Origin of the sequence: Cyanobium sp. NIES-981, assembly GCF_900088535.1 — a bacterium.
Lineage (GTDB): Bacteria > Cyanobacteriota > Cyanobacteriia > PCC-6307 > Cyanobiaceae > NIES-981.
The window spans coordinates 272295-325906 of record NZ_LT578417.1 but is presented as its reverse complement, the minus strand read 5'-3'; the positions used below and the strand labels follow the sequence as shown (position 1 = coordinate 325906).

62 protein-coding genes (1 of these 62 only partly in view) are annotated in these 53612 nt (G+C 70.3%); 39 read left to right on the top strand and 23 right to left on the bottom strand.

Translation table 11 applies throughout. The features are described from left to right. The first annotated feature begins 111 nt into the window (after positions 1–111). The 13 genes from CBM981_RS01690 (at position 112) to CBM981_RS01645 (ending at position 9997) form a co-directional block, all read left to right on the top strand. Positions 112–1461 (top strand): serine hydrolase, encoded by a 1350-nt coding sequence (locus tag CBM981_RS01690; RefSeq protein ID WP_087066996.1) that lies wholly within the window; start codon positions 112–114, stop codon positions 1459–1461. A 93-nt stretch (positions 1462–1554) separates the two neighbouring features. Continuing rightward, positions 1555–2169 (top strand): hypothetical protein, encoded by a 615-nt coding sequence (locus tag CBM981_RS15140; protein WP_157665301.1) that lies wholly within the window; start codon positions 1555–1557, stop codon positions 2167–2169. Between the two features lie 218 nt (positions 2170–2387). Beyond that, positions 2388–3155 (top strand): alpha/beta hydrolase, encoded by a 768-nt coding sequence (locus CBM981_RS01685; protein WP_087066995.1) that lies wholly within the window; start codon positions 2388–2390, stop codon positions 3153–3155. 316 nt (positions 3156–3471) lie between these two features. Then, the gene (locus CBM981_RS01680; RefSeq protein WP_225867473.1) at positions 3472–3924 is read left to right on the top strand and encodes a GNAT family N-acetyltransferase; all 453 of its coding nucleotides are present in this window, start codon (positions 3472–3474) and stop codon (positions 3922–3924) included. Positions 3925–4035: 111 nt separating this feature from the next. Beyond that, the gene (locus CBM981_RS01675; protein WP_087066993.1) at positions 4036–4305 is read left to right on the top strand and encodes a hypothetical protein; all 270 of its coding nucleotides are present in this window, start codon (positions 4036–4038) and stop codon (positions 4303–4305) included. A gap of 68 nt (positions 4306–4373) precedes the next feature. Next, complete coding sequence (locus tag CBM981_RS16145; protein ID WP_225867611.1) at positions 4374–4874, top strand: transglutaminase N-terminal domain-containing protein; 501 nt, start codon at positions 4374–4376, stop codon at positions 4872–4874. After that, entirely contained in the window at positions 4766–5002 is a 237-nt protein-coding gene (locus CBM981_RS15675; RefSeq protein WP_197686663.1) for a transglutaminase domain-containing protein, read from the top strand. Before CBM981_RS16145 ends, CBM981_RS15675 begins: the two co-directional genes overlap by 109 nt. Positions 5003–5045: 43 nt before the next feature. Continuing rightward, positions 5046–5909, top strand: a complete 864-nt coding sequence (locus tag CBM981_RS01665; RefSeq protein ID WP_087066992.1) for a PhzF family phenazine biosynthesis protein — start codon at positions 5046–5048, stop codon at positions 5907–5909. A 466-nt stretch (positions 5910–6375) separates the two neighbouring features. Then, a complete protein-coding gene (locus tag CBM981_RS01660) occupies positions 6376–7896 on the top strand; it encodes a DUF4041 domain-containing protein (RefSeq protein WP_157665300.1) in 1521 nt (506 codons plus the stop codon). A 404-nt stretch (positions 7897–8300) separates the two neighbouring features. Beyond that, positions 8301–8840, top strand: a complete 540-nt coding sequence (locus CBM981_RS01655; protein WP_157665299.1) for a hypothetical protein — start codon at positions 8301–8303, stop codon at positions 8838–8840. Further along, the gene (locus CBM981_RS16010) at positions 8837–8959 is read left to right on the top strand and encodes a hypothetical protein (protein ID WP_255376834.1); all 123 of its coding nucleotides are present in this window, start codon (positions 8837–8839) and stop codon (positions 8957–8959) included. Before CBM981_RS01655 ends, CBM981_RS16010 begins: the two co-directional genes overlap by 4 nt. Then, positions 8956–9519 (top strand): hypothetical protein, encoded by a 564-nt coding sequence (locus tag CBM981_RS01650; protein WP_087066989.1) that lies wholly within the window; start codon positions 8956–8958, stop codon positions 9517–9519. Before CBM981_RS16010 ends, CBM981_RS01650 begins: the two co-directional genes overlap by 4 nt. Further along, positions 9449–9997 carry an antibiotic biosynthesis monooxygenase gene (locus tag CBM981_RS01645; protein WP_087066988.1) on the top strand — a complete coding sequence of 183 codons (549 nt, stop codon included), beginning with the start codon at positions 9449–9451 and terminating at the stop codon, positions 9995–9997. The genes CBM981_RS01650 and CBM981_RS01645 overlap by 71 nt, the downstream gene beginning before the upstream one ends. Here CBM981_RS01645 and CBM981_RS01640 read toward each other — a convergent pair. The 3 genes from CBM981_RS01640 to CBM981_RS01630 form a co-directional block, all read right to left on the bottom strand. Then, positions 9960–10967: a homocysteine S-methyltransferase family protein gene (locus CBM981_RS01640; protein ID WP_225867472.1), complete on the bottom strand. Its 1008-nt coding sequence runs from the start codon at positions 10965–10967 to the stop codon at positions 9960–9962. The genes CBM981_RS01645 and CBM981_RS01640 overlap by 38 nt on opposite strands. A gap of 98 nt (positions 10968–11065) precedes the next feature. Further along, positions 11066–11941 carry a hypothetical protein gene (locus CBM981_RS01635; protein WP_087066986.1) on the bottom strand — a complete coding sequence of 292 codons (876 nt, stop codon included), beginning with the start codon at positions 11939–11941 and terminating at the stop codon, positions 11066–11068. Positions 11942–11986: 45 nt separating this feature from the next. Continuing rightward, positions 11987–12334 carry a hypothetical protein gene (locus tag CBM981_RS01630; RefSeq protein WP_087066985.1) on the bottom strand — a complete coding sequence of 116 codons (348 nt, stop codon included), beginning with the start codon at positions 12332–12334 and terminating at the stop codon, positions 11987–11989. A gap of 89 nt (positions 12335–12423) precedes the next feature. Between CBM981_RS01630 and CBM981_RS01625 the strand changes: the two genes are divergently transcribed. From CBM981_RS01625 to CBM981_RS01595, 7 genes are all read left to right on the top strand, one after another. Beyond that, entirely contained in the window at positions 12424–12699 is a 276-nt protein-coding gene (locus CBM981_RS01625; RefSeq protein ID WP_197686662.1) for a hypothetical protein, read from the top strand. A 39-nt stretch (positions 12700–12738) separates the two neighbouring features. Further along, the gene (locus tag CBM981_RS01620; protein ID WP_087066984.1) at positions 12739–13116 is read left to right on the top strand and encodes a cupin domain-containing protein; all 378 of its coding nucleotides are present in this window, start codon (positions 12739–12741) and stop codon (positions 13114–13116) included. 55 nt (positions 13117–13171) lie between these two features. Next, the gene (locus CBM981_RS01615; protein WP_087066983.1) at positions 13172–13684 is read left to right on the top strand and encodes a shikimate kinase; all 513 of its coding nucleotides are present in this window, start codon (positions 13172–13174) and stop codon (positions 13682–13684) included. A gap of 28 nt (positions 13685–13712) precedes the next feature. Beyond that, entirely contained in the window at positions 13713–14753 is a 1041-nt protein-coding gene (locus CBM981_RS01610) for a hypothetical protein (RefSeq protein WP_157665298.1), read from the top strand. Positions 14754–14821: 68 nt separating this feature from the next. Then, entirely contained in the window at positions 14822–15385 is a 564-nt protein-coding gene (speG, locus tag CBM981_RS01605; RefSeq protein WP_087066981.1) for a spermidine N1-acetyltransferase, read from the top strand. Continuing rightward, complete coding sequence (locus tag CBM981_RS01600; RefSeq protein WP_087066980.1) at positions 15364–16086, top strand: triacylglycerol lipase; 723 nt, start codon at positions 15364–15366, stop codon at positions 16084–16086. The genes speG and CBM981_RS01600 overlap by 22 nt, the downstream gene beginning before the upstream one ends. 266 nt (positions 16087–16352) lie before the next feature. Further along, positions 16353–17309 carry a Hint domain-containing protein gene (locus CBM981_RS01595; RefSeq protein WP_157665297.1) on the top strand — a complete coding sequence of 319 codons (957 nt, stop codon included), beginning with the start codon at positions 16353–16355 and terminating at the stop codon, positions 17307–17309. 9 nt (positions 17310–17318) lie between these two features. On the opposite strand, the gene CBM981_RS01590 is transcribed toward CBM981_RS01595, so the two are convergent. Continuing rightward, on the bottom strand, positions 17319–17540 hold the full coding sequence (locus tag CBM981_RS01590; RefSeq protein ID WP_087066978.1) for a hypothetical protein: 222 nt from the start codon (positions 17538–17540) through the stop codon (positions 17319–17321). Between the two features lie 280 nt (positions 17541–17820). On the opposite strand from CBM981_RS01590, the gene CBM981_RS01580 reads away from it, so the two are divergent. Then, a complete protein-coding gene (locus tag CBM981_RS01580) occupies positions 17821–18600 on the top strand; it encodes a carboxylesterase (RefSeq protein ID WP_087066976.1) in 780 nt (259 codons plus the stop codon). On the opposite strand, the gene CBM981_RS01575 is transcribed toward CBM981_RS01580, so the two are convergent. Continuing rightward, complete coding sequence (locus tag CBM981_RS01575; protein WP_087066975.1) at positions 18579–18998, bottom strand: nuclear transport factor 2 family protein; 420 nt, start codon at positions 18996–18998, stop codon at positions 18579–18581. The genes CBM981_RS01580 and CBM981_RS01575 overlap by 22 nt on opposite strands. A 169-nt stretch (positions 18999–19167) precedes the next feature. On the opposite strand from CBM981_RS01575, the gene CBM981_RS01570 reads away from it, so the two are divergent. Then, complete coding sequence (locus CBM981_RS01570; RefSeq protein WP_087066974.1) at positions 19168–19401, top strand: hypothetical protein; 234 nt, start codon at positions 19168–19170, stop codon at positions 19399–19401. On the opposite strand, the gene CBM981_RS01565 is transcribed toward CBM981_RS01570, so the two are convergent. After that, entirely contained in the window at positions 19329–19844 is a 516-nt protein-coding gene (locus CBM981_RS01565) for a cupredoxin domain-containing protein (protein ID WP_087066973.1), read from the bottom strand. The two genes, CBM981_RS01570 and CBM981_RS01565, sit on opposite strands and share 73 nt — an antisense overlap. Continuing rightward, the gene (locus CBM981_RS01560) at positions 19841–21979 is read right to left on the bottom strand and encodes a copper-translocating P-type ATPase (RefSeq protein ID WP_087066972.1); all 2139 of its coding nucleotides are present in this window, start codon (positions 21977–21979) and stop codon (positions 19841–19843) included. The genes CBM981_RS01565 and CBM981_RS01560 overlap by 4 nt, the downstream gene beginning before the upstream one ends. A 90-nt stretch (positions 21980–22069) precedes the next feature. Between CBM981_RS01560 and CBM981_RS01555 the strand changes: the two genes are divergently transcribed. Next, positions 22070–23170 (top strand): sensor domain-containing diguanylate cyclase, encoded by a 1101-nt coding sequence (locus CBM981_RS01555; protein WP_225867471.1) that lies wholly within the window; start codon positions 22070–22072, stop codon positions 23168–23170. Here CBM981_RS01555 and CBM981_RS16005 read toward each other — a convergent pair. The 4 genes from CBM981_RS16005 to CBM981_RS01540 form a co-directional block, all read right to left on the bottom strand. Further along, a complete protein-coding gene (locus CBM981_RS16005; RefSeq protein WP_255376833.1) occupies positions 23159–23284 on the bottom strand; it encodes a hypothetical protein in 126 nt (41 codons plus the stop codon). The two genes, CBM981_RS01555 and CBM981_RS16005, sit on opposite strands and share 12 nt — an antisense overlap. Before the next feature lie 16 nt (positions 23285–23300). After that, positions 23301–23486: a hypothetical protein gene (locus CBM981_RS01550; protein ID WP_087066970.1), complete on the bottom strand. Its 186-nt coding sequence runs from the start codon at positions 23484–23486 to the stop codon at positions 23301–23303. Positions 23487–23596: 110 nt separating this feature from the next. Continuing rightward, on the bottom strand, positions 23597–24277 hold the full coding sequence (locus CBM981_RS01545) for a cupin domain-containing protein (protein WP_087069101.1): 681 nt from the start codon (positions 24275–24277) through the stop codon (positions 23597–23599). Positions 24278–24291: 14 nt separating this feature from the next. Further along, positions 24292–26775: an HAD-IC family P-type ATPase gene (locus CBM981_RS01540; RefSeq protein ID WP_225867470.1), complete on the bottom strand. Its 2484-nt coding sequence runs from the start codon at positions 26773–26775 to the stop codon at positions 24292–24294. Positions 26776–26857: 82 nt separating this feature from the next. Between CBM981_RS01540 and CBM981_RS01535 the strand changes: the two genes are divergently transcribed. After that, positions 26858–27115, top strand: coding sequence for a hypothetical protein (locus tag CBM981_RS01535; protein WP_006909107.1), 258 nt, complete (start codon positions 26858–26860; stop codon positions 27113–27115). Between the two features lie 12 nt (positions 27116–27127). Here CBM981_RS01535 and CBM981_RS01530 read toward each other — a convergent pair whose 3' ends face one another. Beyond that, complete coding sequence (locus CBM981_RS01530) at positions 27128–27889, bottom strand: TIGR01458 family HAD-type hydrolase (protein ID WP_087066969.1); 762 nt, start codon at positions 27887–27889, stop codon at positions 27128–27130. A gap of 86 nt (positions 27890–27975) precedes the next feature. Between CBM981_RS01530 and CBM981_RS01525 the strand changes: the two genes are divergently transcribed. Together CBM981_RS01525 and CBM981_RS01520 are read left to right on the top strand one after the other, a co-directional pair. Continuing rightward, on the top strand, positions 27976–28422 hold the full coding sequence (locus CBM981_RS01525; protein ID WP_087066968.1) for a TspO/MBR family protein: 447 nt from the start codon (positions 27976–27978) through the stop codon (positions 28420–28422). 42 nt (positions 28423–28464) lie between these two features. Continuing rightward, the gene (locus CBM981_RS01520) at positions 28465–29226 is read left to right on the top strand and encodes a class I SAM-dependent methyltransferase (protein WP_087066967.1); all 762 of its coding nucleotides are present in this window, start codon (positions 28465–28467) and stop codon (positions 29224–29226) included. On the opposite strand, the gene CBM981_RS01515 is transcribed toward CBM981_RS01520, so the two are convergent. Next, positions 29211–30896, bottom strand: coding sequence for a SulP family inorganic anion transporter (locus tag CBM981_RS01515; RefSeq protein ID WP_087066966.1), 1686 nt, complete (start codon positions 30894–30896; stop codon positions 29211–29213). The two genes, CBM981_RS01520 and CBM981_RS01515, sit on opposite strands and share 16 nt — an antisense overlap. A 145-nt stretch (positions 30897–31041) precedes the next feature. Between CBM981_RS01515 and CBM981_RS01510 the strand changes: the two genes are divergently transcribed. Beyond that, positions 31042–32709 (top strand): serine hydrolase, encoded by a 1668-nt coding sequence (locus tag CBM981_RS01510; protein WP_225867469.1) that lies wholly within the window; start codon positions 31042–31044, stop codon positions 32707–32709. A gap of 52 nt (positions 32710–32761) precedes the next feature. On the opposite strand, the gene CBM981_RS01505 is transcribed toward CBM981_RS01510, so the two are convergent. The 5 genes from CBM981_RS01505 to CBM981_RS01490 are packed head-to-tail and all read right to left on the bottom strand — an operon-like array spanning position 32762 to position 36557. Beyond that, entirely contained in the window at positions 32762–33331 is a 570-nt protein-coding gene (locus CBM981_RS01505) for a PAP/fibrillin family protein (RefSeq protein ID WP_087066965.1), read from the bottom strand. Beyond that, positions 33318–33494 (bottom strand): hypothetical protein, encoded by a 177-nt coding sequence (locus CBM981_RS15135; RefSeq protein WP_157665296.1) that lies wholly within the window; start codon positions 33492–33494, stop codon positions 33318–33320. Before CBM981_RS15135 ends, CBM981_RS01505 begins: the two co-directional genes overlap by 14 nt. Positions 33495–33518: 24 nt before the next feature. Further along, positions 33519–34646: a type III polyketide synthase gene (locus CBM981_RS01500; protein WP_087066964.1), complete on the bottom strand. Its 1128-nt coding sequence runs from the start codon at positions 34644–34646 to the stop codon at positions 33519–33521. Continuing rightward, entirely contained in the window at positions 34637–35782 is a 1146-nt protein-coding gene (locus CBM981_RS01495) for an NAD(P)/FAD-dependent oxidoreductase (RefSeq protein WP_157665295.1), read from the bottom strand. Before CBM981_RS01495 ends, CBM981_RS01500 begins: the two co-directional genes overlap by 10 nt. Next, the gene (locus tag CBM981_RS01490; protein WP_225867468.1) at positions 35772–36557 is read right to left on the bottom strand and encodes a methyltransferase domain-containing protein; all 786 of its coding nucleotides are present in this window, start codon (positions 36555–36557) and stop codon (positions 35772–35774) included. Before CBM981_RS01490 ends, CBM981_RS01495 begins: the two co-directional genes overlap by 11 nt. A 133-nt stretch (positions 36558–36690) precedes the next feature. Between CBM981_RS01490 and CBM981_RS01485 the strand changes: the two genes are divergently transcribed. From CBM981_RS01485 to CBM981_RS01465, 5 genes are read left to right on the top strand one after another with little or no spacing between them, the layout of a single operon-like run. Beyond that, a complete protein-coding gene (locus CBM981_RS01485) occupies positions 36691–38106 on the top strand; it encodes an NAD(P)/FAD-dependent oxidoreductase (protein ID WP_087066961.1) in 1416 nt (471 codons plus the stop codon). Between the two features lie 27 nt (positions 38107–38133). Next, the gene (locus tag CBM981_RS01480) at positions 38134–38841 is read left to right on the top strand and encodes a glycosyltransferase (protein ID WP_087066960.1); all 708 of its coding nucleotides are present in this window, start codon (positions 38134–38136) and stop codon (positions 38839–38841) included. Continuing rightward, on the top strand, positions 38838–40178 hold the full coding sequence (locus CBM981_RS01475) for a DUF2029 domain-containing protein (protein WP_225867467.1): 1341 nt from the start codon (positions 38838–38840) through the stop codon (positions 40176–40178). The genes CBM981_RS01480 and CBM981_RS01475 overlap by 4 nt, the downstream gene beginning before the upstream one ends. Before the next feature lie 11 nt (positions 40179–40189). Continuing rightward, positions 40190–41080: a DUF547 domain-containing protein gene (locus tag CBM981_RS01470; RefSeq protein ID WP_087066959.1), complete on the top strand. Its 891-nt coding sequence runs from the start codon at positions 40190–40192 to the stop codon at positions 41078–41080. A gap of 10 nt (positions 41081–41090) precedes the next feature. Continuing rightward, a complete protein-coding gene (locus tag CBM981_RS01465) occupies positions 41091–42806 on the top strand; it encodes an ATP-dependent DNA ligase (RefSeq protein ID WP_087066958.1) in 1716 nt (571 codons plus the stop codon). Here the strand turns inward: CBM981_RS01465 and CBM981_RS01460 are convergent. Together CBM981_RS01460 and CBM981_RS01455 are read right to left on the bottom strand one after the other, a co-directional pair. Then, entirely contained in the window at positions 42766–43350 is a 585-nt protein-coding gene (locus CBM981_RS01460) for a DUF4178 domain-containing protein (protein ID WP_087066957.1), read from the bottom strand. The genes CBM981_RS01465 and CBM981_RS01460 overlap by 41 nt on opposite strands. A gap of 66 nt (positions 43351–43416) precedes the next feature. Continuing rightward, complete coding sequence (locus CBM981_RS01455; RefSeq protein ID WP_225867466.1) at positions 43417–44577, bottom strand: spermidine synthase; 1161 nt, start codon at positions 44575–44577, stop codon at positions 43417–43419. Positions 44578–44601: 24 nt separating this feature from the next. Here CBM981_RS01455 and CBM981_RS15745 point away from each other — a divergent pair, with 24 nt between their 5' ends. After that, positions 44602–44844 carry a hypothetical protein gene (locus tag CBM981_RS15745; RefSeq protein ID WP_225867465.1) on the top strand — a complete coding sequence of 81 codons (243 nt, stop codon included), beginning with the start codon at positions 44602–44604 and terminating at the stop codon, positions 44842–44844. A 148-nt stretch (positions 44845–44992) separates the two neighbouring features. Here CBM981_RS15745 and CBM981_RS01450 read toward each other — a convergent pair whose 3' ends face one another. Together CBM981_RS01450 and CBM981_RS15670 are read right to left on the bottom strand one after the other, a co-directional pair. Then, entirely contained in the window at positions 44993–45223 is a 231-nt protein-coding gene (locus CBM981_RS01450; protein ID WP_225867464.1) for a hypothetical protein, read from the bottom strand. A 9-nt stretch (positions 45224–45232) separates the two neighbouring features. Continuing rightward, the gene (locus tag CBM981_RS15670; RefSeq protein WP_087066955.1) at positions 45233–46327 is read right to left on the bottom strand and encodes a hypothetical protein; all 1095 of its coding nucleotides are present in this window, start codon (positions 46325–46327) and stop codon (positions 45233–45235) included. A gap of 69 nt (positions 46328–46396) precedes the next feature. Here CBM981_RS15670 and CBM981_RS01440 point away from each other — a divergent pair, with 69 nt between their 5' ends. The 6 genes from CBM981_RS01440 (at position 46397) to CBM981_RS01415 (ending at position 51905) form a co-directional block, all read left to right on the top strand. Continuing rightward, complete coding sequence (locus CBM981_RS01440; protein ID WP_087066954.1) at positions 46397–46606, top strand: DUF350 domain-containing protein; 210 nt, start codon at positions 46397–46399, stop codon at positions 46604–46606. A gap of 83 nt (positions 46607–46689) precedes the next feature. Further along, complete coding sequence (locus CBM981_RS01435) at positions 46690–49110, top strand: ligase-associated DNA damage response DEXH box helicase (protein WP_369801679.1); 2421 nt, start codon at positions 46690–46692, stop codon at positions 49108–49110. A gap of 47 nt (positions 49111–49157) precedes the next feature. After that, on the top strand, positions 49158–50063 hold the full coding sequence (locus CBM981_RS01430) for a CHASE domain-containing protein (protein ID WP_087066952.1): 906 nt from the start codon (positions 49158–49160) through the stop codon (positions 50061–50063). Next, complete coding sequence (locus tag CBM981_RS01425; RefSeq protein ID WP_087066951.1) at positions 50054–51124, top strand: GGDEF domain-containing protein; 1071 nt, start codon at positions 50054–50056, stop codon at positions 51122–51124. The genes CBM981_RS01430 and CBM981_RS01425 overlap by 10 nt, the downstream gene beginning before the upstream one ends. A gap of 140 nt (positions 51125–51264) precedes the next feature. After that, entirely contained in the window at positions 51265–51657 is a 393-nt protein-coding gene (locus CBM981_RS01420) for a gamma-glutamylcyclotransferase (protein ID WP_225867463.1), read from the top strand. Further along, entirely contained in the window at positions 51645–51905 is a 261-nt protein-coding gene (locus CBM981_RS01415) for a hypothetical protein (RefSeq protein ID WP_087066949.1), read from the top strand. Before CBM981_RS01420 ends, CBM981_RS01415 begins: the two co-directional genes overlap by 13 nt. Before the next feature lie 23 nt (positions 51906–51928). Here the strand turns inward: CBM981_RS01415 and CBM981_RS01410 are convergent, their stop codons facing one another. Next, positions 51929–53612: the 3' portion of a 4Fe-4S binding protein gene (locus CBM981_RS01410; protein WP_087066948.1), read on the bottom strand. Its footprint extends 458 nt past the window's final position; 1684 of the gene's 2142 nt are visible here — the last part of the coding sequence; its start codon lies off the right edge, out of view; the stop codon is at positions 51929–51931.

Genomic DNA, 53612 nt, shown 5'->3' with positions numbered 1-53612 from the left:
GCCTATTCAGCGTTAGGCCAAAACGCAGCACCGATTAAGGCGCACTGGCTTAACAGCCTTACAATTACGAAATCACCACCGCACTTCATTAAGCAAAAGGAGGATTAAATCATGAAGCGATGCAAGCGCAATTACATTGCCGGTCTGTTAGCGCTTGCCACGGCACTGGGGAGCGCCGAGGCTCAGGAGCAACGCGCCACGCTGGCGCATCCGAGAATCACGGAAGTTCCTAAAGACACCTTGGCGAATAAATCAATGGAAGAAGTGAAAGAGATCCAACAGTTCTTTGGCGTTCTTGAAAACAGGATCAAATTCCAGTTCCCAATACCTCAGACCCGCTACATGTGGCAGAATATAGGTCGCATGTACACCACAGTTGATGTGCTCCGCGGCGGGCCAATCAGCGACCTGCCAGTTGCCTATGATCCTGCTATCGGAAAGATTAGTTTCCAGAAAGGTGGCAAGACTGAAACGGTGAATGGCCATCTGGACAGTTATCCGGTAGATGCCTTCCTCGTAGCTCACAAGGGCACGATCGTGTTTGAGCGGTACAACACCATGCGCCCGCAAGACAAGCACATCTGGATGTCATCGGCCAAAGTGACCGGAAGTACGGTCATGGCATTGCTTGAGCACCAAGGGAAGATTGATGTCAAGAAGCCAGTTCCCTACTACTTGCCGGAATTGAAAGGTACGGCATGGGACAACGTCACAGTAGAAGATGCCTTGGACATGGCCAATGGTCTCGACTCCACAGAGCATGACGAACCGGTGCAGGACACCAGGACGAACCCGAAACAAGCCTATTATCAGTGGGGCGTGACACTTGGCTTCTTTACCAATCCTGACCAGAAAGAGACTGACCCCTATCAAGTGCTTCGCAACATGAAGCGCAAGTATCCAGGGCATACAGCGTTTGAATACAACTCGATCAATCCCTTTGTCATTAATCGCATTAATGAGCGCGTCGGCGGCAGTCCAATGAACGTGCTTTTCAGCGAGATGATCTGGAGCAAGATCGGCGTAGAACACGATATGACTGTCGCCGTTTCACCTCAAGGCTATCCGATGTTCTTCGGCTTCAATGCGAGCACGCTGCGGGACATGGCTCGCTTTGGCATGATCTTCACCCCGAGTTGGAGCAAGGTGAGCAAAGAGCGAATCGTTCCAGAATCGATCATCAAGATGATCCAGACTTCCGGCAACCCCGAGATGTATGGCAAGGGCTATGTGGGAAAAACCATGTACAAGAGCTTCGCTGGACAGGGAGAGGAAGGCTTGACCAACCGCTACCAGTGGGACGCGATCTTCAAGGATGGCGATATGTACAAAGGCGGAGTCGGCGGACAGGGTCTCTATGTTTCCCCTTCACGGGATTTGGTGATCGTCTGGTTTTGCACTGGCGATGGCAAGAATCAAGAGGAGACCATGGCGCGTGCCATTGCGATGAGCTTTGAATAATGATCAAAATGACGATAGCTGCTTCGTACGTTCGGTGGCCTAACAACAGCATGCAGCGGACGGCGCTTAGCGCCGCCGCTGATTCTGGACGTTATGAACAGCAAGGATGAGGCAGCAGCAGTGCTGATCAGAGCGTGGCCACACATCGTTGCAGAGACGCGGCAGGTTCTGGGCTCTGAGCTGCACTACCAAGCAATGGTCTATCACTGTCTTCGGCTCTATGGGCCTGTTCCACTGAACCAGATCGGCATGAATGTGAAAATGTGGATATCTGATCCAGTAACCGAATTATTCCAGAGACTGGACAAACGCAAACATGATAAGTATCAAGGTGGCTTTGAGCCAATCCCCGATGTGTGTCTTTTCTCTGAGGCAGTCTCGGGAGACTGGCGCCGTAGAAACAACGAACAGACCATGAAGACCTTGCTGCTCGCTATTGAAGTGAAAGCATCGGAGCGGTCTAACGGTCGTCTTAGATCTGGCGAGATCATTGCAGATATTGTAAAACTTCAATCTCATAGAGAAGAAGCCCGTTGGCGGAACTGTGACTTCATCCCCGTTGTGATGGTGATTGATACCGCACCCATGCCTGCAGAAAGGATGACGCCCACATCTCTAGCAGAATCGCGCCGAGTTGCTCATGAGGCAACAGTAGAGTTTCTCTATGTCTCTCCGGAAGATCAGCTGTGCTCGTTGAGCGGCGTCTGACGTGGCCACTCACCCGAGCTCCCACTGCAGGGTCATCTGCCGGGCCCATCACACACAGGGGCCAGGTGATGGCGGCCATCGGAGACGCAATCAGCCATCCTCACCAGCTCCCCCCCCAATCCTCCAGCAACGACCTGGCCGTTCCCCCACGCCACTGACGCCAAGGTGAGAGCCATCGCCAACACGTTCCGAGGTAGCCGTTGGTGGGATTGGAGAGGATGAGGGCACTGAGCTGGGCTGGAGGGCTGGCCCTGGCCTACGGGGGCCTGTGCCTGCTGATGGCCCTGGCCCAACGCTCGTTCATCTACTTCCCCAGGCCCGCCGCCGATCCCAGCCACCAGTTCGCCCTGCAGGTGGAGAACCAGCGGGTGCTGGTGAGCCATCAACCGCACCCGGGGCCCCGGGCGCTGATCTACTTCGGCGGCAATGCCGAAGACGTGTCGCTCACCCGTGCGGAACTCGCCGCCCTGCTGCCGGACACGGCCCTCTACTTGCTGCACTACCGCGGCTACGGGGGCAGCGAGGGAAGCCCCAGCGAAGCAGCCCTGCGCGCCGATGCCCAGGCCCTCTATGCCCATGTGGCCCGGCGGCACAGCGCCATCACCGTGGCGGGCAGGAGCCTGGGCGGCGCTCCAGCGGTGCACCTCGCCGCCACACGGCCGGTGCAGCGGTTGGTGCTGCTGGTGCCCTTCGACAGCCTGCTCGCCGTGGCCCGGGGCGCGATGCCCTGGTTGCCGGTGGACCTCCTGCTGCAGGTCCGATGGGATGCGGCGGCCGAGGCCAGCCGCGTGAGCGCCCCAACCACCATCGTGGCGGCGGCCCAGGACGCAGTGGTGCCGGCACGCCACGCCCGGGCCCTGTACCGGGCTTTCCAGCCCGGCGTGGCGGAGTTGCTGGTGGTGAGCGATCTCCACCACAACACCCCGATCCAGGATTCCTCGGCCTTGCGCCAGGCGTTGCTGGACGGCCTCAGGCCGGCGGCCTGAAGCCGCGCAATACAGCCGTCACCTGCAGCGGCGGCCAGAGCAGCAGGGCCAGAACCAGGGGCATGCTCAGGCGAAGGCCTTCAGCCACACCGAAAGAGTCGCCTGCTGCGCCGGCACTGCATGGCGAGGGCACGGCGAATCAGGCTCTGGGCAAGCGCAGCGCTGACGAAATCGTGGACTCCCCCAAGCAAGTGGTTCACGAATCCCTCCAATGATGAGTGAGCTATAGAGTGCAAAAGACAAGCAATCTGCCAGGATGATAGAGAATATTCTGATCAGAGACGAGAACAGCGCTGATGCTGCGGCCATCTCCGCAGTGACGATCGCAGCCTTTGAAACGATGGAGATCAGCAGTCACACGGAGCAGTTCATCATTGACGCCCTTCGATCAGCGAAAGCCTTAACCGTGTCCTTGGTCGCCGAGGCCGATGGCATTGTGGTGGGACATACTGCATTCTCTCCTGTGAGAATCTCGGATGGCAGCAAAGATTGGTATGGCCTCGGCCCCGTTTCAGTCCATCCAGCCTTTCAACGCCAGGGCATTGGAACGGCACTGATCCATGCAGGGTTGTCACGCCTGAAGGAGCTCAAAGCGAAAGGCTGCTGCCTGGTCGGGTATCCGCAATACTATCGTCGGTTTGGCTTCAGGAATGTTGAAGGACTCATCCACGAAGGCGTTCCCCAGGATGTGTTCTTGGCTCTTTCCTTTGATGGGACCATTCCACAAGGCACTGTCTTGTTTCATGAAGCATTCCATGCCAATGGCTGACATGGAATTCCAGCGGATGCCTCACTGCTGCCGCCGTGCTTTTCGTTAACCCCAATGGCAACCAAGAGAACCGCCTCAAGAAGGCATCACATCGTCACCGCGGCCTTCGGGATGCTGTTCACGCTCCTGGCCCTCGCCATCCTTGTCGTGTCGAGCCGCACAGTTGGCCCTTTGCTGGCTGCGTTGGCTCTTGGCATCCTGGGCCTTGATGCCATGGCGAGCGCATTCCGCCGCAAGCCATCGCTGCTCTCCCGAATCGCGCCGTTCCCATCGGCCTTCGCGTTCGGCGCTGCGGTGTCAGCCCAAGCACCCGCCCTGGAGGCCGCGGCAGCCAACAGGATGCAGGCCAGGCCCGTGAGGACCGCCAGGTTCGTTGTCTGAGCGGTACCACTGCCCGCGCCTCGGATGCTTCAGGCTGGAGACGACGAGCTCCCGGAGCTGGGGCGGTGATGCAGAGCTACCGGATCCGCCACCACACCAGCTACACCTACAACGCCGAGGTGCGGCTCCATGCCCACGCCCTGCGCCTGCGGCCCCGGGAGGGCCATGAGCTGCGGATCGAAGCCTCCTGGCTGCACGTCTCACCCACGGCGATGCTGCGCTGGCACCGGGATGCGGAAGACAACTCGGTGGCCATCGCCACCTTCTCCGAGCCCACCTGCAGCCTCACGATCGAAAGCGAGGTGCTGATTCAGCAGTACCACGAAGACCCGCTCGCCATACCGAAGAGCGTCTGCTGCTGGTTCCCTATCTCCGGCCCATGGACCATGACGAGGCCCTGGAGCGCATCAGCTCCCGCATCCACCACACCTTGCACTACAGGAGGCGCGAGTAGCCCGGGGTGCAGACCCCCGCCCACACCCTCAGCAGCGGCAGTGGCTCCTGCCGCGACTTCGCGACGCTGTTTCTGGCCGCCGCCCGCCGGCTGGGTCTGGCGGCCCGCTTTGTGAGCAGCTACCTGCACGATCCCCTGTCGCCGGAAGCCGGTGGCTGGATCCTTCCGCGGTCCGGCGCGATCCACCATGACGGTGGGGGTATGGGTGACGCAGCTGGACGGGCCCTGGGGCTCACGCCGTGAGCCATAGGCTCGGGTGATTCTCAGGCGTCTTGCGGGAGCCCCCATGGCTGCGGAGATGGCATCGGGCGTGCTGCACCGCCTGGCCGCCTTCACCACCACCCCGGGTGGGGGCAACCCGGCCGGGGTGTGGATCGGCGACACCCTTCCCGATCCAGCCACGATGCAGCGCATCGCCGCCGAGGTGGGCTATTCGGAAACCGCCTTCGTGGCCCCTGCCGCCGGGCTCGAGCGCACGGTGCGCTACTTCAGCCCCCAGGCCGAGGTGTCGTTCTGTGGTCACGCCACCATCGCCGCCGGGGTGGCGCTCGGCAGAAGCGGGGGCAACGGCACCTACCGGCTGGCCACCGCCATCGGCACCGTGCCGGTGGCGGTGCGCCTGCAGGGGAATCACGTGAGCGCCTCGCTCACCTCCGTGCAGCCCCGCCACACGCTGCCGCCCCAGGAGCTGGTGGGCGAGGCTCTGGCGGCGCTGGGATGGCGGTTCGAGGAGCTGGATCCGGCCATTCCCCCGGCCCTGGCCTATGCGGGAGCCTGGCACCTGGTGCTGGCCGCCGCCACCGGGGATCGGCTCCAGGCTCTGGACTACGACTTCGAGCGGCTCAAGACCCTGATGCTGGCCCATCAGCTCACCACCCTGCAGCTGGTGTGGCGGGAAAGCCCCCTCCTGTTCCACGCCCGCAACCCCTTCCCCGTGGGCGGCGTGGTGGAGGATCCGGCCACCGGTTCCGCCGCTGCCGCCCTGGGCGGCTATCTGCGTACAGCCGGCCTGATCCCAGCCCCGGCCACGCTCCGGATCCGGCAGGGCGACGCCATGGGGCGCCCCAGCCTGATCGTGGTGGAGGTGCCCGCCGAGGGCGGCATCATCGTGACGGGCGAGGCGGTGTGGCTCGACGGCACAAATGGGTAGGCAGGTGTGAGGGCTCAGCGGCTGACTCCATGGCCAAGCAGAGGTAAGGCCCCCAAGCCATGGAAAGAACCGCCCGATCTTGCGAAGGGGTCGACAGGGCGTGCAGCAGCATTGGCCTGAAGGACATCCCAGAGAAACCCGATAATTCCAGGACAAGCTGCAACGCCGAGAGCTTCATCGAGATGCTGAGCGAGCAGTGGGCCTACGCCATGGCATTCAGGCCTGTCCCGAAGTAGAGCCGCTGGCAATCTTGCTACCTGAGGCTTGGCAACCGTCTCAGGCAGCACTCCACGCTTGGCTGGCACTGCTCTCGGCATGTACACCCGAGACGGAGTGGTGCCATGTCATCACGTCAACAGAGGGCCTTCGGGAATTGTCCTGGCGACGACGTAAGGGCATCGACATGACAACTGGATGACAAGCCGAAGAAGGCCTACCAAGATTGCCACAGTTCGTCGGTATAGCCGTGGCAACGTCAGCGCTTCTGGGAGCATTGGCAGCCCTTTGCCTCTGGTGCTTCGTACTACAAAGCAGGATCAGAGTATTCAAAAAACGCCTTAAACCAATCAACGACGCCGAGGCCTATGCAAGACAAGCCAAAAAGGCAGCCGACGCAAGCATTTCCATCGCCCAGCAAGAAGGCGACAAGCTAGTCACTGAAGCCAGGCACCAAAGCGCTCAACTTCAAGCCCAGGCGGAATCAAGCTTGGTCAATGCCCGAAAAGAAGCAGACAACATCGTCGCCGTGGCCCAAGAGATGCGTCGACAGATTGAGGCTCAGATTGATAGCTTGAGACAAAGCGCCAGGGCCACCAACCAGGAACTGGAGATTCTTAATGAAGGCCTGAGACTAAGGTCGGATGATGCTCACTTACTCGAAGTGGGCTACTACGAGCCAGTGTATGGATTCGAAGATCTTCCCAAGTATCAAGATGCGCTCAAGGAAATAAAACAGCGGCAGAAAGCCATGCTGCAGCTGACAGGAGAGGACGGAAATATCAACGCCGCCGCATACGCCACGCAGGCAATCACATTCAATGGCTCAGATGTTGAAGGCCGAAAGCTAATCAAGAAAGTACTTCAACTCATGCTGCGTGCATTCAATGGAGAGTGCGACTCCTTTATTGCGAGAGTGACGTACAGAAATGTTGAATCAATGAGCAAGCGCATCCGGTCTTCCTTTGATCAGATCAATAAGCTCACTGCAACTTGGAGCTGCCAACTCAGCACGAGCTTTTTAGACAATCGACTCGACGAGCTGAGCCTGGTCTATGAGTACTCAGAATTAGAACAAAAGATCAAAGAGGAACAGGCCTTGATTCGCCAGCAAGAGCGCGAGGAGGAGAAGGCACGCCGAGAGGCCGAGAAGCGCGAGCGCGATGCAGCACTGAAGGAGGAGAGCGTTGAACGAGCGGTCAGAGAAAAGCAGAAAGAGATGGACGCTGCCGCAGAAAGCGAGAAGGAAGCATTGAGGCAACAGATTGAGGCCTTAGAACGCCAGCTTGAAGCAGCACAAGAAGAACGCAAAAGAGCAAAGAGCCTGGCAGAGCAAACAAAAGCTGGCTATGTATACATTCTCAGCAACATCGGCAGCTTCGGACCAGATATTTACAAGATCGGAATGACCCGCAGGGAAGACCCAGACGATCGGCGACGAGAGCTGGGCGACGCCTCCGTACCGTTTCCCTTTGACTATCACGCCTATATCTGGACCGACGATGCCCCTTCATTAGAGCACGCCCTACACCAGTACTTCAGAGAAAGACGCCTTAATCTTGAGAACCAGAGAAAGGAGTTCTTTCGCATTTCCATAGAGGAAATAAAGGACGAAGTGGAGCAGCTGAAGACGAGCTTAGGAATCACGGCAGACATTCGATGGACACTGCTGGCTGAGGCCAAGGAATACCGACTAAGCGAGGCAAAACGCAAGCATCTCGAGGCCAGCCTCCAGCTGCCAGATGCCCACCCCAAGCCCTCTCAAGAGTGAATGTGTATCTACTCCTGAACGTGCTCCCATGGCTTCGAGGCGCTGCCGAGATGCCCACCGATGCCTTGAGGCATCGTTTGGGCTCGTCACCCTGCTTGATGAACCACGGCTCCTCCATCCCAGCGCCCAACAAGAGCGACGTCGTCGTGGATCTGCGCCCAAACGTCGTCCGCGCTGAATGGTGCCGATCGTGCCACTGGGATGATGGGAGGCTGCACTGGCTGGGCAGAACAAAGCGGGCTTGGGCAGTCCCTCAGAAAGCCTCATCTCTTCCACACCTCCAGCAGACGTCACAGTCTTGGCGTGCTTGCCGTTCTGATCCCTCGGGCAGAATAGAAGCGGATTTCAGCCCTATCTGCAGACCGGTGGATCGCCTGGCCACCCGACTGACAACCACCGGGGCCATGCTCTGCCCCCTGCTCCATACGCTCTCCGATGGTCTGGAGTGGGCCCAGGGAGGCTTTTCACCCCTCCAGCTCGGGGTGAGCGCCTGCGCCTTTCTGCCCATTCCCGCCGTCATGCTCGGCCTCTATGCGGCCCAGCGGCCACGGATCTCCGCCGTTGGTTTGCTTGGAGCCGTGGGCTACGGCTTCGCCTTCGTGTATTTCACCCACACGGCCCTTCTGGCTCTGGCCATCCAGTCGCCCGATTACCAGCAGCTCTGGGGAGAGCTTGGGGTCACCTACACCCTCTTCGGTGTGCTGATGATCGGCGCAGGCCTGGCCTTTGGCCTGGCCACCCTGCGGGCGCGGGTGTTTCCCGCCTGGACGGCGCAGCTTTTCCTGATCGGACTCAGTCTCAATCTCGTTCTCGCACTCTTCCCCATCCCGGAGATGGTTCAGACCCTGGGCAGCCTGCTCCGTAACATCGGTCTGCTGGGCATGGGCTGGGCGCTGGCGCGGCAGCCCTCAGGATTGCCTGGGGTTCATCGCAGCGCTCCATGAGCGGCCAGCGCTCCGTGGTCATCGCCAGCCCCCTGGATGACTTCATCGCCCGGCAGGACGGCTCGCTCGATGCGTCGGAGCGCGCCCAGGCCATCCCGGGCGCGGCCATCCCCCCATGACGTTTCCCGCCGAGCTTCGCCGTTACCGCCTCACCGTGCTGGTGGCCTCCCTGCTGCTGGCGGCGGTGGGGGTGGCCGCGCTGGCGGTGGCCCTGGCCCCCTCCACCAACGCGGGGAACCCCATCCCCTATCTGCTGTTCGCGGCCGCCACCCTGCCGGTGGCGCTGTTCGGGCTGATCGGCGTTCCCCGCTGGTACCGCCGCGCCGGCCGGATCGTGGCCGGCACCCCCCCGCGCCCTGCCCTGGCCAGTCTCCGCCTGGAGGAGGGCAGCGACTCCACCGCGCTCTACGCCGAGGTGCGCATTGGCGAGAGTGCGGCGCAGGCGCTGGACGCCGTGGCCCTGCTGATTCCCGCCTGGGATGTGGGGCCCCTGCTCGGCGGCCCCATGCCGGTGGGGCTCTACGTGGATCCGGAGCGCTGCCGCCTGGTGGCCATCGCCGTGCCGCAGGGCATGCTCTGGTGTCTGCCCCCAGGCCGGATCATTCCCGATGGATCCCCACCAGCACGTGACGGCCGTGATCACCCACCGGGTGCGGGCGGGCCGGGAGGAGGGCTATGAGGCCTGGATCAAGGGCATCTCGGCCGCCGCCCGCGGCTTCGATGGCCACCTGGGCGTGCACATCCTCCGGCCCCAGCGGGGCGGCGGCTCCCCCTACGTGATCGTGCTCCAGTTCGACACCTGCGCCCATCTCACGGCCTGGCTGCGATCCGAGGAGCGCAGAAGCTGGATCGAGCGGGTGAGCCCCCTGATCAGCGAGCAGGAGTCGATCCAGGTGCTCACGGGCCTGGAGGCCTGGTTCCAGCTGCCCGGCGAACCCGCCCGCCCAGCGCCGCGGCGCTGGAAGCAGGCCCTGCTGGTGTGGCTGGGGGTCAGCACACTGGCCCTGCTGGTGAGCCCCCATGTGAACGTCTGGCTGGCGGCCTGGCCCTGGGTGCTGCGGGTGGTGCTGAACGCGGGCATCACCGTGGCGCTGCTCACCTATGCGGTGATGCCCTTCCTCACCCGTCGCCTTCAGGGCTGGCTCTACAGCGGCTGAGCCCCTCCCAGAGCAGCGGCAGGGTGGCCCGGGCGATCGCCGCCACATGGCGCCGGTCGGTGCCGCAGCAGCCGCCCAGCACCGCCAGGTTGGGCAGCAGCGGGCTCAGCTCCCGGTAGAGCAGGGCCAGATCGTGGGGATCCCCTTCATCGAGGCTCTCGGCCTCATCCAGCTCCGCGTGGCTCCGCCGGGAGGCGTTGGCGCGCAGGCCGCCGATCCGTTCGCGCCAGCGGCCGCCCTGCTGGAGCACCGCCGCGAAGTGGCTGGGGTGGGCGCAGTTCAGCATGAAATAGGCCGCCGCCGCCCCGGTGGCCGCGTCCACCGCCTCGATCGCCTCACCCAGGGGCTGGCCGCTGGGCAGCTGGCCATCGGTCTCCACCGTGAAGGAGATCACCACCGGCACGGCCTCCCGGCGGGCGGCCCGCACGATGCCCACCGCCTCGGGCACGGCACTGAGCGTGAACGCCGACACCAGATCCACCCCGCTGCCGGCGAGCACGCCGATCTGCCAGCGGTGGTACTGCTCCGCCTCCTCGGCGCTGAGCTGCTGATCGGCCACGTAGCCATCGCCCCGGGGGCCGATGCAGCCGCTGATCTGGATCGGCGGCACGGGCAGCCCGGCGGCACGGGCGGCGCTCTCCTCCTCGTGGCGCAGCTCCTGCAGCAGGGCCACCGCCTGCCGGTTCGCCGCCGCCAGCTCCAGGCCGTCATAGCCGAGTCGCGCCCCCCACACCGGATTGGCCCGCCAGGTGGGCGTTTCCATCACGAAGCCCGTGCCGGCCTCCCGGGCCAGGGCGAAGTAGGAGCGGAAGTAGTCGGCCAGCAGCTGCGGCCCCCGCTCCCGCTGCAGGAGATCGAAGGCGGCGAACCCCGGCAGCTCGATCCCCTGGTGGAACACCAGGGTGGTTTCCAGCCCGCCGTCGGAGAGCAGCGGCGTGCCATGGAGCTGCACCAGCGGGCGACGTTCCACGCTCAGGTGTGCGGCCAGGTGTGCGGCCTGAAAGGGTGGTTCCATTGTGGCCGCCTTTGCCGCTGGGGGCTGCTGAGCCGGACGTGGCGCAGGCCCCCTCAGCGCAGCAGCAGCGGCAGCCAGGGCTGGGGCACAGCGCGCCAGCGGCCGCCGCGGTGCTCCAGCAGGAAGGGGATCTCGCTGACGCCGAACAGGCCCAGCACCAGGAGCCGGTCCTGGTGGAGGCTGGCCTTTGCCACCTGGCCATCCGGGAGGACGGCGGCCTCTCCGGGGTCCAGCCTCACCAGCGGCATCTCCTCGGCCAGGGCCAGAAGGTGGCCCGAAGGGTCTGGCTGATCGGCAGCCCCCAGGACCACCACGGCGGGATCGGCCCCCGGCAGGAGCAACGGCAGGGCCTGCTGCCGATCGCCGAGCAGCAGGGCGAACGTGAGGCGCCGAGCCACCCATTCCGGAGATCCCGGCGGTTCGAGCGTCTCTCCCTGGGCGGCCATGGCCCGGGCGCGGGCGGCCCAGCGCAGATCCGCCTGCCAGCCCTCGGGCCCTCGCACCAACCGCCAGATCTGCGTCTGACCGCCCAGCAGCGTGGCCGCCTCCAGGGCGGTGGCCCCCGGCGGCAGGGTGCGGGGATCGCGGCCCTCCAGCCGCTGCCCGCCCGCTTCGTAGGGCCGCAGCAGCTGGATCACCAGGTCGTCCGGATCGTCCTCCAGGCGCCGCGCCCGCTCCGGGGCAGGCTCCAGCTCGCCCAGGGCCGCCGCCTCCGGATCCCCCCGGGTGAGGGCGAGCACGGCCTGGCGGTCGCCGCGCAGCAGGGCCAGGGTGAGCTGGCGCAGCGTCTGCTCCGGCGAGGCCGGCAGAGGTCCGGCGAGGCTGAACAGCGGCTGCAGCAGCACGAGGTTCAGCAGCAGCAGTCGCCTGACGCAGTCCCCGAAGCGCGGGGAGCTGGGGCGGAAACTCCTGATGGGCGGATGGGGCATCGTCGGTGCATTCGGTCGTTCGGCTGGCCCCCATCCGGCCGGCCTTCAGCAGCCTGGATCCGCAGGCCCGGCACGGAAGCTGGCGGCCCCTCCCCAGAGGCTCTCGATCTCCTGCCGCTGCGCCGCACCGGAGAAGCGCTCCCACAGGATCCCGTTCACATCCAGCGCGCTCTCCATCGCCGCCGCCTCCGGCTCCTCCCAGCCGAGGTGGCGCAGCAGGCCGGCTTCCGCGGCGCCCACCACACGGATGGAGAGATTCAGCCCTTCAGTGCGCCAGAGGGCGTACACCCCCGGCACCACGCATTCCGGCGCCATCCCGAGCCGGGCGCTGTAGTCGGCGATGGAGGCGGCCAGGTCGGCTACGCCCAGGGCAAGGTGGAAGCGACGACTCATCGGATGGACACCCTCTGCCGGCTTCGGATCCTCCCACCCAGCTGCTGTTCCTGCCCGGTGCCTCCGGCAACACCGCCCACTGGCGGCCGGTGGCCGATCGGCTTGGCCATGGCGGCGAACGGGTGCATCTGGGCTGGCCCGGTTTCAGGCAGACACCCCCGGATCCGCGGGTGAGGGGGTTCGACGATCTGCTCGCGCTGGTGCTGGCCCTGCAGGCAGCCCTGGCCGCACCCGGGTGGATCACCCACCTGGTGCTGGCCACCACCTCCGGCGGTGTGCCGATGGTGGAGCACGGGGCCGAGGATTGGCGCCAGGGGCGACCCATGATCTGGCGATGGAGAGAGCCGATGCGGTCGCGCCGCTGATCGATCGGCACCTGAGGCACCGCCGTCCTTCATCGCCCCATGAGCAAGACCACCTGCACCTACTGGAACCCGCTCGCCTCCGGGCAGGAGCACCGCTGGCGCTGGCTGGAGGGCCTCGAGGGGCAGGTGGAGGCGCTGATTCTCAGCCACGATCCGGCCAGCGGAGAGTTCACCCGGCTCACGCGCTTTCACCCAGGTGCTGACACCACGGCCATCGGGGCTACGGCGCATGCGTATCCGGAGGAGATTCTGATCGTGAGCGGCCGGCTGTGGGATGCGGCCGTTGGGATGTGGCTCGAGACCGGCCACTACGCCAGCCGCCCGCCTGGGGAGGTGCACGGACCGTTCCGCACCGACCAGGGGTGTGTGGTGCTGGATGTGTCCTTCCCGCAGCGGCCTGGGGAGCTGGGCCCCTGATCCGGAGCCCGGGTCGGGCCCATTCCGGCAGGATGGGGTGGGACTTCACGCGGCCATGCGGCTCGTTCTGCTCGGCAACGCCGGCGCCGGCAAGAGCACCCTCGCCCGGCAGCTGCAGGCCCGGGTGCCGGCGGCGCGCCTCTCCCTGGATGCGGTGGCCTTCGAGGCCGGCAGCGCTCAGCGGCGCCCCCTGGCCCAGAGCGTGGCTGCCGTGCGGCGGTTCATCGCCGAACACGAGCACTGGATCCTGGAGGGGTGCTACGCCGACATCCTCGAACCGGTGCTGGACCATGCCGAGGAGCTGATCTTCCTCAACCCCGGCGTGGATGTGTGCGTGGCCCACTGCCGGGCCAGGCCCTTCGAGCCCGAGAAGTTCGCCACCCCGGAGGAGCAGCAGCAGAACCTGGACAACCTGATCGCCTGGGTGCGCTCCTATCCCACGCGACACGACACCTATGGCCTCCTGCACCACCGGAGGCTCTACGACGCCTTCGGCGGCCGCAAGCGGGAGCTCACCCAACCCCTCCGAGCCGGGGAAGCGCTGGGGCTGGGGGCCGACTGTCCCTAGCCTGGGCGCAACGCCCCCGCCCTCCCGCGTGTCCAGCACCAGGATTCCGTTTCCGGTGGATCCGGCCGCCGCCCTGCTGCTCACCCGCGCACTGCTGGGCCTGATCGCCATCCCCGGCGGCCCCACGGCCGAGCAGCGGCGCGTGTTCGAGGTGCTGGCCACCCATCTGCTGCGGCAGGAGAGCGCCAGCCTGGCCAGCCTCGACCCCCTCGCCCCGGAGGCCCTGGCGCTCCAGCTGGTGGATCCCGCCTGCCGGCGGCTGTTCCTGCAGATGGGGATCATCCTGGATCTCTGCCACCACCCCGGCAGCGAGGAGCAGCTCCGCCGGCTGGAGCGCTACGCCGAAGCCCTGCACTTCGATCCCCCCCAGCTGCAGGTGGTGCGGGATCTGGCCCACCTCTCGGCCCAGGAGGCCACAGCCCGCTTCGTGCGTCTCTACGACAGCTACAAACCCGAGCTGTCGGAGCCGATGGCCCGCCCCGCCGGGGAGGGGCAGCCCGACGACGCCTTCTTCGAGGCCGTGGAGCAGCTCAGCGCCATGCCCACCGGCAGCCTCGGCTGGGCCTTCGTGCAGTTCTACGCGCGCAACGGCATCGCCCTGCCGGGCCGCCACACCCCGAGCCCCGGCTACTACGTGGCCCACGACATGAACCACGTGATCAGCGGCTATGAGCCCACAGGCCCGGGGGAGGTGGCGCTCGGGGCCTTCAAGCTGGCCCTGAACAACAGCGCCGCCAACTGGATGGCTTCACTCACCAACTTCCTGATCCATGAGGTGGGCCTGTTCAAGCACGGCAGCAAGGAGCAGTTCGTGCCCTACGGCGGCGGCGGCGAGCCTTACCACGGGCTGGACGGGCGCTGCGGCGTGCTGGCCCTGCCGGGGGCGGCCGAGCTGTTCGCGGAGGCCCTCGAGAGGGGCGCACGCTGCCGGGCTGACTTCAGCCAGCTGGATCACCTGGCGATGGCCGCCGAGCCCCTGCGGGAGATCCGGCGCCGGTTCGGCGTGGTGCCCCTGCGGCAGCCGATGGTCGATCAGCCCGGGCTCTGGCCCGATCCCGAGGAGCTCTGAGGGGGCGGGGCAGGCTCAGGATCCCGGCCGGGCCCCTAGCCTCAGGCCTGAGGCTGGACAGCGGTGGCGTGAGCAACGATCTGGTGCTGCGGGCCCTGGAGCGCGGTGATCTGCGTTTCGTTCATCACCTCAACAACAACCGCAATGTGATGTCGTATTGGTTCGAAGAGCCCTACGAATCCTTCGACGAACTGCAGGAGCTCTACGCGCGCCACATCCATGACATCGCAGAACGGCGTTTCATTGCCGTAGACAGCGAGGATCAGAGGATCGGCCTGGTTGAACTGATCGAGATCGACACCATCCACCGCAGAGCCGAGTTTCAGATCATCATCGATCCGGCCCACCAGGGCAAGGGCCATGCGCGCGCCCTGATCAGCAAGGCTCTCGATTATGCCTTCAGCATCCTCAACCTGCACAAGATCTACCTGGTTGTGGCCACGGCCAACCAGAAGGCGATTCACCTCTACGAGAGCTGCGGCTTTCTGGATGAAGGTTATTTCGTAAAGGAATTCTTCGTGAACGGCGCTTATCAGGATGCCCGGCGCATGTACATCCTTCAAGAGACGTACTTTCAACTCCAGAACCAGCCCCAGTCGTCCGCCCCGCCATGCCCAGCCAGCCGATCCTGATCCTCGGTGGCTTCCTGATCAGCCCCGAGGCCTACGCCCCGATGGTGGAGGAGCTCGGGCGGCTGAGCGGCCAGCCGGTGCGGCTGGTGCCGGTGGGCAGGCCCGAATGGCTGCTCACCGTGTTCGCCTTCGCCTGGGCGCGCATCCTGGACCGGGTCGCCAGCACCGCCCGTGAGCTGGCCGGCCACTCGCCCACCGGCAAGGTCACGCTGATCGGCCACAGCTCCGGCGGCATCATGCTGCGGCTGTTCCTGGATGACGCTCCCTTCCAGGGCCGCCGCTACGACGGCAAGGCCCTGGCCGACGCGCTGGTGATGCTCGGCAGCCCCCACACGGCGCTGAAGGCCACGGCGCTGCGGCAGCTGGTGAACCGGCGCCTGCCGGGCTGCCCCTTCGCCGAGCAGGTGCGGTATGGGTCGGTGGCGGGGGATCTGGACCTGGCGGAAGCCAGCCCGATGGCCCGGCGCCTGGCACCCACGGCCTACCGCAACAGCACGGGTGATCCCCACGACCGGGGCGACGGGCTGGTGCCGGTGGCCTCCGCCCTGCTGGAGGGATCCACCCCGCTGGTGCTGGCCGGGGTGGCCCATGGCGGCGCCTTCGGCCCGCGCTGGTACGGCAGCCCCGAGGTGGTGGAACGCTGGTGGATGGAGCTTCTGGAAGCCGGACCGCCCAGCCGCACCAACGGCACAAGAGTTTAGCTCTGTAAGCGCAGGCCAGAGTCCACCCACCTCACACGAGCGCCGCAGCAGCAGGGGGCGAGGACATGCACAGGCAGCCCGGGAAGCCGTGGGGGAGCCTCAGCGCGGCCGCAGCTGGGCGCGGAAAACGCTGCCTTCGCCTATGCCATGGAAGCAGATTCTCAGGAGAATCTCAGGAATCCACAAGGAAAATCCAGGCAAGTTCTCAGAAGAACGCAACCGGGGAGGGAGGGTGCAAGGGCAGAGTGATTAAACATCCTCCAGCGTTGCCCAACAAGAGCATGTTCACCTGGACCTTCTCTACCATTCAGGCAGTCACCCAGACTGGCACGGGCAGTAGCTTGAAGGTGACTCCTGCAAGTCCTCCCACCGATCTCTCCGGGAGCGGAAATGTGAGTGTCACCGAGTCGGTGACCAGTACCTCGCTTCAAGTCGGCGAGGCCGTGGTGGTCAAGTATGGAACCACCACCCTCAATCTCTTTTTCCGAGGAGACGATGCTTCTGGCCCAGCCAATGGAAACGTGTTGGCATTCTCGACCCAGGCAAGTGGCACGGGAGGCACGTGGTACACCGTCTCCACCAGCCTTATCACCAGCCAGACCAACATCACCGACAATGCCCCCTGGAGCTGCTTCGTCACCGGCACCCTGATTGCCACCCCGGAAGGTGCTCGGCCAATCGAAACCCTGGCGATCGGTGATCTCGTGGCTACCGATCAGGGGCCCCAGGCGGTTCGCTTCATTTCCCGCAACTCAGCCCATCCCCTATGCCTGCACTGGGGGCAGTTTCTGCCGATCCGGATCCAGGCCCATGCCCTCGGCCAGGGGCTTCCAAGCCGCGACCTGTTCGTCTCCCCCGGCCATGCCATCCTGGTGGACGACCACCTCGTGAATGCTTCCGTGCTGGTCAACGACACCACCATCCACCAAACCTCTGTGGAGGAGTGGACCGACCATCAGGAGATCACCTACTTCAACATCGAGCTTGAGACCCACCGCTTGATCGTGGCCAACGATCTTCAGGCCGAATCTCACATCGACATCATCCCAAGAGAGAGCTACTGGGACAACTTCGACGAGTACCTCCGCCTCTACGGCGAAGAGCTCCCCATCGAAGAACTGCCGCTTCCGCGCGTGGCCTTCGTGCGCCAGCTCCCCACCCATCTGGCCCGTGCTCTCCATGTTGGATTGCCCAAGCTTGACGAGGTCCTGGCGCCGGTCTGAAGCCAGGGTTCAGCGCCAGGGCAGCGCTTCCTGCTGTTCCCGCTTCTGCTGCCGTTCGGCCTCCATCCGCGAGCGAAACAGCTGGCGCCGCTCCGGAGTGAACGGCACCCGCTCATAGATGATCAGGCCGATCGTGGCCATCACCGCCAGGCCGAGCACGGCACAGCCCACCATCACCAACTCTGCAGCGATGAGCCGGCGGGGGGGCGGATTCGGGCCCTGGGGCTGCATGGCGGCAGGTGGTGGGGGCGTGTCGAGAAGGACCCCGCTCAGGATGGCATGGTCAGGGGTCCTGCAGCCCGGGGCGCGGCCAGGTCACAGCTTCTGGACTCCTGCCGGGGATGCCAGATCAGCTGGAGCCGTGCCTCCCCAGCCGGTCGCCACACCACCACCAGGTGACACGCTCGGGAAGCAGTGTCACACCGGAAGCGTTTGCCGATCGGGAAGAAGCTGGCGGGCACATCCCGCTGCCGCAGCAGCACCAGGCCCCAGCGGGAGTGACTCCGGAACCATGCCCAAGCTCGCCGATCCCGCTCCACTGTCGCTGCTCGCTGACGGGCCCACCGCGGTGCTGCTTCTGCATGGCTTCACGGGCTCGGCAGCGGAGATGAAGCCCCTGGCCCGGCGCCTGCACCAGCAGGGATACAGCGTGGAGGTGCCCCTGCTGCGGGGCCACGGCAGCTGCGTGGAGGATCTGGAGCCGGTGCTCGCCCGCGACTGGACTCAGCAGGTGAGCGAGGCCATCGACCAGTTGGAGGCCAGGGGGAAGCGGGTGGTGGTGGGCGGACTGTCCCTGGGGGCGATGCTGGCCCTGGAGGCCGGTCTGCAGAACTCCCGGCTGGAGGGGCTGCTGCTGTTCTCCCCCCCGATCGCCGTGCGGGACCGGCGCCGCTTCCTGGCACCGCTGCTGCGGCTGCTGGTGCACACCTTGCCGAAGCCGCCGGAGGATTTCGTGGACCCGGCCGCCGGCGCGCGGTTCTGGGGGTATGGGCGCTACCCGGTGGCCACCAGCCTGGAGGTGCTGCGGCTGATCGCCCGGGTCCGCCGGCAGCTGCGCCGGAACGGTCTGCCGCTGCGGGCCCTGGTGGTGCTGAGCCATCAGGACCGGGTGGTGCGGGCGGAGCGGTCCATGGCCCTGCTGCAGCGCTGGCTCGATCCGGCCCGTACCCGCTTCCACTGGCTCGAGGGCGGCGGCCATGTGCTCACGATCGATGGCAGCTGGCCCGAACTGGCGGAGCTCACGCTGGAGACCCTGCGGAACTGGGAGGTTCAGTCCACGAAGCGCCTGTAGAGCCAGCGCACGAACCCTCCCACCACGGGCACCGGCGCAAAGGTGGGCCCCACGAAGTCGAAGTAGTCGCGATGGTCCACGATCTGGCCGGCCTCGTTGAGCAGCAGGCGGGTCGTGCCGGGATAGGTGAATGTGATGCCCCTGATCTTCAGGCCCATCTCCCACTCGATGAACGCGGTGGTGCCGTCGATCGCGATCGCGGCGGGCTTCAGCATCACGTCGTCGCAGCGTTTCACCAGAGCCTCCTGGGCCTCGATGTAGGCCTGCAGGCCCTGGCGCTCCTGGGTCGGATCCTGAAAGTGCACGTCCTCGGCGTAGTGGGAGCGCCACAGGTCTTGCGAGGGCGCGGGGGAGCCGTAGGGCTTGGTGAACAGGGTGCGCAGGCTGGCTTCATCCATGGGGGCGGGGGTGCCGGGGTGCGGGCTGAACAGGCCTCCAGTGTGTGCTCGTCTTAAGCAATGAAACGGGAGGCGACGAATGGCCGAGCCCCCTGTGTTTCTCCTCCGGTTCACTTTTAGGGTCTGAACCGCAGGGCCGTGTGACGACACACGGTGGATCCCGGTCGCCATGAACCACCAGCAGCACCACCATCCGGCCGGACGGGGCGGCTGGGGGCCTTCTCCCTTCCGCCAGCGGTGGGAGTCCACCGACGATGCGGCGCTGGTTCAGCTGATCACCACCGTGGTGGCGGGCGTGATCCTGATGGCCCCGGCTCTGCTGCTGATCGATCAACTCAGCCCGTCGCTGGGGCCGTCGCTCACGGCCACGCCCCGCTCCCTGGAGCGCATCGCCCTCGACTGATCCGGCACCACCTCCAGCACGCCGCGCACCATGGCCATGCCGCAGTGGAAGGGGTAGATGCCGGGCTCCAGCGGCGGCAGCTCCAGGCTGGTGCGGGCGTTGAGGGGCAGATCGAGGCTGCGCTGGAAGTCCGGCACGATCACCCGGGCCACGCAGCTGCTGGGGTCGAGCCGGTGGAAGGTGAGCCGCACCGGCCGGCCGGCCTGCAACCGCACCCGCGCCGGCACATAGCCCCCATCCACGGTGATGGTCACCTCCTGCCAGCCCCCCGCCGCGGCCGTGGCCAGGGCGGCAGTGCCGTGGCGGCCCAGGAACCACCAGAGCTCCGCCGCGATCAGGGCCAGGCCGGCGGCGGCCACGGCCAGCCGCAGGGCCAGGGGCTGCTCGATCGAGCGCCAGAGCGGCTCGGACGAGGAGAGAGCGGCGGCAAGCAGGCTGGTCATCGGCGGGCGGCAGCGGGCAGGGGCCTGGGCCGGAAGCGGCGCAGCCGCAGGGCGTTGCTCACCACCGACACGGAACTGAAGGCCATGGCAGCGCCGGCCAGCATCGGGCTGAGCAGCCAGCCGGTGAAGGGGAACAGCAGGCCGGCGGCGATCGGGATGCCGGCCACGTTGTAGGCGAAGGCGAACAGCAGGTTCTGGCGGATGTTGGCCATGGTGTGGCGGCTGAGCTCGATCGCCGCCGGCACGCCGGCCAGCTGGCCGGAGATCAGGGTGATGTCGCTGGCGGCGATCGCCACATCGGTGCCGGTGCCCATCGCCAGGCCCACATCGGCCGCCACCAGGGCCGGGGCGTCGTTGATGCCGTCGCCCACCATCGCCACCGGCCCCTCCCCCTGCTCCTGCAGCCGCTGGATCACCGCGGCCTTGTCGGCGGGGCGCACCTCGGCGATCACCCGCTCGATCCCCACCTGGGCGCCCACCACCTCGGCGGTGCGGCGGGCATCGCCGCTGAGCAGCACCACCTGCAGGCCGAGGCGCCGCAGGGCCGCCACGGCGGCGGCGGCCTCCGGCTTGAGCGGATCGGCGATGCCGAAGCAGGCCTCGATCCGGCCGTCCACCGCCACCGCCGCCACGCTGCAGGCGGCGGCCTCCAGCCGGGCGGCGAGGGGATCGAGGGCCGTGGTCTCGAGGCCGAGCTCCCGGAACCAGCGGGGGGTGCCCACCCGCACCTGGTGGCCACCGGCGCGGCCCTGCACGCCCAGGCCGGCCACCGCCTCGAACTGCTCCACAACGGGCGGCGCCCCAGGGCCGAGCTGGGGGCGGAGGTAGGCCACGATCGCCTCCGCCAGGGGATGCTCCGAGCGCTCCTCCAGGGCCGCCACGGCGGCGAGCAGTTCCGGCGCCGGCAGCCGGCCCCAGCCCAGCCGCTCGAACTCGGTGACCGCCGGCTGACCGCGGGTGAGGGTGCCGGTCTTGTCGAACACCAGGGTGCGCAGACCGCCGGCGGTTTCCAGGGCCTCGGCGCTGCGGAAGATCAGGCCGTTCTCCGCCCCCTTGCCCGAGGCCACCATGATCGAGGTGGGGGTGGCCAGGCCGAGGGCACAGGGACAGGCGATCACCAGCACGCTCACCAGGAAGAGCATCGCCAGCACGGCGTTGCCGCTGATCAGGAACCAGAGCACGAAGGCCGCGATGGCCAGGGCGATCACCGCCGGCACGAACCAGCCCACCACCTGATCCGCCAGCCGCTGCACCCGGGTGCGGGAGCTCTGGGCCTGGCGCACCAGCTCCACGATCTGGGCCAGCACCGTGTCGCTCCCCACCTGGCTCACGCGGAAGCTGAAGCTGCCGCTGCGGTTGAGCGAGGCGCCGATCACGGTGTCGCCGGGGCCTTTCTGGATCGGAGTGGGCTCGCCGGTGAGCATCGACTCCTCCACCCAGGAGCGGCCCTCCACCACCACCCCGTCCACGGGCAGCTTCTCGCCGGGGCGCACCTGCACCAGATCCCCCACCTCCACCAGGGACACCGGGATCTCCTGGGGCACGCCGTCCCTCAGCACCCGGGCGGTGGGGGGCTGGAGCTGCAGCAGCCGCCGGATCGCCTCGGAGGTCTGCCCACGGGCCCGGGCCTCCAGGAGGCGGCCCAGCAGCACCAGGGTGAGGATCACCGCGGCGGTTTCGTAGTACACATCCGCCGGCAGGCCCTCGGCCGTGAGCAGCTGCGGCGCCAGGGTGGCCACCACGGAGGTGAGCCAGGCGATGCCGGTGCCGGCGGCCACCAGGGTGTTCATGTCGGCGCTGTGCTGGCGGAAGGCCGAGGCGGCGCCGCTGAAGAACTCCCGCCCGCACCAGAACAGCACCGGCGTGGTGAGCAGCAGCTGGGTCCAGGGGCTGGTGAACCAGTGCGGCAGCAGGGGCAGGGAATGGCGCCCGAGCATGTGGGGCAGGCTGGAGAGCATCACCAGCAGGGTGAGCACCGCGGCCACACCCAGCTTGCGGCGCAGCAGGGTGAGCTCCCGGGCCAGCTCCCGGTCCATGGCCCCCGCCGACTCGGCCAGGCCGGGCCCGGGGCCGTTGCCGGCGCAGCAGGAGGAGGGGGACGGGGAGGAGGGGGAAGAGGAGGACGTGGCGCTCATCGGCGGGGAACCAGCACGGGCAGCCCTGTCTTCAACCTATGGGGTCCGCTTCTGGGTGGCCGGGAAATATTCCTAAGGTGATGCCTGCAGGTGAGGAGCACGATGTATCCCGACTACCCCCTGCCTGCCGACGAGCCCGACCGGCAACGGGATCTCGAGCGCTACGGGGTGCTCGACAGCCCCGACGACACCCACTTCGATCGGCTGGTGCGCCTGGCCTCCACGGTGCTGGAAACGCCGATCGCCCTGATCTCCCTGATCGACAAGAACCGCCAGTGGTTCCTGGCCCGCCATGGGCTGGACATCACAGAAACGCCGCGCGAGCAGGCGTTCTGCGCCCACACCATCACCGAGGGCGAACCGCTGGTGGTGCCGGATGCGCGCACCGACCCCCGGTTCTGCACCAATCCCCTAGTGCTGGGCGAGCCGGGCATCCGGTTCTATGCCGGCGCTCCGCTGGCCTCCGCCGAAGGGCACAACCTCGGCAGCCTCTGTGTGATCGATCGGCAACCGCGCCGCTTGAGCGCAGCCCAGGTGAAGCTGCTGCAGGAACTGGCCGACCTGGTGGTGCGTGAACTGGAGCTTCGCCGGCAGACCAGTCTCTGTCCGCTCACGGGCCTCGCCAACCGGATGAGTTTTCTGGAGCAGGGACAGCGCGAACTGAACCGGGCCCTTCGCGATGGTGACCCCATGGCCCTGCTGCTGATCGACATCGATCAGTTCAGCACCATCAACAACCGCTGGGGCCACCAGACGGGCGACGAGCTGCTGCGCGCCGTGGCGGAGGTGTGCCGCTCCCAGCGGCGTCCGCGGGATCTGCTCGGCCGCATGCGGGATGACGCCTTCGCGATCCTGATGGTCGACACCGGCCAGGACGCCGCCATGGAGCGCTCCGAAGCGATCCGCTGCGGCATCGCGGATCTGCAGGGGAAGCTCAGCGGCGACCCCGGTCTGCAGGTGAGCGGGGGGCTGACGGAGCTGACCCCCACCGATCAGCGGATCGAGGATCTGCTGGCCCGGGCCGGGCAGGCCCTGCTGCTGGCCCAGAGCAGTGGGCAGCCCCATCAGATTGCCCGGCTCGTGCACGAGACGAGGCCGGGCGCGGGTCCGGGCGCGGAGCCGGCTCTCCCCTCCGCCCAGAGCGGCCACGGGCGGCGGGGCGATGACCCCGTTCCGGCATCAGCCTCCTGAGGCGGCACCCAGCAGCAGCAGCTCGGTGAGGCCGGCCAGGCCAGCAGCCCCGAGCGCCGCGCACCCCGCCCAGTGGAGCAGGCGGTTCGCCATCAGGAAGCGCATCGGAATCATGGCGCTGCCTCGGGGATCAGGAGGGCGCCAGCTCCCTGCAGGCCACCTGGCGCAGCGGTACGGCAAAGGCGGGGGAGCCGTGGCGGGAGAGGGGCCAGCGACGCACCCAGCAGCAGTCGCCGTCCTGGTCGATGCTGAGCACCTGGTAGGCCTGGTCGGGGTTGGTGGTGAGCTGAACGATCTGACCTTGTTGAAGGTTCATGGCAGAAACCGCATGGTGAATGGAGTCAGCCGTGGGCAGGCGTCAAACCTCCATCAACGTAAAGGACTATTTCGGCAACTTGACACCCGGTCACAACCTGGTCACCACTGTCAGCAAATGAGCACTGCCGGCAGGGTGTCGGGCAGGTGGCCGGTCTTCACCCAGATGGTGCAGCCCGCCTCACTCCATGGGCGGTGGGCACTGCCGGGCGGATTGCGCAGCCAGCTGCCGGCCGGATAGCTGCCCTGGTCATCCTGGAACACCCCCTCCAGCACCAGGATCTCCTCGCCGCCGGGGTGGCCGTGGGGCGGGAACACGGTGCCGGGCGCCCAGCGCACCAGGGCCACATGCTCCGAGCCGAAGGCGTGCAGCGGCATCACGGTCAGGCCGCTCACCAGCCCCGGCACCCAGGTGCCCTGCGTGGTGTCGATCGCCAGCCGCTGCGGATCGGCGGGGTGCATCTGGTGCAGCTTCACCAGGATCGTGCAGCCCTCCCTGCTGAACGGGGCGTGGGAGCTGCCGGCCGGGTTGCGCAGATAGGTGCCGGCCGGATGGTCCCCCTGCTCGTCGGAGAAGGTGCCCTCCAGCACCAGGATCTCCTCGCCGCCGCCATGGGTGTGGCGGTCGAAGCGGCTGCCTGGGGCGTAGCGCACGATCGAGGTGGCGCGGGCCACCTCCCCACCGAGACGGTCGAGCATGCGCCGCTCCACCCCGGGCAGCGGTGAAGGGGTCCAGGCCAGGGCATTGGTGTCCAGCGCCACGCGCTGGGTTCGATCGGCGTGGAGCTCCATGGAGGGGATGCTGGTCACGGGAAGAGGCGGCCCGGGCGCTGGATATCCGCCCCGGCGCTGAACACAGCCGCCAGCCCCAGGGCCAGGAGGGAAGTGCAGAGCACCGTAACCACCTCGGCCGGCGCCAACGGGGCCAGGCTGAGGCCGTGGCGGATCCAGGAGACGGCCAGCAGCAGCCACAGCCCCAGGCCGAGGCCGGCGCCGGCGGCGGTGATGGCGCTGCGGCGATCGCCGTTCAGCCACACCAGCCCCCCGCCACCGAGCAGCAGCAGGGAGAACACCAGGCTGCGGCGCGTTTCCACGCTCGCCTCCGGCCAGAAGGCCAGCACCAGGGCGGCCGCCAGCAGCACGGCTCCCTGGGCGAGGGAGCGGCGCCAGGTGCCGGCACCGAACAGGGGGGCCTCCGGCGGGCGGGGGGGCTGACGCATCAGGTCCGGCGCTGCCGGCAGGGCTTCGAACACCACCGTGCAGGCCGGGTCGATCACCAGATGCAGCAGGGCGATGTGCACCGGCAGCAGGAGCAGGGGATGGCCCGGCAGCAGCAGGGGCAGGAGGCTGAGCCCCGCGATCGGCAGATGGATGGCCAGGGTGTAGCCCAGGGCCCGGTGCAGGTTGGCCTCCACGCGCCGGCCCAGTTTCAGCGCGGCCACCAGATCGCCGAAGGTGTCGCGCAGCAGCACCAGATCGGCCGCCTCCCGGGCCACGGCGGTGCCGCGCCGGCCCATGGCCACGCCGATGTCGGCGGCCTTGAGGGCCGGGGCGTCATTGACGCCATCGCCGGTCATCGCCACCACCTCCCCGGCGGCCTGCAGCGCCCGCACCAGCTGCAGCTTCTGCCGGGGCATCACCCGGGCGAACACCGGCACCTCCCGGATCGAGCGCGCCAGCGCCCCGGGGGTGAGGGCCTCCAGCTCAGGACCGGAGAGCACCGGTCCCGGCGGCAGGCCCGCCTGATCGGCGATCGAGCGGGCGGTCACCGGGCTGTCCCCGGTGATCATCACCACCCGCACCCCGGCGGCCCGCGCCGTGGCGATCGCCGCCGGCACGTCGGAGCGCAGGGGGTCGGCCAGGCCCACCAAGCCCACAGGCTCGAACAGGTAGCCGTGCACGTGATCCGGCAGGGCATCGCCGCGGGCCGGCGGCTCTCCCCCGTGCAGCGGCACGCCATCCAGTCCACGGGCCACGGCCAGCACCCGCAGCCCCTGGCGGGCGAGGCCATCGGCGGCACCAAGCAGGGCGGCGGCGGGGCCGGCCTCGAGGTGGCACAGATCGGCGATCGCCTCGGGCGCTCCCTTGGCGGCCAGCCGCAGGCCCCCCTGCCCGTCCTGCCAGAGCCGGGAGAACACCAGCAGGTCGCTCTGCAGCGGGTACTCACGCTCCAGGGGCCAGTCGGGATGGAGGTGCTCGGTGCCGGCGAGCGCCTCGCCGGCGAGGCGCTGGATCGCCCGTTCCATCGCATCCACCGGATCGCCGCGACTGGCCAGCACCGCCAGTTCCACCAGGGGGTGAAAGGGCTCCCCCAGGTCCTCCCCCGCCCGCCACTGCTGCTGCTGCGGCCAGATGAGCAGCTGCTGCACCCCCATGCGGTTCTCGGTGAGGGTGCCGGTCTTGTCCACGGCGAGCACGGTGGCGCTGCCCAGGCTCTCCACCGCCGCGGGCCAGCGGGCCAGCACCCCGATCCGGGCCAGGCGCAGGGCCCCGAGGGCCAGGAACAGGGCCAGCACCACGGGGATCTCGTTGGGCAGCAGCGCCAGCGCCAGCGCCAGGGCGGCCAGCAGGGCCTGGGGCCAGCTGCCGCTGCTGGCCCCCTGCACCACGGCCAGCACCGCGCAGAGGCCCAGGGCCAGCACGGTGAGGCGCGCGGTGAGGCGGCGGGTCTGGCGCTGCAGCCGGGTGGGCGGCGGCTGCACGGCGGCCAGGCTGCGGCCGAGCCGGCCCAGCTCGGTGGCGTCGGCCACGGCCACCACCTCCGCCCAGCCCCGGCCGCCGGCCACCAGCGAGCCCGCCAGGATCCGCTCTCCAGGGCTGGAGCGGGCCACCGGCAGGGATTCACCGGTGAGCAGGGATTCGTCCAGCCACAGGCCCACCGCCTCCAGCAGGGCGGCGTCGGCCGCCACCCGGTCGCCTTCCTCCAGGCGCAGCCGGTCGCCCAGCCGCACCTGCTCGGCCGGCAGGTCCAGCTCCCGACCGTCGCGCCGCACGTGGGCCCGGGGCGCGGACAGGCGGGCCAGCTCCGCCAGGGCGCGGCTGCTGCGCCGCTGCTGCACGGCATCGAGGAGGCTGATGCCCAGCACGAACACCAGCAGGATGGCGCCATCCACCCATTCGCCGATCAGGCCGTAGGTCAGGGCACAGGCCAGCAGCAGCCCGTTGGTGGGCTCGAGCCAGCCCAGGCCCGCGCCCCGGTGCACCGCCGGCGGGCCGGCGCCCCGGTGGACTGCGGAAGCGCCGGCGGCGGCGATCGGCGGCGCCTGTGGAGCTTGTGGCGCTGGTGGCATCGTCAGACTCCCGGCCTAGGCAGATCCTGGCGGGCCCCGGCGGAGAGGCACTGGGCAGGATGGAGGCACCAGCCCCGCCGCGATGGCCGACCACGAAGGACAGCAGCTCAGCCCGCGCGCGATGGTGCGCGCCCACGCCTACCCGGTGCTGGCGGCGATCGCCAGCCTCAGCCTGGTGGCGATCGCCGTGCTGCAGATCCCCTCGGCCGTGCGCGACCACCGCTACAACCGCTGCGTCGACGCCCAGATCCAGCTGCGCCGCGCCGCCAACCTCACCGGCCAGGAGGGGCCGGGCAAGCTGCTCTACCTGCGGGCCGTGGAGCACTGCGAGGGGCGCTGAGCCCCGGCTCCCTCAGCCGCGCTCCAGGGCCCCGGGCAGCTCGGCAAGGCTGGGGATCACCAGAGCCTGCGGCGCGCATCGGCGCTCGTCTTGCGGCCGGTACTTCCCCGTGCGCACCAGACAGCCGCGCAGCCCCGCCGCCAGGGCGGCGGCCACATCGGCTTCCGCGTCGTCCCCCACCATCAGGCACTGCTCCGCCGGCAGCCCCACATCCGCCACCAGCTGGGCGAAGAACGCGGCTGAGGGCTTCCCCATCACCACCGGCTCCACCTCCGCCGCCCAGGCGAGGCCCTGAATGAAGGCCCCCGCATCCAGCATCCACTGGCCTCCCTCGCGGAAGCGGCGGTTCATGCCCAGACCGATCAGGGGAGCACCGTCCAGCAGGAGCCGGAAGGCCCGGTTCAGGGCGGCATAGGTGAGCTCCCCGCGGGCGTCCCCCAGCAGCACGCAGTCCGGGCTCTGGCCCTCGAGATCCGCGAACACACCGCGGATCGCCGGATGCACCAGGCAGTGGGGCGTGAGCCCCCGCTCCCGGATCCAGGCCCGGGCCGCCAGGGGGGCGGTGAACAGTTCGCCCGGCTCCACCCGGACGCCGATGGCCGCCAGGTCGCGCTGGATCTGGAGGTGGTGGCGGGTGGCCGTGTTGGTCACGAACCGCAGCGGCAGGCCCCGCTGCCGGGCCCAGCTCACCGTGGCCACCGCCCCCGGCAGGGGAGTGCCGGGGTGGTCGTAGAGCACACCGTTGAGGTCGAGGAACAGGGCGGCAGGAAGCATGGGGGCCGGCCTCCGGGTCTGCGGGAAACCATGCTGGCCGCCGTGGCGGCTGCCAGAGTGGTGGCAAGACGAGAGGATCCGCAGCCATGACCGCTGCCCTGCTGATCCTGCTCACCATGGCCGCCGTGGTGGCCGCCCTCAACCCGGGCCGGGAGGACTTCGCCGTGTTCCTGCGTCTGCGGCGGCCGGCCTGGCTCACCTTCGAGCCGCTGATCCCCTTCATCTGGATGGCGATCTACGCCTGCTTCTACGCCTCGGCCCTGCTGAGCTGGAACGCGAGCCGCAGCGCCGGGCTGATGGCCGGCTATCTGGGTCTGCTGGTGCTGGTGCAGAGCTACACCTGGCTCATCTGCCGCACCCGCAACCTGGCCAACGGCACGGCGGTGGGCTTCGCCGGCTGGGTGTGGGGCGTGGCCCTGGCGGTGCTGGTGGCGCCCCACTCCCAGCCGGCCTGGCTGCTGCTGATTCCCTACCTGCTCTGGAGCCCGGTGGGCACCTTCGTGACCTGGCGGATGCAGCGGCTCAACCGCTGAGGAGGGGCAGCTCCCCGCCCATCCGGATGCAGCCGGTCCAGCATGGACGTTGTGCGCCTCGGGCCGATGCAGTTTGACCGGGTGCTCTCGTTCGGCCGTACCGGTGAGGAGCTGCTCGCCATGTTCGGCCTCGATCCCCAGGAGGTGGGAGGACTTCAGGTGCTCGACTGCCCCGGCGGGCCGGGATCCCTGAGCTGCCTGCTGCGGCGGCTCGGTGCGGCTCCCACCGCCGTGGATCCCAGCTACGGCCTGAGCGCCCACGACCTGGAGGCCCGCACGCTGGAGGACATCGCCCGGGTGGCGGCCCAGCAGCCCGGCGACCCCACCTTCCGCGACGACTTCGATCGGGAGGGGTATTTCAGGGCCAAACAGGAGGCGTTTCGCCAGTTTCAGGCCGATCGCCAGGAGCACCCCCAGAACTACCTGGCCGCCGCCCTGCCCCGCCTTCCCTTCGCAGACCAGAGCTTCGATCTGGTGCTCAGCGGCAGCCTGCTGTTCGCCTATGCCCCAGTGGGTGATGGCGGCCTGCTGCAGGGTGCCGGCCTCGATCTGGACTGGCACGCGGCGGCACTGCAGGAGCTCCTGCGGGTCTGCCGCCGGGAGCTGCGGGTCTATCCGGCCCACACCCTGCAGGGCGGGGCGGCCCGGATTCACCCCTACGTGGCCCCGCTCCTGGAGCAGCTGCCGCCCGGCTGGAACCACGGCCAGTTCCCCACCCGCTACGACCAGGGCATCCAGGGCGAGGTGGTGGGCCTGCGGCTGTGGCGAGCGGCGGCGGGCTCAGGAGCTCACGGCACTGCCTGAGCTGCCGGGGCCAGGGCCTCCACGGCATGGCTGAGGGCCTGGTGGCGGGTGAGATCGATGTGATCGCGCGGCAGCTGTTCGTAGAGCTTGAGCTGCTCCAGCCGCCGCAGGGTGGTGCCCCGGGCCCCCACCACATAGACGTTGCGGCCGGCTTCCACCGCTTCCTCCACGGCGTTCTCGATCGCCAGGGCCGCCGTGAGGCCCAGATGCACCACTTCACTGAGGTCGAAGATCACGGCCCTGCAGTCGCCGATGGCGTTGTGCTCCCGGTTGATCGCCTTGGCCACCCCGAAGATCATCGAGCCGTTCAGCTGGAACAGCAGCACCTGGCCGGCGCCGGCAGTGAGCAGCTGCCGCTCGGGATCGCTCAGCTCGGCCGCGTCGTCGCCGGTGCTCACCAGCCGCACGCCCCGGGTCTGCATCGCGCTCATCTTGTCGATCGTGATGATGTTGGCGATGAAGATGCCCACCCCCACGGCCACCATCAGATCCACCAGCACCGTGAGGGCGATCACCACGTAGGTGATCAGGGCCCCCTTGCCGGAGAGCCGGGGCACCCGTGCCAGGAAGCCCCAGTCCACGATGTCGATCCCCACCTTGAACACGATCGCCGCCAGCACGGCCAGGGGAATCTGGGCCGCCAGCCCCGACCCCGCCAGGATCAGCAGGGCCAGGATCACCGCCCGCAGCACCCCCGAGAGCCCGGTGCGCCCCCCCGCCTGGATGTTCACCACCGTGGCGGTGGTGGCCCCGGATCCGGGCAGGGCGCCGAACAGACCGGCGGCGATGTTGGCCACCCCCTGCCCCACCAGCTCCTTGTTCGACCTGTGCTCGGTGCGGGTGAGGCTGTCGGACACCAGGCAGGTGAGCAGGCAGTCGATCGAGCCGAGCATGCCGAGCAGGGCCGCATTGATCAGCACCAGCTGCAGCACATCCGGGGAGAGGGAGGGCAGGGTGAGCGCCGGCAGGCTGCTGGAGATCGCCCCGATGCGGCGCAGCTCCACGCCCTGAAAGGCCACCAGCGAGAGGATCGTGCCCACGATCAGGGCGAACAGCTGGGAGGGGATCAGCCGCTTGACCCGCTCCGGCGTGAACCACAGCACCGCCAGGGTGAGCAGGGCCAGGGCCGACTCCATCGGCCGGATCCCCTGCAGCAGCTGGGGCACGTTCTGCAGCGTGCCCAGCACACCGCCGGGGGGCGGAGCCTGGCCCAGCAGGGGGCCGATCTGCAGCACGATCAGGATCGTGCCGATGCCGCTCATGAAGCCCGAGATCACCGTGTAGGGCATCTGGGTGATGTAGCGGCCCAGCCGGAACACCCCGTAGAGGATCTGGAACACCCCCGAGAGCATCACCACGGTGAAGGCCACCGCCAGGGCTTCGGCGGGGTTGTCCAACCGGGTGGTGAGGCTCGCCAGCACGGCGGTGAACACCACCGTCATCGGGCCGGTGGGCTCGGAGATCAGGGCCGGCGTGCCGCCGAACAGCGCCGTGACCAGGCCGATGATCGCGGCCGACCACAGCCCCGCCGCCGCCCCGGCGCCGGAAGCCACACCGAAGGCCAGGGCCATCGGCAGCGCGATCACGGCGGCGGTGAGCCCCCCGAAGAAATCCCCGCGGATGTTGTGGCGGCCGATGTGGTTCAGGATCCGGCCGGCCTTGGGTGCCATGGACGCAGGGGACGGGGGGCTTGCCGTCATCAACAGGGCGCGAATGTTCCAGGGGAACCTACCGATGAATCCTGCGGAACACCAGGCAGGTGCTGTTGACGTCAGCGCCAGCCCCGCCATGGTGAGAGCCGGAAGACCCCTGCCCGTGGACCAGGCCGAAGCGCAACAGGCCGAGTTCAGGGGCGGGTGCCGGCTGAGGTCCCCGGCGGCGGGGCAGGGGGAAGCATCGGGCCTGCGGCGGCGCCTGCCCTGGCCCCTGGCCCTGGGCCTGGCGCTGGTGCTGGCCTCGGGGGGCGCTCTGGCCGCGGAGCCCGTTGCAGCAGAGCGGCGCGGCACGGCCCAGGCCGCCAAGGGCGAGCAGGCCGGGCGCCTGGCCCTGGCCCTGGAACGGCTGCCGGAGCTGGTGCAGGCCGCCATGGCCCGCAGCGGCGTGCCGGGCCTGGCGGTGGTGGTGGTGCACAACGACAGCACCGTGGTGTTGCAGGGCCATGGCACCCGCCGGCTCGGCAGCGGTCTGGCGGTGGATGGCGACACGGTGTTCCAGCTCGCCTCCCTCTCCAAGCCGATCGCCTCCACGGTGATCGCCGCCCTGGTGGGCGATGGCACCGTGGGCTGGGACACGCCGGTGATGGACCAGCTGCCGGAGGTGGCGATCGGCGGCCGCAGCCTCGGAGCGCGGGTGACCCTGCGGGATCTGCTCGCCCACCGCAGCGGCCTGCCGGACCATGCGGGCGATGACCTCGAAGACCTCGGGTTCGATCGCGCCACGGTGCTGGAGCGCCTGAGCCTGCTGGATACGGGCAACCGCTTCCGGGCGGCCTACGCCTACACCAACTTCGGCTTCACGGCCGCCGGCGAAGCGGCGGCACGGGCCGCCGGCAGCAGCTGGGAGACCCTGTCCGCCGAGCGGCTCTACCAGCCCCTCGGCATGGCCAGCACCAGCTCCCGCCATGGCGACTACCTGGCCAGGAGCAACCGGGCCGATCTGCACCAGCGGCTGAACGGCCGCTGGCAGGTAAGCGGCGGCCGCCAGCCCGATGCCCAGTCGCCCGCCGGCGGGGTGAGCGCCTCGGCCCGGGACCTGGCCCGCTGGATGCGGCTGCAGCTCAACGGCGGCCGCTTCGAGGGTCGCCAGCTGGTGGCGGCGGCGGCGCTGGCGGAAACCCACCGGCCCCAGATGATCAGCGTGCCCCCGGCCGATTCGGCGCGGGATCCGGCCCGCACCTACGGCCTGGGCTGGAACGTGGGCTTCACGCCCCCGGATCAGGTGCGCCTGAGCCACTCCGGGGCCTTCGCCCTCGGGGCCGCCACGGCCGTGAGCCTCATCCCCTCCCAGGGGCTGGGCATCGCCGTGCTCACCAACGGCACCCCGATGGGCGTGCCGGAGGAGGTGATCGCTGGGTTCCTCGATCTGGTGGAACACGGCCAGGTGCAGCGCGACTACGCCGCCCTGCTGGTTCCGGCCTTCGCGGCCCTGATGAAGCCCGACTACCCGATCGTCACCGCACCCCCCGCCGCCCCTGACCTCCCCCTCGAGCGCTATGCCGGCACCTACGCCAACCCCTACCTGGGGGCGGTGGAGGTGGCTCCGGAGGGGGACGCCCTGGTGATCCGCCTCGGCCCCGAGCGGCGCAGCGCGGCGCTCACCCCTTTGGGCCAGCACCGGTTCTCCTACGTTCCAGTGGGCGAGAACGCCGGAGGTCCGAGTGCCGTCAGCTTCCGGATCGGCTCCGGCGGCCGCAGCGAGGCGGTGGTGATCGACAACCTCAACGGGGAGGGCATGGGCAGCCTGCGGCGGGTGGGTCCACCCTGACCAAGCCGCCGTCCCGTCGTCTTCCCGTCGCTGGCCGCACGGCGGGCCGGACTCAGGCAGGCAGCGGGGGCAGCAGGTCGGCGAGCTGCAGATCGTCGCGGCGCAGCAGGGCGAACAGGGTGCCGGCATTGCCCCGGCACAGGCGCAGCTCCCGATCCAGCACCGTGATGTCCAGCCAGGCCGGAAAGGAGGGAGTGACGCGGCGCAGCAGCTGCAGGCGCCCCCCGGCCAGCCTCGGCCCCAGCCAGCCACCCCGCTGGAAGCGCACCTCCACACGCTGGGCGGTGGTGATCCGGATCTCCGCCTCCAGCGCGATGCCCACCAGCGGGCCCAGCGGACCGGCGACCCGCAGCAGATTCATGGCCCGGCCCTGGGAGGGGGCCAGCACCTGCAGGTTCTCCAGCCAGGGGGCGGCCTGCAGATAGGGCTGGCGGCTGCTGCTCCAGCGCAGCTCCCACACGCCCTCCAGCAGCTCCGGGGCGCCGTCCATGCCGAGGTCGGCGGGGCGGGAGGCTTCCAGCGCCGCGAAGGCCTGCCGCACGATGTGGTCGTGGCGCTGGGCACGGCCCCTGGGCTGCTCCTGCAGCAGGGAGAGCAGCTGCTCGCGTTCAGGAGTCACCATCGGCTCCCTCGAGCATTGCGGCCGGGCCGGAGGCAGACGGGGATCCGGCCGGATCGGATCCGGAGGGCTGGCTGAGCGGGTTGGGCACGAACTTCCCGGAACATCCGGCGATGAAGGTCCACACCACCAGCTTGGCGAGGTCGGCGTTGCTGGCGGGATGCACACCTGGTGGAGCGGCGCGGGGACATCACGGCAGCTCGAACAACACCGCCTCCACGGTGAGGCCAGGCCCGAATCCAAGCGCCAGACAGGGGCCGGAAGCGGCACCGGCCCGAGGGGCTCCGAGCAGCCCGGATGCCGGCTCCTCCCCGGCGTGGCCAGCGGCTGGAGGGGTGGCCAGCAGGCGCTGGAGGATGAACAGCACGGTGGCGGACGACATGTTGCCGTAGCGCCGAAGCACCTCCCGGGAGCCATCGAGCCGTCCGGGGTCCAGCCCGACGCTCTCCAGCACCGCCCCCAGGATGCGCGGCCCCCCCGGATGCACGGCCCAGTGGCGGATGGCGGCCACGCTGAGGCCATGGGCGGCAAGCCAGCCCTCCAGCCAGGGGCGCAGCCGGGCCGCGATCAGCCCGGGCACCCGGGCCGAGAGGGCCATCGAGAAGCCGTGGTTCTCGATGATCCAGGCCATGGCATCGCTGCTGGCCGGGATCACCGTGGAGCCGCAGGCCCGCAGGCGCAGGCACGGGCGCCCAGGCTCCGGTTCGGATCCCGGCTCCGCCTGCGCGGCCACCACCACGGCGGCGGCCCCATCGGCGAACAGGGCATTGGCCACGATGTGGTCCGGATGCCAGCCCTCCTGCAGATGGAGGCTGCAGAGCTCCACGGCGCACAGCAGCACGCAGGCCCGGGGATCGGCCTCCACGAAGGCCCGGGCCACCCGCAGACCGTTGAGGGCCCCATGGCAGCCCATGAAGCCCACATGGGTGCGGGCCACGTCCGGCCGCAGCGGCACCGCCGCGATCAGGGCCAGGTCCACCCCCGGGGCCGAAAACCCCGTGCAGGACACGGTGACCAGATGGGTGATCGCCTCCGGCTCCATGGCGGCGTCCTCCAGGGCGCGGCGGCAGGCCTGCAGGGCGAGGGGCACCGCTTCGCTGCGGTAGTGGCGCATCCGCTCCGCCGTGGAGGGGTTGGGAGCGTTCAGGAGGGGCACGCAGTGGCGGCCGTCCACGCCGGAGCGCAGGTAGATGCGCCGCAGCAGCCGCTGCTGGCGGGCGGTGGCGGCCACCATCTGGGGGGCCAGGGCCAGAGCCTGCTCCTGGCTCAGGCGCCGCTCCGGCACCGCCGTGCCGATGCCGCGCAGGATCAGGCCCATGGCGGCAGCTCCGTGTGCTGCAGGGCGCCGGCCAGGGAGCCCGCCACGGTGGGCAGGCCACCGCCGAGGCGGTGCAGCGTCCTGCAGAGCGCTGGCTGGCGCAGGGTCCAGGCCACCTGGCGGCAGAACCGCTGGCGGCGGCCCACCCAGCGCAGGTGCCGCCGCGGCCACTCGGCGGCGATCGCCTCCTCCCATCCCTCCACGGCCCGCAGCGCCAGGGGCACCACGGCGAGGGCGGAGGTGAGGGCCCAGCCCATGCCCTCGCCCGTGAACGGCTCCACGTAGCCGGCCGCATCGCCCAGCAGCAGCAGCCGCTCAGCCGCCAGCGGCACGCTGCGGCGGCTGAGGGGCGGCGTGCGCTGCCAGCGGGCCGTGGCCAGGGCGGGCAGGGGATCAAAACCCGCGTCCCGCAGCACGGCGGCACAGGCGCCGGCCACACCGCCCTTCGCCCGGATCAGCTCCCCATCCAGGGCCGCCGCGAGGTTGAGGCTGCCGTCCTCCACCCGCACCAGGCCCACGTAGCCCCCCCGGCCCACGGCCATGGCGATCGTGCCCGCTGCGTAGGCGGCGGGAGCCTGCGGCAGCACGCAGCCCGCTCCCACGCGGCTGTCCGGGGCGGCGAGGCTCCGCCAGGCCGGCCTGGCTCCGAGCGCGGCCGGCAGCAGGCCCGAGGCCGCCAGCACCAGCCGCGCCCGCACCGGCTCCTGGCCGCCCCGCCGCTGCAGGAGCAGCGATCGCCAGGGCCCCGGCCCCTGCGCCAGCACGGCACGGGTGCCAAGCCGCACCACCGCCCCGGCTGCCTCGGCCGCCTGCAGCAGGGCCTGGTCCAGGCAGGGCCGCGAGAGGGCCCGGCTCCGCCCCAGGGGCACCGCCAGGCTGGCGCCGGCCACCCCCAGCTTCAGCTCCCGCAGCGGCACACCCCGCTCCACCAGCTGCTCCAGGCCAAGGGCTCCCAGGGCCGCGATGGCCTGGGGGCTCAGGCAGGCGCCGCACACCTTCCAGCGCGGAAAGCGGCGCTGCTCCACCACCAGCACCCGCACCCCCCGGCGGGCCAGCGCCAGGGCCGCCGCCGAGCCGGCCGGGCCCGCTCCCACCACCACCACGTCCCAGAGCGGGGACTCGCCATCAACCGGCAAGGGAGCCCTCCCCTTGAGCACCCGCCCCGGTGCCGCTGGCTTCGGGCCGATCGGGACGGCACCAGGAGAGCAGGAAGCGCTCGGGCCAGAAGCGGCGCAGCTCGGCGCCCGCGAGGCCGGCCGCCGCCGCCAGGGTCCGCACCTCCTCGATCCGGAAGGCCCCACCCACCGACAGGGGGCCATCCACCTGCACCACCGGCGATCGGCTCAGCAGGCGGGTGCCGGCCCAGGTGAGCAGCAGGTCGAGGCGGCTGCGCACCAGGTCGTGCACCAGCAGCTGGGCCTCGGTGGCCGCAGCCATCCGCCGCAACAGCGTTTCCGCCTCAGCGGTGCCGAGGTGGTGCAGGAACAGGGAACAGGTGATGAGCTGGTAGCCGCCGGGGAGGGGGGCACCGAGGGCGTCGGCCTGGAAGAACTCCGCCGCCAGCCCCTCGGCCCGTGCCGTGCGGCTGGCCAGGGCCACGGCCTCCGGGCTGAGGTCACAGCCGTGCACCTCCAGGGCGAGACCCTCCCGCTGCCCCAGCCGGGCCAGGGCGCGCACGGTGTCGCCACCGCCGCAGGCCACATCCAGCACCCGCAGGGGCCTGCCGGGGCAGCGGCCGGCGAGCCGGCGCACGGCCGGAGCGAAGCAGCCGGTGGTGCGGGTGAGGGCGTTGATCCTGGCCAGCCCCCGCAGGGCGGCCTGGTGGTCGGCGGGATCCAGTGCGGGCTGGTCCATCACCTCGGGCCGCAGCGCCCGCTGCCCCAGCCCGGCCCAGAGGGTGGGCAGGGGCACCGCCAGGTTCCGGACCAGTTCGGAGGATTCAGCCCGCAACGCCTGATCCCCCATGTCGCTTTCTCAACCCTAGGGGGATGGCATGGCCAGAGGGGACCCTGCCTAGGTTGGCCCCATCAGCCGATGGCCCAAGGTGCGGGAGCGGTTCTTTCTGGAGCTGGATCCTGCCGCCGGCGTGGATCCGGCCTGGCCCCGGGTGGTGATCGTGGGCGGTGGCTTCGCGGGCCTGCAGGCGGCCCGGCGGCTGATGAACCGGCCGGTGCGCGTGACCCTGATCGACAAGCGCAACTTCAACCTGTTTCAGCCGCTGCTCTACCAGGTGGCCACGGGGCTGGTGCCGGAGGCCGACGTGGCCACGCCCCTGCGCCGCCTGCTGGCGAAGGCGGCGAACGTGCAGGTGCTGCTCGGGGAGGTGGACGACCTCGGCCCGGCCGGCCGGGCGGTGGTGGTCAACGGTCGCCGGCTGGCCTACGACCACCTGATCCTGGCCGCGGGCTCGGGCAGCTCCTACTTCGGCCAGGAGCAGTGGCGGCCGCTGGCGCCGCCGATGAAGATCCTGGAGCACGCCGACGAGATCCGCCGGCGGGTGCTCACGGCCCTGGAGGAGGCCGAGCAGTGCGCCGATCCCGAGCGGCGGCGGCGGCTCCAGTCGGTGCTGGTGGTGGGGGGCGGGCCCTCCGGCTGCGAGCTGGCGGGCTCCCTGCATGAGCTGCTGGCGCACAGCGTGGAGCGGGAGTTCCGCCAGCTGCGGCCGGAGCACAACCACGTGATCCTGGTGGACCCCGGCGAGCGGTTGCTGCGGGCCATGCATCCCGACCTCTCGGCGGCGGCCGAGCGGTCCCTGCGCGGGCGCGGGGTGGAGGTGATGCTCGGCGGCCGGGTGGTGGCGATCGAAGCCGGGGCCGTGACCCTCACCCAGCCGGAGGCGGCCGGCCCCCCTTCCCAGCGGCGGATCGAGGCCGCCACCGTGTGCTGGACGGCCGGCGTGCGGGCCTCCCATCTCGGCCGACGGCTGGCAGACCTCACCGGCTGCGGGCTCGATCGCGGCGGCCGGGTGATCGTGCAGCCCGATTTCTCCGTGCCCGGTCACCCGGAGATCCGCGTGGTGGGAGACCTGTGCGCCTACAGCCACACCCCCGACGCCCGTCCCCTGCCGGGCATGGCGGGCCCAGCCGTGCAGATGGGGGGATGGGTGGCCCTCGACCTGCTCGCGCACCTGCAGGGCCGGCCGATGGCGCCGTTCCGCTGGACCGATCTGGGCAGCATGGCGGTGATCGGCCCCCTCAGCGCCGTGGCCGATCTGCGCGGCCTGCGGGTGAGCGGCAGCCTGGGCTGGCTGCTCTGGGGCCTGGCCCACCTGGCGTTCATGCCCGCCGCCGAGAACCGCCTCACCCTGCTCACCCGCTGGCTGTGGGCGATCGCCACCAACCAGCGGGGCTCCCTGCTGATCACCGGCCGGATCAACCAGCACATGGACGTGCCGGTGGGGCTGGAGCAGGTGTTAACGCCGGAGCAGGCAGAGCCATCCGATGCCACCGCTCACCGGTAGAGGTTTGCAAGCAGGCCCCCCATGTCCATGAGCAGCCTGGCCAGGGTGATGGCGATCATCCCGGTGCGCGATGAGGCCGCCACCATCGGCGCGGTGGTGCAGCGGCTGCAGGAGCTGGGGGTGGGGGCGATCCGCGTGGTGGACAACGGCAGCAGCGACGCCAGCGCCGCCCTGGCCCTGGCGGCGGGGGCGGAGGTGGTGCATGAGCCGCGGGCCGGCTACGGCCGGGCCTGCTGGACCGGCCTGCAGCACCTGCCCGATCCGGTGCGCTGGATCCTGTTCTGCGATGGCGACGGCAGCGACGACCTGGCCGCCGTGGCCGCCTGGCGCCCCCTGATGCACGGGGCCGATCTCATCCTCGGCAACCGCTGCGCCACCGCCGCAGGCCGGGCCCGGCTGACGCCGGTGCAGCGCTTCGGCAACCGGCTCGCCACCACCCTGATCCGGCTGGGCTGGGGCCATGCCTACGCCGATCTCGGCCCGCTGCGGCTGATCCGGCGGGAGGCCCTCGAGGCGATGGCCATGGCCGATCGGGGCTTCGGCTGGACGATCGAGATGCAGGTGAAGGCGATCGAGGCGGGCCTGCGGATCGTGGAGTGCGGTGTGCACCAGCACCCCCGGCGCGGCGGCCGCTCCAAGATCTCGGGCACGCTCCGGGGCAGCGTGGGCGCGGGTCTGGGCATCCTCGCCACCGTGGGCAGGCTCTACGGGCGGCAGCTGGGGCTGCTGCCATGACCGAGCCCTCCTTCCGGAGCCAGCAGGGGCTGCTGATCGCCTGCGGCGTGCTGCTGGTGGCCGGCGCCGCGCTGGTGAGTCCGTACGGGCACTTCCGCGATCCTCTGGTGCTGCAGCGGTTCTGGCCAGGCGCTGCGGTGATGGGGCTGGGCTTTGCCCTCTCCTGGCGGCTGGCTGGGGTGCCCGCCGCCGCCTTCTGGGGGGTGGCGATCGCCACCCGGCTGCTGCTGCTGCCGATGGAGCCCAGCGACGACCTCTGGCGCTACCTCTGGGAGGGCAAGATCCAGCTCGAGGGCTTCAACCCATTCCTGCTGGCGCCGGATGCCCCGGCGCTGGAGGCCCTCCGCACCCCCTGGTGGGGGCAGATCAACCATCCGGGGGTCACGGCGATCTACCCGCCGCTCACCCAGCTGCTGTTCCGGCTGCTGGCCCTGGCCGGGCCCAGCGTGCTGCTGCTCAAGCTGGGCGTGGTGGCGGCCGATCTGGCGGTGTGCGCTCTGCTGGCCCGCCGCTTCGGCCATCGGGCCGCCCTGCTGGTGGCCTGGAATCCGCTTGTGCTGGTGTGCCTGGCCGGCGGCGGCCATTTCGACAGCTGGTTCGTGCTGCCCCTGGTGGCGGCCTGGCTGCTGCTGGAGCCCGCGGCAGGCCCGGGCCGCCAACGGCTGGCAGCCCTGCTGGTTGGGCTGAGCGCGGCGATCAAGTGGACCTCCCTGCCGATGCTGGCCCTGCTGGTGTGGCAGGCCCTGCGGCAGCGGCAATGGCGCCACGGCGCCGCGCTGGCGGCCCTGGGCCTGCTTCCCCTGGCCGCGGCCGCCCTGCCCTTCTGCAGCTCCGGTGTCTGCCCCCTGATTCCGCTGGGGTCCGGCTTCGTGCGTTTCGGCCGCAGCGCCGAGCTGGTGCCGGCCCTGGTGGGGCGGCTCTGGCCCTGGACACTGGCGCACAACAGCCTGTTCCTGGCGGTGCTGGCCCTGCTGAGCCTGGTGCTGGTGGCCATCAGCTCGGATCTGGGCAGCTTCAGCCGCCGCTGGCTGCTGGCCCTGCTGATGCTGTCGCCGATCGTGCATCTCTGGTACGTGAGCTGGTACCTGCCCTTCGCCGTGCCCACCCGGGCCTGGGGGGCCCGCCTGGTGAGCCTGTCGGGCTTCGTCTACTTCGTGCTGCCGTCCCGGCTGCCCGACTGGCGCCTCAGCGGGCCGGAGGGGGTGCTGTTCTGGGCGCCGCTGCTGCTGGGCCTGGGGCTGGAAGCACTCGCCAGCCACCGCCGTCCTCTCCCCGACCGCCCTCTCCCCGACCACCCTCTCCCCGACCCCTCCCCCCCGGCCTTCACCGATCCCTGACCCTCCCCGCCATGCCCTCCCGAGCCCTGTCCCTGCCCTGCCTCCTGCTCACCGGCCTGGTGCTGCTGCCCGGCTGCCGCAGCGGTGCGTCCCTGGCGGATCGCGCCAACACCCCGCCGCCGGGCACCGGCGAAGCGGCCTCCCGCCCGGCGCCCCGGCCGCCGCTCGACAACGCCCCCTACGGCCGGGTGCTGGAGCGCTTCGTGGACCGCCAGGGCCTGGTGGACTACCGGGGCCTGCAGCAGAACCCACAGGATCTGAAGGCCTATGTGGCCGCCATCGGCGCCGTGGAGCCCGCCCGCTTCGCCAGCTGGCATCCCAGCGAGCAGATCGCCTTCCTGCTCAACGCCTACAACGCCCTCACCCTGGCCTCGATCATCGAGCAGGATCCGATCCGCGCCAGCATCCGCGACATCCCCGGGGTGTGGAAGCTGAAGCGCCACACCGTGGCGGGGGAGGCGATGACCCTGGACCACATCGAACACGGCATCCTGCGCAAGCGCTATGACGAACCCCGCATCCATGCGGCCCTGGTGTGCGCCGCCATCAGCTGCCCGCCCCTGCGCCGCGAGCCCTACGGCGGGCCGCGGCTCAACGCCCAGCTCGACGAGCAGTCGCGCCTCTGGCTGGCCAGCCCCCAGGGGCTGGTGATCCACCGCGCCGCCGGCCCAGGCGCCGGCGGCGGCCCGGGCAGCGTGGCCATCTCCCAGATCTTCCAGTGGTTCGGCGACGACTGGAAGCGCCGCTACGCCACCACCGAGCGCTTCGGCGACCACGACGGCCAGCGCGAGATCCTGAACTTCATCAGCGGCTACGTCAGCCCGGCCGACCGGGCCTTTCTGCGCAGCGGGGACTACCGCCTCACCCATCTCCAGTACGACTGGTCGCTGAACCAGCAGTAGGGGCCCAGCCATGCGCCGCTTCGCCGCGCTGATCGACCAGCTCGACCACACCGGTGGCACCGCCGCCAAGGTGGCCCTGCTGCAGCGCTGGCTGGCGGCGGAACCGGCCGCCGATGCCGCCTGGGCCCTGCACTGCCTGCTGGGCAAGCAGCGCCGCCGGCTGATCACGGCGCGGCGCCTGCGCCAGATCTGCCTGGAGCAGGCGGGGCTGCCGGAGTGGCTGTTCGACGACTGCTACGCCCAGGTGGGGGACACGGCCGAGACCATCGCCCTGCTGTGGCGCCAGGTGGCACTCCAGGGGGCAGCCCCGGCCCAGCACTCACCCGCCGAGGCCCCGCTCCACGGCTGGATGGAGGAGGTGCTCCCTGGCGTGGCCGGCCTGGAGGGCGAGGCCCAGGCGGAGGCGGTGCGGGCCCTCTGGAGCCGGCTCGATGGCATGGAGCTGCTGGTGATGAACAAGCTGCTGAGCGGCGGCTTCCGGATCGGCGTGGCCCAGGGGCTGGTGCTGCGGGCCCTGGCCGGGTTGAGCGGCCAGGAGGAGTCGCTGCTGGCCCACCGGCTGATGGGGGGCTTCACCCCCACGCCGGCGGCCTGGGCGGCCCTGCTGGCCGCGGAGCAGGGCGACGAGGCGCGCAGCAGCCGGCCCTATCCCTTCTTCCTCGCCTCACCCCTGGAGCTGCCCGCCGATCCCGGGACCGCCCCCCTGGCGGGCGGCGTGCACGACTGGCTGATCGAGTGGAAGTGGGACGGCATCCGCGGCCAGCTGATCCGCCGCGGTGGCGCCAGCCTGCTCTGGAGCCGGGGACAGGAGCTGATCAATCCCGCCTTCCCCGAGCTGATCGCCCTGGCCGACACCCTCCCCGAGGGCACCGTGCTCGACGGGGAGGTGATCGTGTGGCCGGCGGGCGAGCCACGGCCCGCCCCCTTCGCCGCCCTGCAGCGCCGCCTGGGCCGCCGCGCCCCCGGCCCGAAGCTGCTCGCCGAGTGCCCCGCCGTGTTCCTGGCCTACGACCTGCTGGAGCAGGGGGGCCAGGACCTGCGCCCCCAGCCCCTGCGCCAACGCCGGGCCGCCCTGGAGGCCCTGCAGCGGCAGCGGCCGGCGGCGGCGGATGCCCCCGAAGCCGGGCCCCTGCGCCTCTCGCCCCCGCTGGCCCTCGCCGGCTGGGAGGAGCTCGAAGCCCTGCGGCAGCAGGCCCGGGCAGTGGGCGCCGAGGGGTTGATGCTCAAGGCCGCCGCCTCCCCCTACCTGGCGGGCCGGCGGCGGGGCCACTGGTGGAAGCACAAGCTCGAGCCCTACCGGCTCGATGCGGTGCTGCTCTACGCCCAGGCGGGCAGCGGCCGCCGCGCCAACCTCTTCACCGACTACACCTTCGGGCTCTGGGACCGGGCCGGCGGTGAACGCCGCCTGGTGAGCTTCGCCAAGGCCTACTCCGGCCTCAACGACCGGGAGATCACGGCGCTGGACCGCTGGATCCGCAGCCACACCACCGAGCGGTTCGGGCCGGTGCGGGCCGTGGAGCCCGAGCAGGTGTTCGAGCTGGCCTTCGAGGGGCTGCAGGCGTCCCGCCGCCACAAGAGCGGCATCGCCGTGCGCTTCCCCCGCATCAGCCGCTGGCGCCAGGACAAACCCGCCGGCGAGGCCGACACCCTGGCCGCGGCCCTGGCCCTGCTGGAGCCCCGGCCGCTCAGCGGTACACCGAGCGGCCATCCCCCGGCAGCAGGGTGAGGCTGCTGGGGTCGATCCGGTGGCCGGCGCTCACCTCGGCCTCCTGATCCTCGCCGCTGCCCCAGAGCTCCACGCAGAGCACCCGGCCGCCGCTGCCCAGGTAGTCGGCATAGCGGCACTGGCCGGGGCGCTTGTTGAGGGTGCGCAGCCGGGCGGTCACCGTGGCCCGGCCCTGCTCCCTGAGCGTGAGGCCCTCTCCCTCCCACTCCAGCTGGCGGGGCAGGGGCAGGGGGGGCGAGAACGGCACCGATTGCAGCCAGCTCACCTCCAGCCAGTCGTCCTCGTTCACCACCAGCCAGCGGCCCTCCTCGCCGTCGCGCAGGAGATACTCCAGCCACTGGAACCCCTCCTCCTCGTAGAGGAGCCGGTCCTCCACCACCCAGTCACGGCCGTCGGCCTGCACGATGTCGCCCAGCTGCAGATCGAACAGGGTGCGCTCCCGCAGCACGGCGCGGCGGCCCTGGGCGCGCAGCCGTCGCTGGCGCTGCACCGCCAGCAGCAGGGCGGCCGCGGCCACCAGCACCAGAAGCACCAGCACGGCCATGGCCCCGGAGAGTCAGCACCGCACCTTATCGGCACCGCACAGGACGCCCACCGGATCGCAGGCTCCTCAGTCGGAGCGCCAGCGGCTCTGGCGCTGGTAGTCCACCAGCACGGGCAGCACCAGCCGGTTGGGCTCCACCGGCTCCCCGGGGCCCGGCCGCAGATCCCGGGGCAGGTCGAACAGATGGCGCAGCTGGGCCCGGTCGAGCCAGCGGGCCTGGAAGGGCAGGTCGCCGGCGGCGAGGGTCGCCGTGGGCCGGTGGGCGAGCACGAAGCCCCAGGGCCCGAAGCTCGGCACCGTGACGCTGTAGGGCCGGGTGTCGAGGCCCAGGGCCTCGAAGGTGGCCTGGATGGAGGCCAGCACCCGCGGGGTGAAGAAGGGCGTGGAGGCCTGGGTCACCACCAGCCCGCCGGGGGCCAGCCGCCCCAGCAGGCGGCCGTAGAAGCCCAGGCTGTAGAGCCGGGCCAGGGCCGGGGTGGCGGGATCGGGGAAGTCGGCGATGATCACGTCGTAGCGGCCGGGCAGGCCGGGCACCAGGGCCAGGGCGTCGCCCACGTGCACGTGCACCCGGGGATCGTCGAGGCTGGCGCCGTTGAGCCGCCGCAGCAGCGGGTGGCGGCGGGCCAGGCGCAGCATCGCCGGATCCAGCTCCACCAGGTCCACCCGCTGCAGATCCGGCCAGCGCAGGATCTCCCGCAGCGCCAGCCCATCCCCCGCGCCGAGCAGCAGCACGCGCCGGGGCCGGCCGTGCAGGGCCATGGCGGGATGCACCAGGGCCTCGTGGTAGCGGTATTCATCGACGCTGGAGAACTGCAGGTTGCCATCGAGGTAGACCCGCAGATCGTCCCGGCGGCGCGTGAGCACGATGCGCTGGTGGCGGGTCTGCAGCCGGCCGATCACCGGATCGTCGTAGAGCCCGTCCTCCACCCGGTCGCCCAGCGGCGCCACCAGCAGGGCCGCCACGCCGGCCAGCGGCAGGGCCGCGGCCACGGGCCAGCGCCAGCGGCGCAGGCCGGGGAAGGCCCAGCAGAGGGCGCCGCTGCAGAGCAGGGGCACCAGGGCCAGCAGGGCGGCGGTGGGCAGCAGGCCGAGCCAGGGCAGCAGCAGCAGCGGGAGGGCCAGGGAGCCGAGCAGGGCGCCGAGGTAGTCGAGGGCCAGCACCTGGGCCAGGGCCCGGCGCAGCTGCTCCTGGCCCTCCAGCAGGCGTGTGAGCAGGGGCAGCTCCATACCGCCGAGCCCCCCACCGCCAGGGTGAGCAGCACCAGGGCCAGCCACAGCGGCCCATCGGCGGCGAACAGGCTGAACAGGGCCAGCGGCCCGAACAGGCACAGCGGGCTGAGGCACAGCTCCACCACCACGAAGGCCCGCAGCAGGGAGGCCTGCGCTCCCGGCCCCACCGCCACGAACTGGCTGAGCCAGGCCCCCAGGCCCATGGCCGCCAGGAAGGTGCCCACCACCACGCCGGTGGCCAGGGCCGCATCGCCGGCCAGATAGCTGGCCTGGGTCACCAGCAGCAGCTGCAGCACCAGCCCCACGGCCGAGGAGAGGGCGGCGCTCAGCAGCAGCAGCCGCACCTGAGCCGGGGAGAGCGCCCGGGTCTTCGCCTGGGTCTTCCCCCGCGGCGGCGGCCCGGTCCCGGGGTTCACTTGGCGCCGCCGGGCCCGCGGCCCTGGAAGCCCCCCCAGTCGCGGCGGCCGGGCACGGCCGTCCAGGCGCCGCCGCGGTAGCGGCCCCGGTAGCTCACGCCGCTGGAGGAACTGGCCCGGGGAGCCCCCTCCTGGCCGAGCCGGTAGAGCAGGGGCCGGGTGATCGCCAGCCCGGTGCCGACCAGCACCGAGGCCAGCAGCAGGCCGAGGATCAGGGAGCGTTCCACCACGGTGATCTAGCTCCCCGCCCCGGCGGGCAGGCCGGCAGCGGCCAGCGCGGTGGCCGGCACCAGCCAGGGGGTGACCACGCCGTCCTCCACCAGCAGATCGATCCACTCGAGCTCCAGCCCGCCCCCGGCCAGTTCCGCCGGCAGGGCGGTCCGGACCCGCACACTGCCGGGTTCGGCCAGGTGCAGATGCCAGCGGCTGGTCAGGGTCCACCAGCTGTCGTCCTCCCCGCTCCACTTCTGCAGACGCACGGTGCGGTTCTCCTGGAGCAGCACCCGGCCCCGGTCATCGGTGAGCCGGAGCTCCAGGGGCACCTCGGCCGGCGGATTCCGGCGGGAGAGCGGCGGGTGATCGGGCTCCTCGTAGCGGGCGTGCACCACCACCCGAAGCAGGCCCGCACCGCCGAGCACCTCCCGCAGGGCCAGGCTCGCCTCATCGCCGCGCACCCGCCGGCGCAGCCGGCAGTCGCCGTACACCGCCGACCACAGGATCCGGGCCAGCAGGGCACTGCTGAAGGCCGTGATCAGCAGCAGGCCCCGGTCCACGCTGTGGTTGCGCACACCCAGCCACACCCGCAACGGCCCGGGCACCTCCGCACCCGTGGCACCCTCCAGCTCCTCCCGCACCAGCCTCAGGCGGTAGTCGCCGCTGACGGGCGGGCGCAGGGCCAGCACCAGGTCGGCGTCCTGCTCGTCATAGGTGCCGCTCTCCCCGTCCTCCTGCCAGGTGCCCCGTTCGCGCCAGCCCGCCTTGCTGAGCTGGAGCACCGGCCGGCCGGCCGCGTCCAGCAGATCCACGGCCAGCCCCATGGCGCTGTTGGGGGGGAGTTCCGGCTGCAGGTCCAGGCGGGGGCTGCCCAGCCAGCCCGCCTCCAGCCGGAACGGCCGGCTGATCACGGGCACGGCATCGTCAAGGATCAGCAGCTGCCGCTGGCGGGGGGTGAGCAGCGAGGCCAGCAGCAGCAGCAGGGGCAGCAGCGGCAGCAGCAGGGCCAGCTGGGGCCAGCGCACCACGGCATTGCCCCCAGGCATGACCTCGGCGCCAGGCACGGCACTGGCATCGGGGGGTCCGCCGGCGGCGCTGGGGAAAACGGGCGGCGGCATCGCGCTGCGGGCCGGCGAGCCTGGGTACCCTACGAGCGGCGGCACGACCCACCGCACCCGTCCCCACCGATGACCCGACCCCTGCTCCAGCTGCTCTTCACGGTGGGGTGGACCGTGGTGGGCGTGCTGCTGATCTATGCCGGCACCGTGCTGTTCGACCGGCTGGCGCCGATCGATTACCGCGCCGAGATCCGGCAGGGCAACGTGGCGGCCGGCCTGGTGCTCGCGGCGGTGATCCTGGCCGTGGCCGCGGTGGTGGTCACCGTGCTGGCCACCTGAGCCGCCGCCTGGGGGTGAAGCCGTCCATCCAGACCCAGCTGGCGCCCGTGGAGGCGTGGTTCCGCCGGCAGGGCTGGCGGCCGATGCCGTTCCAGCGCCAGTGCTGGAAGGCCCACCTGCAGGGCCGATCCGGCCTGATCCAGGTGCCCACCGGCTCCGGCAAGACCTACGCGGCGGTGATGGGGCCGATCGCCCGGATGCTGGCGGATCCCCAGCCCGGCCTGCGGCTGCTCTACCTCACCCCCCTGCGGGCCCTCAGCCGCGACCTGGCGGCGGCGATCCAGGCACCGATCAGCGCCATGGGCTGGCCGCTGCGGCTGGGGGTCCGCAATGGCGACACCCCCGGCAGTGAACGCACCCGGCAGCTGCGGCGTCCCCCCGAGATCCTGATCACCACCCCGGAATCCCTCTGCCTGCTGCTGGCCAACCCCAGGGCCGAGGAGCTGTTCGGCGGCCTGGAGGCGGTGGTGCTGGATGAGTGGCATGAGCTGATGGGCGGCAAGAGGGGGTCCCAGTGCGAACTGGCCCTCAGCTGGCTGCGACGGCAGCGCCCCGGCCTGCGCACCTGGGCCATCAGCGCCACGATCGGCAACCTGGAGGAGGCGGCCCGGGCCGCCGTGGGAGCCGGGGGTAAGCCCGATCCGGTGCTGATCACGGCCAGGCTGCGGCGCGACACCGCCATCCGCAGCCTGCTGCCGGAGCGGATCGACGGCTTCCCCTGGGCGGGCCACCTGGGGCTGCGCATGTACGAGGAGCTGGTGGCGGCCCTCGAGCCCGGCGTGTCCACCCTGCTGTTCACCAACACCCGCAACCAGGCCGAGCGCTGGCACCAGTGCCTGCGCTACGCCTGCCCCGAGATGGAGGGCTCCCTCGCCCTGCACCACAGCGCCATCGACCGGGCCGAGCGGGAGGCGATCGAAGCCGGCGTGAAGGCCGGGGGCCTGCGCTGGGTGGTGTGCACCAGCTCGCTCGACCTGGGTGTGGACTTCCAGCCGGTGGAGCGGGTGGTGCAGATCGGCAGCGCCAAGAACCTGGCGCGGCTGCTGCAGCGGGCGGGCCGCAGCGCCCATCTTCCCGGCGGCACCTCCCAGGTGCTGTTCATGCCCACCAACGCCCTGGAGCTGCTGGAGGTGAGCGCCATGCGGCGCGGCCTCGCCGACGGCCTGGTGGAGGAGCGCCGCCCGCCCCAGGCCCCGATCGACGTGCTGCTGCAGCACCTCACCAGCCTGGCCTGCGGCCCCGGCTTCCACCCCGAGCAGGAGCTCGCCACGGTGCGCAGCGCCTGGAGCTACCGCCGCCTCTCCGAGGCCAGCTGGCGCTGGTGCCTGCAGTTTCTGGAACAGGGCGGCGACTGTCTGGGCGCCTATCCCCGCTACCGCAAGCTCAAGCGGGTGGGACACGGCGAGGCTGAACGGCTGGTGGTGAGCGAACCGGCCATCGCCCGGCTGCACCGGCTCAACATCGGCACGATCACCGCCGATCGCGCCGTCACCGTGCGGGTGGTGCGCGGAGCGGTGCTGGGCCATGTGGAGGAGACCTTCATCAGCCGGCTCAAGCCGGGCGATGTGTTCTTCTTCGCCGGGCGGCAGCTGGAGTTCGTGCGGCTGCGGGAGATGACGGCCCAGGTGAAGGCCACCACCCGCAAGAGCCAGGCCGTGCCCGCCTGGGCCGGCGGCCAGATGGCCCTCTCCGACCTGCTCAGCCACCACCTGCGCCAGGAGGTGGACCGGGCCGCCCGGGCCCTGGGCGCGGAGGACAGCAACGCTCTCGACACGCCGGAACTCCAGGCCCTCGAACCCCTGCTCCGCCGCCAGGCCGAGCTCTCCGCCCTGCCCCGCAGCACGGAGTTCCTGGTGGAGCTGTGCAGCAGCCGCGAAGGCAGCCACCTCTACGCCTATCCCTTCGAGGGCCGCTTCGTGCACGAGGGGATCGGCTTTCTCTGGGCCTGGCGCCTGGCCCGCCACGCCCCCACCACCATCACCGTGTCGGTGAACGACTACGGCTTCGAGCTGCTGGCGCCGCGGGGCTACCGCTTCGAGGCGCTGTTCGAGGAGCACGCCGATGCCCTGCTCGACAGCCGCGAGCTGGAGACCCATCTGGAGCAGGCCGTCAACGTGTCGGAACTGAGCCGGCGGCGCTTCCGGGCCATCGCCCAGATCAGCGGGCTGGTGCTGAACGGCTATCCCGGCCAGAACCGCAGCGGCGGCCAGCTGCAGATCAGTGCGGCCCTGCTGTACGACGTGTTCGAGCGCCATGAGCCCGGCAATCTGCTGCTGGCCCAGGCCCGCGCCGAGGTGCTGGCCGAGCAGCTGGAGCTGCCGCGCATCGCCGCGGCCCTGCAGCGGCTGATGGGCTGCCGGCTGCTGCTGCAACGCACCCCCCGGCCCGGGCCGCTGGCCTTCCCGTTGCTGGCGGAGCGGCTGAACAACCGGATGAGCAATGAATCCCTGCTGGCGCGGCTGCAACGCCTGCGGGAGCAGGCCGAACGCCAGGAAGGCTGCTAGCAAGGAGTGGTTCAGAGGTGGACGCCCGCCCCTTCCCTTCCAAGCCGATGCCGGATGCGGCCCCCAGGCCCTGGCTCAGAGCAGCGGGGGCCTGGCAGATCGATCGACTGGCCACGGCCGTGCTGCTGAGCGGGCTGCTGGCCACTGCGGCCATCACGGAGCTCACGCGCCGCTTCGGGGCGGCTGGGCACAGCAGGCAGGAGCGGGCCCTGCTCACCCAGGTGAGTGATGCGATCCGCGCCAGGCTGGAGGTGAACGCGGCCGCCCTGGCCTCCGTGGTGGCGCTGTTCAACGCCTCGAGCACCGTGACCCGCGAGGAGTTCGGGCGCTTCTACGCCACGCTCAGCATCCCCGTCAGCGGCCGGGATGCGGTGAACGGCATGCAGGGGATGGGGTTTGCCCGCTTCCTCACCCCCGCGGAGCGGCAGCCGTTCGAAGCGCGCATGCGGGCCGGGGGGTTCCCTGGGTTCCGGGTGCTGCCCGCCGGTCCACGCCCGGAGTACACGGCGATCGAGTTTCTGGAGCCCGCCAACCGTGGCGATCGGCAGGCCTTCGGCTTCGACATGCTCACCACGCCGGTGCTTCGGCAAGCCATGCAGGCGGCGGCCCGCAGCGGCTCCGCCACCCTCTCCGCGGCACTGAAGCTGCAGCAGGGCACCCTCCGGCAGAACCAGCCCGGTGTGGTGCTGTTCATGCCGATCCGCCGGGAACGCGACACGCTGCTCGGCTGGGCCTACGCCCCCGTGGGGCTGAAGGACCTGTTCGAGGGGGTGCTGGCCAGCGTGAACCAGGCCGCCCTGGCGGGGGCGACGGTCCGCGTCATCGACCGCAGCGGGGATGGCGAGGCCACCCTGCTCTACTCCAACCTCAGCGAGGGGGGGATGGCTGGCAGCAGCAGGTCAACGCTCAGGACACCCTGGAGCTGGCCGGCAGGCGCTGGACGGTGCAGGTGATCCTCGGGCCGGATCAGGCGAGCCGCGCCGGCCTCACCCCAACCTTCTGGGCCGTGCTCCTCTGTGGCCTGAGCGCCAGCCTGGTGGCCGCCATGGCCGCCCATCTGCTGGCCAGCAACCAGCGCACCACCCGCGAAGCCCTGGCCGTGAGTGAAGCGGCGGCGCGGGAACGGGCCCTCGCCAGCACGGTGTTCGACGCCAGTGACCAGGGCATCGTGGTGACCGATCCGGCCGGCAGGATCCTGATGGCCAACAACGCCTTCACCCAGCTCACCGGCTACCGCCTGTCGGAGATCCAGACGCAGACGGCCGATCTGCTCAGGTCGGAGCGGCACAGCCCCGCGTTTTACAGGGACCTCTGGCAGGGGGTGCAGCAGCGGGGCTGCTGGCAGGGTGACCTCTGGAACCGCGTGCGCAGCGGAGAGATGCGCCGCCACCATCTCTCGATCACCACCGTGCGCGACGAGGCCCTCCAGCCGCGCTACCTGGTGGGTTTCCTGCAGGACATCACCGAGCGCCACGCGGCCGACGAGATGGTGCGGCACCAGGCGCTCCATGACACCCTCACCGGTCTGGCCAACCGGGCCCTGCTGATGCAGCACCTGGAGCGGGATCTGCTGCTGGCGAAGCGCTACGGACGCGCCATCGGCCTGCTCTATCTCGATCTCGACGGCTTCAAGGAGGTGAACGACCGCTACGGCCATGCCGTGGGTGACCGGGTGCTGCAGCTGGTGGGCCAGCGCCTGCAGGCGGTGTTGCGCCAGAGCGATCTGCTCTGCCGCCAGGGAGGCGACGAGTTCGTGGTGCTGGTGCCCGATGCCGGCAACCTGGATGAGCTCGTGACCCTCGCCAACAAACTGGTGACGGCCTGCGGCAGCTCCCTGGGGGATCTGGGGGCGGGGATGGCGCTCTCAGCCAGCGTGGGGATCGCCCGCTATCCGGATCACGGCGAGTCGATCGACGACCTGATGGTGGCGGCGGACAATGCCATGTACGTGGCCAAACGCACTCCCGGACGGCAGGTGCACCTGGCCGAAACCCGCCGGCGGAACTCCGGCTGAAAGCCGCTCAGGCTTTCTCCAGCTTCCGCACGATGAACGCCATCAGGGCCAGGGAGCCCGCCAGCGCAATCAACAGGGCCAGAGTCATCACAGCGAAAGCACACCGGCTCCATTATTGGGGCACGGGATCGGGGCACAGGGTGGTGCAGGGGCAGCCGGTGTTCGTCTACGGCACGCTCAAGCGGGGCATGGCCAATCACGCCTGGCTGCAACGGGAGCGATTCCTCAGCGAAGCCGCACTGCCTGGCGCCTGGCTCTACGACCTCGGGCCCTTTCCGATGGCGGTGCTGGCACCTTCCCCAGGGGCCGAGGCGGCCGTGCGGGGTGAGGTCTTCGCGGTGAGTGCCGCCGCGCTGGACGCCCTGGATCGGCTCGAGGGCGCCCCCCGGCTGTTCGAGCGCCACTGGCTGGAACTCAGCACGGGTGAGCCGGCCTGGGTGTACCTGGGGCGCTCCCACCAGGTGCGCCACTCGCCCCGCATCACCTCCGGATGCTGGCAGCGACCCGGCAGGGCGGAACGATGGACGGCCTGACCCCCAGGCGGTTGGGCCAGCTTCTGCTGCTGGGCCTGACCCAAACGATCCTGCAGGCCGGTGCCGGCACTCTGGAGCTCTGCCAGCAGTGGCAGCGCAGCCATGGCCTGGAGCGCACCGCGCTGGCCGATGCCCTTGGCCAGCGCAACGGCCTCACCAAGCAGCGCAAATTCGCCACCGCCTCACCTGGGGATCGCCGCAGCCTCTACAGCCCTGCGGACATCCAGCGGCTCTGCCGCAGCCGCTGAACCCAGGGGCCCGGGAGCTACGGCTACGCCGCCACGAGCCAGCGGCCCAGGACGCTGAGGGCCAGCACCGCGCCGGAGCCCAGCAGCAGGCGCGGCCCCCGCTGGCGCATGACGCGCCGCAGCAGGAGCAGCGATCCGAGGCTGCCGAGCCCCACCGCGGCGGTCTGGCAGAAGGCCACCACGTGGGGATCAGCCCTCCAGCCGGGCAAGGCGCCCAGCAGGGAAGGATCCACCAGCGAGGCATCCAGCGGCATCAGGCTCACGGGCAGGAGCATCCCGGCCTCGGCCATGCCGAGCGGCAGGTGGCGGGCCAGCAGCACTCCCCAGAGGAGGGGCAGCAGGGCATAGAGGAGCAGGCGTGCCTGGGGGCGCGGCAGCCACGGCCGCAGGGCCAGGAACAGCAGCGAAGGCACGGCCAGCGCCAGGCTGCCGAAGGCCAGGCGGGGCAGCAGCGATCCGGCCTGCAGGGAGGCGGGCGCCAGGGGCCACCAGCCCAGCAGCCGCTGCCAGTGGTGCAGGCACACCCCTCCAGCCAGCACCAGGATCAGCCCGCTTTCGCCCCAGGGCGGCCCCATGTCGCGCTGGATGTCGGCGGCCGGGGGCCGCAGGCGCAGCTGCACCGAGCGGTGGGGGCAGGCCTGGGCGCAGGTGAGGCAGAGCACGCAGTTGCGGTTGTCCTCCAGGTGGGCGGGATGGGTACCCAGCGGGCACCCCGCCGTGGCCAGCCCTTCCCCTTCGGCGGGGCCGCCCTTGAAGCAGGCGTAGCTGCTGCAGCTGCCGCTGCAGGTGCCCGCCTGGGCCCGGAGTTCCAGCACCGAGAGCTTGGCGAACAGGCCATTCATGCCCCCCACCGGGCAGAGATGGCGGCACCAGAAGCGCTTCTCGAAGGCCAGCGAGCCCAGCACGGCGCCGGCGGTGATCAACAGCAGCAGGCAGCTGCTGAGCCAGGCCGTGTTCTCCAGATCGGCCAGCTCCTCCCAGAGCAGGATGGCGGCGAAGCCGGCGGCCAGGACGGGCGCCGCCCAGCGATCGGTGTCGCCGCGGGGCCAGGCCCGGGGCCGCCAGCCCAGGGAGCGGGCCAGGCGCTGCGCGATCTCCCCCCACACCATGAAGGGACAGAACGCGCACCACAGCCGCCCCACCAAGGGGTAGCCCAGCAGGATCAGGGGCCACCACCAGGCCCAGAACAGGTTGAGGCCGCCGTTGTGGGCCCGGTCCTGGGGCCCCAGCCAGAGCCACAGATTCACCAGCACGAACAGCCAGCTCACCAGGCCGAACAGCAGGGTGTTCCACAGCTGCGGGGCCCGCATCCAGTCGCGGAGCCCCGGCTTCCAGCGCCAGAGATCGAAACGCAGGCGGGCCGGCCGGGATCGCGTCCAGAAGACATCCTCCGGCAGCACCTGGGAGGCACCACCCCCCCGCATGGCCTGCTCGGTGCCCTCACGGCGGCACTGCTGCAGCGCCCGGTTCACCATCTCATCGAGCTCCCGCAGGTTGTTGGGGAAGTCGTGGTTCTGCAGACGCTTCACCGTGGCTTCACTGACCTCCGGGGCCGGTGCCCAGCCCAGCTTGCGGGCGCGCAGGCGGACGCTGTAGCGCAACCACTCCCCCAGGTCCTGGCGCCGCACCCGCAGGGGCGGCACCCGGATCAGGGTGCAGACCCGGTCGAACCGGGGCAGCGCCCGCTCGGCGGTGAAGAAGAGCCGG

Bases quoted from the DNA above. Each gene is read 5' to 3' on its own strand.
- CBM981_RS01415 (WP_087066949.1), top strand. From the start codon at position 51,645: ATGGACGGCCTGACCCCCAGGCGGTTGGGCCAGCTTCTGCTGCTGGGC.
- CBM981_RS01665 (WP_087066992.1), top strand. From the start codon at position 5,046: ATGGCTGCGGAGATGGCATCGGGCGTGCTGCACCGCCTGGCCGCCTTC.
- CBM981_RS01655 (WP_157665299.1), top strand. From the start codon at position 8,301: ATGCTCTGCCCCCTGCTCCATACGCTCTCCGATGGTCTGGAGTGGGCC.
- CBM981_RS01600 (WP_087066980.1), top strand. From the start codon at position 15,364: ATGCCCAGCCAGCCGATCCTGATCCTCGGTGGCTTCCTGATCAGCCCC.
- CBM981_RS01570 (WP_087066974.1), top strand. From the start codon at position 19,168: ATGAACCACCAGCAGCACCACCATCCGGCCGGACGGGGCGGCTGGGGG.
- CBM981_RS01470 (WP_087066959.1), top strand. From the start codon at position 40,190: ATGCCCTCCCGAGCCCTGTCCCTGCCCTGCCTCCTGCTCACCGGCCTG.
- CBM981_RS01635 (WP_087066986.1), bottom strand. From the start codon at position 11,941: ATGCCCCATCCGCCCATCAGGAGTTTCCGCCCCAGCTCCCCGCGCTTC.
- CBM981_RS01615 (WP_087066983.1), top strand. From the start codon at position 13,172: ATGCGGCTCGTTCTGCTCGGCAACGCCGGCGCCGGCAAGAGCACCCTC.
- CBM981_RS01650 (WP_087066989.1), top strand. From the start codon at position 8,956: ATGACGTTTCCCGCCGAGCTTCGCCGTTACCGCCTCACCGTGCTGGTG.
- CBM981_RS16010 (WP_255376834.1), top strand. From the start codon at position 8,837: ATGAGCGGCCAGCGCTCCGTGGTCATCGCCAGCCCCCTGGATGACTTC.
- CBM981_RS01525 (WP_087066968.1), top strand. From the start codon at position 27,976: ATGACCGCTGCCCTGCTGATCCTGCTCACCATGGCCGCCGTGGTGGCC.
- CBM981_RS01480 (WP_087066960.1), top strand. From the start codon at position 38,134: ATGAGCAGCCTGGCCAGGGTGATGGCGATCATCCCGGTGCGCGATGAG.
- CBM981_RS01500 (WP_087066964.1), bottom strand. From the start codon at position 34,646: ATGGGCCTGATCCTGCGCGGCATCGGCACGGCGGTGCCGGAGCGGCGC.
- CBM981_RS01550 (WP_087066970.1), bottom strand. From the start codon at position 23,486: ATGAACCTTCAACAAGGTCAGATCGTTCAGCTCACCACCAACCCCGAC.
- CBM981_RS01520 (WP_087066967.1), top strand. From the start codon at position 28,465: ATGGACGTTGTGCGCCTCGGGCCGATGCAGTTTGACCGGGTGCTCTCG.
- CBM981_RS01465 (WP_087066958.1), top strand. From the start codon at position 41,091: ATGCGCCGCTTCGCCGCGCTGATCGACCAGCTCGACCACACCGGTGGC.
- CBM981_RS01580 (WP_087066976.1), top strand. From the start codon at position 17,821: ATGCCCAAGCTCGCCGATCCCGCTCCACTGTCGCTGCTCGCTGACGGG.
- CBM981_RS01690 (WP_087066996.1), top strand. From the start codon at position 112: ATGAAGCGATGCAAGCGCAATTACATTGCCGGTCTGTTAGCGCTTGCC.
- CBM981_RS16005 (WP_255376833.1), bottom strand. From the start codon at position 23,284: ATGATTCCGATGCGCTTCCTGATGGCGAACCGCCTGCTCCACTGGGCG.
- CBM981_RS01675 (WP_087066993.1), top strand. From the start codon at position 4,036: ATGCTGTTCACGCTCCTGGCCCTCGCCATCCTTGTCGTGTCGAGCCGC.
- CBM981_RS01645 (WP_087066988.1), top strand. From the start codon at position 9,449: ATGGATCCCCACCAGCACGTGACGGCCGTGATCACCCACCGGGTGCGG.
- CBM981_RS01545 (WP_087069101.1), bottom strand. From the start codon at position 24,277: ATGGAGCTCCACGCCGATCGAACCCAGCGCGTGGCGCTGGACACCAAT.
- CBM981_RS01565 (WP_087066973.1), bottom strand. From the start codon at position 19,844: ATGACCAGCCTGCTTGCCGCCGCTCTCTCCTCGTCCGAGCCGCTCTGG.
- CBM981_RS01630 (WP_087066985.1), bottom strand. From the start codon at position 12,334: ATGAGTCGTCGCTTCCACCTTGCCCTGGGCGTAGCCGACCTGGCCGCC.
- CBM981_RS01535 (WP_006909107.1), top strand. From the start codon at position 26,858: ATGGCCGACCACGAAGGACAGCAGCTCAGCCCGCGCGCGATGGTGCGC.
- CBM981_RS01540 (WP_225867470.1), bottom strand. From the start codon at position 26,775: ATGCCACCAGCGCCACAAGCTCCACAGGCGCCGCCGATCGCCGCCGCC.
- CBM981_RS01685 (WP_087066995.1), top strand. From the start codon at position 2,388: ATGAGGGCACTGAGCTGGGCTGGAGGGCTGGCCCTGGCCTACGGGGGC.
- CBM981_RS01590 (WP_087066978.1), bottom strand. From the start codon at position 17,540: ATGCAGCCCCAGGGCCCGAATCCGCCCCCCCGCCGGCTCATCGCTGCA.
- CBM981_RS01515 (WP_087066966.1), bottom strand. From the start codon at position 30,896: ATGGCACCCAAGGCCGGCCGGATCCTGAACCACATCGGCCGCCACAAC.
- CBM981_RS01455 (WP_225867466.1), bottom strand. From the start codon at position 44,577: ATGGAGCTGCCCCTGCTCACACGCCTGCTGGAGGGCCAGGAGCAGCTG.
- CBM981_RS16145 (WP_225867611.1), top strand. From the start codon at position 4,374: ATGCAGAGCTACCGGATCCGCCACCACACCAGCTACACCTACAACGCC.
- CBM981_RS01440 (WP_087066954.1), top strand. From the start codon at position 46,397: ATGACCCGACCCCTGCTCCAGCTGCTCTTCACGGTGGGGTGGACCGTG.
- CBM981_RS15670 (WP_087066955.1), bottom strand. From the start codon at position 46,327: ATGCCGCCGCCCGTTTTCCCCAGCGCCGCCGGCGGACCCCCCGATGCC.
- CBM981_RS01620 (WP_087066984.1), top strand. From the start codon at position 12,739: ATGAGCAAGACCACCTGCACCTACTGGAACCCGCTCGCCTCCGGGCAG.
- CBM981_RS15140 (WP_157665301.1), top strand. From the start codon at position 1,555: ATGAACAGCAAGGATGAGGCAGCAGCAGTGCTGATCAGAGCGTGGCCA.
- CBM981_RS01530 (WP_087066969.1), bottom strand. From the start codon at position 27,889: ATGCTTCCTGCCGCCCTGTTCCTCGACCTCAACGGTGTGCTCTACGAC.
- CBM981_RS01475 (WP_225867467.1), top strand. From the start codon at position 38,838: ATGACCGAGCCCTCCTTCCGGAGCCAGCAGGGGCTGCTGATCGCCTGC.
- CBM981_RS01430 (WP_087066952.1), top strand. From the start codon at position 49,158: ATGCCGGATGCGGCCCCCAGGCCCTGGCTCAGAGCAGCGGGGGCCTGG.
- CBM981_RS01460 (WP_087066957.1), bottom strand. From the start codon at position 43,350: ATGGCCGTGCTGGTGCTTCTGGTGCTGGTGGCCGCGGCCGCCCTGCTG.
- CBM981_RS01505 (WP_087066965.1), bottom strand. From the start codon at position 33,331: ATGGTGACTCCTGAACGCGAGCAGCTGCTCTCCCTGCTGCAGGAGCAG.
- CBM981_RS01560 (WP_087066972.1), bottom strand. From the start codon at position 21,979: ATGAGCGCCACGTCCTCCTCTTCCCCCTCCTCCCCGTCCCCCTCCTCC.
- CBM981_RS01435 (WP_369801679.1), top strand. From the start codon at position 46,690: ATGCCGTTCCAGCGCCAGTGCTGGAAGGCCCACCTGCAGGGCCGATCC.
- CBM981_RS01575 (WP_087066975.1), bottom strand. From the start codon at position 18,998: ATGGATGAAGCCAGCCTGCGCACCCTGTTCACCAAGCCCTACGGCTCC.